The organism is Aerococcus sp. UMB1112A, from assembly GCF_030230715.1.
Classification (GTDB): Bacteria; Bacillota; Bacilli; order Lactobacillales; family Aerococcaceae; genus Aerococcus.
This window is the reverse complement of sequence record NZ_JASPDS010000014.1, coordinates 1-51,007: the sequence shown is the minus strand read 5'-3', so window position 1 is coordinate 51,007 and position 51,007 is coordinate 1. Positions and strand designations below refer to the sequence as shown.

At 48.4% G+C, this 51,007-nt stretch carries 45 protein-coding genes and 10 tRNA genes; 49 read left to right on the top strand and 6 right to left on the bottom strand.

Translation table 11 applies throughout. From position 1 onward, the window contains the following. Window positions 1–3 precede the first annotated feature (3 nt). From QP860_RS08150 to QP860_RS08090, 13 genes are all read left to right on the top strand, one after another. Window positions 4–75: transfer RNA gene (locus QP860_RS08150), tRNA-Glu, on the top strand. 20 nt (window positions 76–95) lie between these two features. Beyond that, window positions 96–168, top strand: a tRNA-Val gene (locus tag QP860_RS08145). Between the two features lie 24 nt (window positions 169–192). Further along, a tRNA-Asp gene (locus QP860_RS08140) sits at window positions 193–265 on the top strand. Between the two features lie 17 nt (window positions 266–282). Then, window positions 283–355, top strand: a tRNA-Phe gene (locus QP860_RS08135). A gap of 4 nt (window positions 356–359) precedes the next feature. After that, a tRNA-Tyr gene (locus QP860_RS08130) sits at window positions 360–440 on the top strand. A 39-nt stretch (window positions 441–479) separates the two neighbouring features. Beyond that, window positions 480–550: transfer RNA gene (locus QP860_RS08125), tRNA-Trp, on the top strand. Between the two features lie 19 nt (window positions 551–569). Continuing rightward, window positions 570–642: transfer RNA gene (locus QP860_RS08120), tRNA-His, on the top strand. An 8-nt stretch (window positions 643–650) separates the two neighbouring features. Next, a tRNA-Gln gene (locus QP860_RS08115) sits at window positions 651–722 on the top strand. Window positions 723–740: 18 nt separating this feature from the next. After that, a tRNA-Cys gene (locus QP860_RS08110) sits at window positions 741–811 on the top strand. 21 nt (window positions 812–832) lie between these two features. Continuing rightward, window positions 833–918 (top strand) — tRNA-Leu (locus QP860_RS08105). A gap of 201 nt (window positions 919–1,119) precedes the next feature. Further along, window positions 1,120–1,863 (top strand): beta/alpha barrel domain-containing protein, encoded by a 744-nt coding sequence (locus tag QP860_RS08100; RefSeq protein ID WP_070620067.1) that lies wholly within the window; start codon window positions 1,120–1,122, stop codon window positions 1,861–1,863. A gap of 414 nt (window positions 1,864–2,277) precedes the next feature. Beyond that, window positions 2,278–3,672: a L,D-transpeptidase family protein gene (locus QP860_RS08095; protein WP_070620065.1), complete on the top strand. Its 1,395-nt coding sequence runs from the start codon at window positions 2,278–2,280 to the stop codon at window positions 3,670–3,672. Between the two features lie 225 nt (window positions 3,673–3,897). Further along, window positions 3,898–4,854 (top strand): NAD(P)-dependent oxidoreductase, encoded by a 957-nt coding sequence (locus QP860_RS08090; RefSeq protein ID WP_284912539.1) that lies wholly within the window; start codon window positions 3,898–3,900, stop codon window positions 4,852–4,854. Between the two features lie 74 nt (window positions 4,855–4,928). On the opposite strand, the gene QP860_RS08085 is transcribed toward QP860_RS08090, so the two are convergent. Next, window positions 4,929–5,510, bottom strand: a complete 582-nt coding sequence (locus tag QP860_RS08085) for a xanthine phosphoribosyltransferase (protein ID WP_067975167.1) — start codon at window positions 5,508–5,510, stop codon at window positions 4,929–4,931. A 235-nt stretch (window positions 5,511–5,745) separates the two neighbouring features. On the opposite strand from QP860_RS08085, the gene queG reads away from it, so the two are divergent. From queG to QP860_RS08040, 9 genes are all read left to right on the top strand, one after another. Further along, window positions 5,746–6,945 (top strand): tRNA epoxyqueuosine(34) reductase QueG, encoded by a 1,200-nt coding sequence (queG, locus tag QP860_RS08080; RefSeq protein WP_083294413.1) that lies wholly within the window; start codon window positions 5,746–5,748, stop codon window positions 6,943–6,945. Next, on the top strand, window positions 6,942–7,454 hold the full coding sequence (trmL, locus tag QP860_RS08075) for a tRNA (uridine(34)/cytosine(34)/5-carboxymethylaminomethyluridine(34)-2'-O)-methyltransferase TrmL (RefSeq protein ID WP_070620055.1): 513 nt from the start codon (window positions 6,942–6,944) through the stop codon (window positions 7,452–7,454). The genes queG and trmL overlap by 4 nt, the downstream gene beginning before the upstream one ends. Window positions 7,455–7,573: 119 nt before the next feature. Further along, a complete protein-coding gene (locus tag QP860_RS08070) occupies window positions 7,574–9,715 on the top strand; it encodes a transglycosylase domain-containing protein (RefSeq protein WP_284912537.1) in 2,142 nt (713 codons plus the stop codon). A 31-nt stretch (window positions 9,716–9,746) separates the two neighbouring features. After that, entirely contained in the window at window positions 9,747–10,115 is a 369-nt protein-coding gene (locus tag QP860_RS08065) for a YlbF family regulator (protein WP_070620052.1), read from the top strand. Between the two features lie 259 nt (window positions 10,116–10,374). Beyond that, window positions 10,375–11,640, top strand: a complete 1,266-nt coding sequence (locus QP860_RS08060) for a metallophosphoesterase family protein (RefSeq protein WP_284912535.1) — start codon at window positions 10,375–10,377, stop codon at window positions 11,638–11,640. Between the two features lie 13 nt (window positions 11,641–11,653). Further along, the gene (locus QP860_RS08055) at window positions 11,654–14,416 is read left to right on the top strand and encodes an ATP-binding protein (protein ID WP_284912533.1); all 2,763 of its coding nucleotides are present in this window, start codon (window positions 11,654–11,656) and stop codon (window positions 14,414–14,416) included. Between the two features lie 32 nt (window positions 14,417–14,448). Then, on the top strand, window positions 14,449–15,405 hold the full coding sequence (locus tag QP860_RS08050) for a 3'-5' exoribonuclease YhaM family protein (protein WP_070620042.1): 957 nt from the start codon (window positions 14,449–14,451) through the stop codon (window positions 15,403–15,405). A gap of 386 nt (window positions 15,406–15,791) precedes the next feature. Beyond that, the gene (locus QP860_RS08045; RefSeq protein WP_284912531.1) at window positions 15,792–16,370 is read left to right on the top strand and encodes an LOG family protein; all 579 of its coding nucleotides are present in this window, start codon (window positions 15,792–15,794) and stop codon (window positions 16,368–16,370) included. Between the two features lie 126 nt (window positions 16,371–16,496). Continuing rightward, entirely contained in the window at window positions 16,497–17,645 is a 1,149-nt protein-coding gene (locus QP860_RS08040; protein ID WP_284912530.1) for a 5-methyltetrahydropteroyltriglutamate--homocysteine S-methyltransferase, read from the top strand. 1,086 nt (window positions 17,646–18,731) lie between these two features. Here the strand turns inward: QP860_RS08040 and QP860_RS08035 are convergent. The 3 genes from QP860_RS08035 to QP860_RS08025 all read right to left on the bottom strand — a co-directional run bounded on the left by QP860_RS08035 (window position 18,732) and on the right by QP860_RS08025 (window position 20,602). Beyond that, window positions 18,732–19,694 (bottom strand): peptidylprolyl isomerase, encoded by a 963-nt coding sequence (locus QP860_RS08035; protein WP_070620030.1) that lies wholly within the window; start codon window positions 19,692–19,694, stop codon window positions 18,732–18,734. Window positions 19,695–19,788: 94 nt separating this feature from the next. Then, window positions 19,789–20,163, bottom strand: coding sequence for a YtxH domain-containing protein (locus QP860_RS08030; RefSeq protein WP_284912529.1), 375 nt, complete (start codon window positions 20,161–20,163; stop codon window positions 19,789–19,791). 7 nt (window positions 20,164–20,170) lie between these two features. Beyond that, window positions 20,171–20,602 (bottom strand): HIT family protein, encoded by a 432-nt coding sequence (locus QP860_RS08025; protein ID WP_067975213.1) that lies wholly within the window; start codon window positions 20,600–20,602, stop codon window positions 20,171–20,173. Between the two features lie 189 nt (window positions 20,603–20,791). On the opposite strand from QP860_RS08025, the gene QP860_RS08020 reads away from it, so the two are divergent. The 4 genes from QP860_RS08020 to trmB all read left to right on the top strand — a co-directional run bounded on the left by QP860_RS08020 (window position 20,792) and on the right by trmB (window position 24,470). Further along, window positions 20,792–21,520 carry an ABC transporter ATP-binding protein gene (locus QP860_RS08020; RefSeq protein WP_070620026.1) on the top strand — a complete coding sequence of 243 codons (729 nt, stop codon included), beginning with the start codon at window positions 20,792–20,794 and terminating at the stop codon, window positions 21,518–21,520. Between the two features lie 2 nt (window positions 21,521–21,522). Beyond that, on the top strand, window positions 21,523–22,737 hold the full coding sequence (locus QP860_RS08015; RefSeq protein WP_284912528.1) for an ABC transporter permease: 1,215 nt from the start codon (window positions 21,523–21,525) through the stop codon (window positions 22,735–22,737). A 120-nt stretch (window positions 22,738–22,857) separates the two neighbouring features. Further along, window positions 22,858–23,658, top strand: coding sequence for a phosphotransferase family protein (locus QP860_RS08010; protein WP_070620020.1), 801 nt, complete (start codon window positions 22,858–22,860; stop codon window positions 23,656–23,658). Between the two features lie 155 nt (window positions 23,659–23,813). Further along, on the top strand, window positions 23,814–24,470 hold the full coding sequence (gene trmB, locus QP860_RS08005; protein WP_284912527.1) for a tRNA (guanosine(46)-N7)-methyltransferase TrmB: 657 nt from the start codon (window positions 23,814–23,816) through the stop codon (window positions 24,468–24,470). Between the two features lie 271 nt (window positions 24,471–24,741). Here trmB and QP860_RS08000 read toward each other — a convergent pair whose 3' ends face one another. Then, window positions 24,742–25,104: a hypothetical protein gene (locus QP860_RS08000; RefSeq protein WP_284912525.1), complete on the bottom strand. Its 363-nt coding sequence runs from the start codon at window positions 25,102–25,104 to the stop codon at window positions 24,742–24,744. A gap of 304 nt (window positions 25,105–25,408) precedes the next feature. Between QP860_RS08000 and ytpR the strand changes: the two genes are divergently transcribed. Genes ytpR through QP860_RS07980 form a run of 4 tightly spaced genes read left to right on the top strand, consistent with a single transcriptional unit; the run spans window position 25,409 to window position 29,123 of the window. Then, window positions 25,409–26,044: a YtpR family tRNA-binding protein gene (ytpR, locus tag QP860_RS07995; RefSeq protein WP_070620012.1), complete on the top strand. Its 636-nt coding sequence runs from the start codon at window positions 25,409–25,411 to the stop codon at window positions 26,042–26,044. A 31-nt stretch (window positions 26,045–26,075) separates the two neighbouring features. Then, window positions 26,076–26,876: a hypothetical protein gene (locus QP860_RS07990; protein ID WP_284912524.1), complete on the top strand. Its 801-nt coding sequence runs from the start codon at window positions 26,076–26,078 to the stop codon at window positions 26,874–26,876. Then, window positions 26,869–28,188, top strand: coding sequence for a UDP-N-acetylmuramate--L-alanine ligase (gene murC / locus QP860_RS07985; protein ID WP_070620007.1), 1,320 nt, complete (start codon window positions 26,869–26,871; stop codon window positions 28,186–28,188). The genes QP860_RS07990 and murC overlap by 8 nt, the downstream gene beginning before the upstream one ends. A gap of 38 nt (window positions 28,189–28,226) precedes the next feature. Further along, window positions 28,227–29,123: a UTP--glucose-1-phosphate uridylyltransferase gene (locus QP860_RS07980; protein ID WP_284910643.1), complete on the top strand. Its 897-nt coding sequence runs from the start codon at window positions 28,227–28,229 to the stop codon at window positions 29,121–29,123. A 668-nt stretch (window positions 29,124–29,791) separates the two neighbouring features. Here the strand turns inward: QP860_RS07980 and QP860_RS07975 are convergent. Continuing rightward, window positions 29,792–30,331: a DUF924 family protein gene (locus tag QP860_RS07975; RefSeq protein WP_070620001.1), complete on the bottom strand. Its 540-nt coding sequence runs from the start codon at window positions 30,329–30,331 to the stop codon at window positions 29,792–29,794. Between the two features lie 142 nt (window positions 30,332–30,473). Here QP860_RS07975 and QP860_RS07970 point away from each other — a divergent pair, with 142 nt between their 5' ends. From QP860_RS07970 to thrS, 19 genes are all read left to right on the top strand, one after another. Further along, window positions 30,474–31,475, top strand: coding sequence for a nucleoid-associated protein (locus tag QP860_RS07970; protein WP_070619998.1), 1,002 nt, complete (start codon window positions 30,474–30,476; stop codon window positions 31,473–31,475). Between the two features lie 21 nt (window positions 31,476–31,496). Then, a complete protein-coding gene (locus QP860_RS07965) occupies window positions 31,497–32,051 on the top strand; it encodes an ECF transporter S component (RefSeq protein WP_083294412.1) in 555 nt (184 codons plus the stop codon). Between the two features lie 993 nt (window positions 32,052–33,044). After that, a complete protein-coding gene (locus tag QP860_RS07960; protein ID WP_070617150.1) occupies window positions 33,045–34,850 on the top strand; it encodes a M3 family oligoendopeptidase in 1,806 nt (601 codons plus the stop codon). A gap of 9 nt (window positions 34,851–34,859) precedes the next feature. Continuing rightward, window positions 34,860–36,155, top strand: a complete 1,296-nt coding sequence (locus QP860_RS07955; protein ID WP_070617152.1) for a bifunctional folylpolyglutamate synthase/dihydrofolate synthase — start codon at window positions 34,860–34,862, stop codon at window positions 36,153–36,155. Beyond that, window positions 36,156–36,713: a GTP cyclohydrolase I FolE gene (gene folE, locus QP860_RS07950; protein ID WP_070617154.1), complete on the top strand. Its 558-nt coding sequence runs from the start codon at window positions 36,156–36,158 to the stop codon at window positions 36,711–36,713. 11 nt (window positions 36,714–36,724) lie between these two features. Next, window positions 36,725–37,093, top strand: a complete 369-nt coding sequence (folB, locus tag QP860_RS07945) for a dihydroneopterin aldolase (protein ID WP_284912521.1) — start codon at window positions 36,725–36,727, stop codon at window positions 37,091–37,093. A 14-nt stretch (window positions 37,094–37,107) separates the two neighbouring features. Continuing rightward, window positions 37,108–37,611 carry a 2-amino-4-hydroxy-6-hydroxymethyldihydropteridine diphosphokinase gene (gene folK, locus QP860_RS07940; protein WP_070617159.1) on the top strand — a complete coding sequence of 168 codons (504 nt, stop codon included), beginning with the start codon at window positions 37,108–37,110 and terminating at the stop codon, window positions 37,609–37,611. A gap of 268 nt (window positions 37,612–37,879) precedes the next feature. Then, window positions 37,880–38,377, top strand: a complete 498-nt coding sequence (locus tag QP860_RS07935; RefSeq protein WP_070617163.1) for an Asp23/Gls24 family envelope stress response protein — start codon at window positions 37,880–37,882, stop codon at window positions 38,375–38,377. A 426-nt stretch (window positions 38,378–38,803) separates the two neighbouring features. Then, window positions 38,804–39,334: a hotdog family protein gene (locus QP860_RS07930; protein ID WP_070617165.1), complete on the top strand. Its 531-nt coding sequence runs from the start codon at window positions 38,804–38,806 to the stop codon at window positions 39,332–39,334. After that, complete coding sequence (gene polA / locus QP860_RS07925; RefSeq protein ID WP_070617167.1) at window positions 39,327–41,996, top strand: DNA polymerase I; 2,670 nt, start codon at window positions 39,327–39,329, stop codon at window positions 41,994–41,996. Before QP860_RS07930 ends, polA begins: the two co-directional genes overlap by 8 nt. Window positions 41,997–42,204: 208 nt before the next feature. Continuing rightward, window positions 42,205–43,038: a bifunctional DNA-formamidopyrimidine glycosylase/DNA-(apurinic or apyrimidinic site) lyase gene (gene mutM / locus QP860_RS07920; RefSeq protein WP_070617168.1), complete on the top strand. Its 834-nt coding sequence runs from the start codon at window positions 42,205–42,207 to the stop codon at window positions 43,036–43,038. A gap of 1 nt (window position 43,039) precedes the next feature. After that, window positions 43,040–43,657 carry a dephospho-CoA kinase gene (gene coaE / locus QP860_RS07915; RefSeq protein ID WP_070617170.1) on the top strand — a complete coding sequence of 206 codons (618 nt, stop codon included), beginning with the start codon at window positions 43,040–43,042 and terminating at the stop codon, window positions 43,655–43,657. Window positions 43,658–43,719: 62 nt separating this feature from the next. Beyond that, a complete protein-coding gene (gene nrdR, locus QP860_RS07910) occupies window positions 43,720–44,226 on the top strand; it encodes a transcriptional regulator NrdR (protein ID WP_067975287.1) in 507 nt (168 codons plus the stop codon). Window positions 44,227–44,240: 14 nt separating this feature from the next. Then, window positions 44,241–45,692: a DnaD domain protein gene (locus tag QP860_RS07905; RefSeq protein WP_070617172.1), complete on the top strand. Its 1,452-nt coding sequence runs from the start codon at window positions 44,241–44,243 to the stop codon at window positions 45,690–45,692. A 1-nt stretch (window position 45,693) separates the two neighbouring features. Next, window positions 45,694–46,620, top strand: coding sequence for a primosomal protein DnaI (gene dnaI / locus QP860_RS07900; RefSeq protein ID WP_070617174.1), 927 nt, complete (start codon window positions 45,694–45,696; stop codon window positions 46,618–46,620). A gap of 212 nt (window positions 46,621–46,832) precedes the next feature. Continuing rightward, the gene (gene amaP / locus QP860_RS07895; protein ID WP_070617176.1) at window positions 46,833–47,402 is read left to right on the top strand and encodes an alkaline shock response membrane anchor protein AmaP; all 570 of its coding nucleotides are present in this window, start codon (window positions 46,833–46,835) and stop codon (window positions 47,400–47,402) included. 20 nt (window positions 47,403–47,422) lie between these two features. Next, the gene (locus QP860_RS07890) at window positions 47,423–47,596 is read left to right on the top strand and encodes a DUF2273 domain-containing protein (protein WP_083272369.1); all 174 of its coding nucleotides are present in this window, start codon (window positions 47,423–47,425) and stop codon (window positions 47,594–47,596) included. A 91-nt stretch (window positions 47,597–47,687) separates the two neighbouring features. Continuing rightward, on the top strand, window positions 47,688–48,164 hold the full coding sequence (locus QP860_RS07885; RefSeq protein WP_284912520.1) for an Asp23/Gls24 family envelope stress response protein: 477 nt from the start codon (window positions 47,688–47,690) through the stop codon (window positions 48,162–48,164). A 521-nt stretch (window positions 48,165–48,685) separates the two neighbouring features. Beyond that, window positions 48,686–50,623, top strand: a complete 1,938-nt coding sequence (gene thrS, locus QP860_RS07880; RefSeq protein ID WP_284912519.1) for a threonine--tRNA ligase — start codon at window positions 48,686–48,688, stop codon at window positions 50,621–50,623. Window positions 50,624–51,007 lie beyond the last annotated feature (384 nt).

The window sequence follows — 51,007 nt, the reverse complement described above, 5'->3', positions numbered from 1 at the left end:
ATTGGCCCGTTGGTCAAGCGGTTAAGACACCGCCCTTTCACGGCGGTAACACGGGTTCGAATCCCGTACGGGTCATTAAAAGTTGTCAATACACCGGAGAATTAGCTCAGCTGGGAGAGCGTCTGCCTTACAAGCAGGATGTCGGGGGTTCGAACCCCTCATTCTCCATAAGTAGTTTCTTAAAGCTACTAGGGTCCCGTGGTGTAGGGGTTATCACGCCTGCCTGTCACGCAGGAGATCGCGGGTTCAATTCCCGTCGGGACCGTACAACTTTTAAAAAAAGGTCCAATAGCTCAGTTGGTAGAGCACTTGATTGAAGCTCAAGGTGTCGGCAGTTCGACTCTGTCTTGGACCACTCTGGTGGGATAGCGAAGTGGCTAAACGCGGCGGACTGTAAATCCGCTCCTTCGGGTTCATAGGTTCGAATCCTATTCCCACCATTACAATCTTTTTAAAGGTTGTCAGGGATTTAATTGAATAGGGACATAGTTTAACGGTAGAACTACGGTCTCCAAAACCGTCAATGTGGGTTCGATTCCTACTGTCCCTGTTTTATCCATTTTAATATGGCGGATGTGGCGAAGTGGTTAACGCATCGGATTGTGGCTCCGACACTCGGGGGTTCGATTCCCCTCATTCGCCCTTATTATTGGGGTATCGCCAAGTGGTAAGGCAACAGACTTTGACTCTGTTATGCGTTGGTTCGAATCCAGCTACCCCAGTTTTATATTTTAAAGTATGGCGGTATAGCCAAGTGGTAAGGCATGGGTCTGCAAAACCTTGATCGCCGGTTCAAATCCGACTACCGCCTTTCTTTGCCTTCATACGATATGCCGACGTGGCGGAATTGGCAGACGCGTTGGACTCAAAATCCAATGTCCTTTACCGGACGTGTGGGTTCGACCCCCACCGTCGGCATTATAAGCTCAAATAAGAGCGTCAAAGAAAATTTAGAACATCCTAGAAATATTGTTAAATCAATGTTTCTAGGATGTTCTTTATTTTAGGAAAAGCAAAAAGAATCAAAGAATATCATTTTATTTTACTAGTCAAAAAGCTTTTCTTTGTCTTCTAAAAGATGATAAAATATAACTGAATTTAAAAAAGGAGCTATTAGACGTGAAAACACCCAAAAAAACACCGAGTGTGAGCTCGGCTTTAAGAAAAGATACCCTCAAAGTTCCTGATGTGATTCGTGACGCTTCTGGTATCCGGATCTATGGGCGTCGCTTAAAATCCTTTCTCTTTTCAACGGATGTTGCGACAATTTGCTATAGCAATGCGGATGCCATCCTGGCTGTTTATCCGCAAACGCCGCATCCATCTATTGTCTCAGCCATCTCAACTGTCAGCACAGCCCCAGTCTTTGCAGGCGTTGGTGGCGGCTTAACTAGCGGTAAGCGCAGCGCAGATATTGCTTTATTTGCAGAAGCGGAGGGCGTTATGGGTGTCGTTGTTAATGCCCCAATGCCAGTTGAAACCATCGAGATGATTGAAAGAACCATTGATTCTCCCATCATCGCGACGATTGTGTCTGCCTACAATGATATCGATGCCCGTCTCAAAGCAGGTGTGGATATTCTTAATGTTGCGAGTGGCAAGGATACCCCTAACTTGGTAGCCTGGATCCGTGAACGCTATCCTGATGTTCCCATCATTGCGACAGGGGGGAGGACTGATGACAGCATTCGCGAAGTCATTGCGGCGGGGGCCAATGCCATTTCTTGGACGCCACCTACGACAGGTGAGCTCTTCAAAAAGAAGATGGATGTCTACCGCAAGGAAAGACGGGAAGAATTTATTGAAAGTCATGATGGGATGACTCTTAATGAGTATGAGCAGCACTTAGAAGACCAAGATTAGGATTTTTTGCGAAAGGCGAACCAGTAAATGGAGAGGCCAGCACTGAGGAAAATGATAAGAAACATCAGGTAAACCAGTAGACGAACACCCAGGCTGGGTTGGAGGCTGAGGATATATAGACCTGAAAAAACAGCAGTAACCATTAATATAATACTGGATAGAATGAGTAGAAATTCTTGAAATTTGGACTGTGGAGGCATGGAAACTTCCTTTCTATAGCTTTTCTTTCATGATGACCTTTATTGTTAGGAAAGGCAAGCTAAAAGTTTAAAAAATTATTCAGAAGGTCTAATATGTTTTACAAAGCCCACTAAATCGTGTATTCTATAAAGTGTAGAAATAACTGAAAGTTTATTCATGAGGACATCCTTAAAAGGAGGTCCTTTATTTATCGAAGAAAATGGAGGGAAATATATGTCTAGGCAGAATGAGTCTTCGAAGGGACTAGTGTGGGGACTAGTTATCGCCCTTGTGGCTGTATTGGGACTATATGGTGGGGGAGCTTACTATTATAGTCAGCATTTTCTTCCCCGTACCCAGGTTTCCGCTACGAAGGTTTCAAATATGAACTTAGAAGAAGCGGATAAAAAAGTTTCAGAAAAAATTGCGGGTCAAACCATTGATGTGAAAGAAGGGGACAAGGAAGTTGCCCAACTCCCAATCGATAGTTTGGGACTGCCGATTGAAAGCCAAACCGCACTGAAAAAAATGCTCGATGAACAAAATCAATGGGCTTGGCCGCTCGCCTTCTTTACAGACCGTCAACTTCAAGGTAAGTATGTTGATGGAGACTTGGATGGGGCAACTATTGATAAGATTATGAACCAATTAGGGATTGATAATTCCCAACGTAAAGAATCCGAAAATGCTCGCTTGGAGAATTCTTCAGACCAAGGTTTCACAGTTGTTGACTCGGTCCAAGGGAATCAAATTTCAGCAGATGCCTTGCAAGATTTGTTCAATAAGAATATCGATAACGGCAATTACCAGGTTAACTTAGCAGATGCCTATATCCAGCCAACTCTTAAGGAAGATGACCCAAGCTTGCAATCTAAGATCAAAAAACTCGATGATATTAAGGGTTCAAAATTGGTCCTTAAAGTTGATGGTAAGGAACACCAGATTCCTGAAGAAGAAATTGCTAGCTGGTTGTATATTGATGACCAAGGTGAACCCGCTGTTGATATGGACCAGGTTAACGTTTATCTCCAAGGCTTAAACCAAGAAATTTCTGGTCTTTTAACTTCTCATGACTTCCAATCCACCATGGCCGGCGTCGTGACGGTTCAGCCAGGAACTTATGGCTGGTATATCGACCGCTCCAAAGCAGCTGATGAAGTTGCCCAAGCAGCCTTAAAAGGTAAAGATACTGTCATTGAACCATCTATTGCTGGGTCCGGTTACGGCCAAGATAACTTCTTTGGTCAGGACTATGTGGAAGTCGATATGATTAACCAAAAGATGTTCATCTATCTCAATGGCGAATTGCAATTGAGCACGGATATTGTATCTGGACACGACATGACCCCAACTAATCCAGGGGCTTTCGCAGTGAACAACATGCAGTCACCATCAGTCCTCCGCGGCTACGATCCAAAGACAGGCAACAAGTATGCCTCTCCCGTTTCCTACTGGGTACCCTTTGACTATGTCGGCCAAGGCATCCACGACGCCAACTGGCAACCCGTCTTCGGCGGCGGCTGGTACCACCAAAACGGTTCAAACGGCTGCATCAACGTCCAACCCTCCGTCATGCCAACCGTCTACTCCCTCGTCCACGTCGGCATGCCAGTCGTAGTATTTAATTAAGGGTGTGAGGGAGCGCGGTTAGCTTCCTTTCACTGGAGCAAGTCACCAGAGCAGACTTTAGGACTGCGACGGAGACTTGTGAAGTGACAAGGAAGCTGCGCAACCGAACCCAACTAGACAACACACAAGAAAAGCCAACTCAAGGGGGTTGGCTTTTTTTAATGGAATTTTTTGGGTATAATGGAAGCAGAATAAGCAAGTGAAGAAGCTACGAAGGAGGCCCTTATGAAGATTAATTTACTTGAAAATTTAAAAGTTGACGACACTTATATCGAAGAACTCGCTCAAAAGCTGAAAGAAGCGGGGCATGACTTTACTTATTATAAAGACCGGACCACGGATCCAGATGAACTCCTTGCCCGCAGCCAGGACGCTGATATTGTCATTATCGGCAACACCCCTTATCCAGCAGAAGTGATTGAGCAATTAGACCAAACCCAGTTGATTGATGTGGCCTTTACGGGTGTGGACCATGTCGACCAAGAGGCAGCAGCTAACAAGGGAATTGCCATTTGTAATGCCTCTGGCTATGCCAACCAGGCTGTTGCGGAATTGTCTCTTGGTCTTGCCTTATCGCTCTTCCGCCAGCTGCCAGCCAGTAACCAGGATGCCCGCAAAACGACTGATTTTCCAGGTCCTATCCAAGGACGGGAAATTAGCCAAGCTAAGGTAGGTATTATTGGGACGGGGGCTATTGGTCTAGCAACAGCTAAGCTCTACCATGCTCTGGGGGCTGAGCTGGTTGGTTATAACCGTTCAGAGAAAGAAGAAGCCGAGGCTTTGGGCATGTCTTATGCTAGCCTAGAGGAAGTCATGGCGGAATCCGATATTATTTCCATCCACCTGCCAGCTACTCCTGAAACAGAGGGCCTCATCTCTAAAGAAATGATCAGTAAAATGAAGAAAGAGGCCATCCTGATCAATGTGGCAAGAGGCCCGATCGTAGATAGTCAAGCACTGGCAGACGCGCTAAATGAAGGAGCCATTGCCGGGGCAGGCATTGATGTTTTCGACCAGGAACCACCCCTTAATGAAGATGAGCCCTTGTTGTCAGCGAAGAATACCATCCTAACTCCCCATATCGGCTATTTGACCGATGAAGCCATGGTCCTCCGGGCGAACACGGCTTTTGAGAATGCCTTAGCCTTTGCGGAAGGACAGCCACAGAATGTAATAAAATAAGAAAAAGAATGCGCAAAAAAAGAGGCTGGAGCTTGTATTCCAGCCTCTTTGTAATTTTTTGTAAAGAACCGAGATTAATGCCCGTCATTAAAGCGAACTTGGTTGTTTTCAAGGGAAGCGATGCGGGCAGCAGAATAGACTTCGTAGCCATGGTCTAGGATGCGTTGGCGGCCATTTTGGAAAGATTTTTCGATACAGATAGCGACACCGGCGACATCTGCTCCTGCTTGTTCAGCAATGGAGATCAAGCCCATAGCTGCTTCGCCATTAGCGAGGAAGTCGTCCACAACAAGGACCTTATCATCTGCATTGAGGAATTGTTTGGAGACAATAATATTGCTGTCCGTGTTTTTCGTATAACTATGGACTAATTCGGTATAGACTTCTTGGTTTTGTAGGGTAGAAGGTTCTTTTTTCTTAGCAAAGAGCATCGGTACATCAAACTTCTGGGCCACAAAGATAGCGGGTGCAATACCGGAGGCTTCAATGGTTAGGATCTTAGTGATGCCTGCGCTCTTGAAGTGTTGGTAGAAGTCATTGGCGATGCTGTACATGATGTGCGGATCAATTTGATGGTTTAAGAAGGAATCAACCTTCAAGACATTATTCGGAAAAACCTCGCCATCATCAATAATTCGTTGCTGTAAAATATTCACTTTCAGAACTCCCCTCATAGATAATTTATTGAATCGATTGCCTGTATGGACATTAAGTGTTACTCTACCATAGCACAAAGCCCCCCTAAAAAGGTAAAAAAATCGATCTTTTATCAAATTGCCTCAATTTTTTAGTGAATTCTCATGAAAATCAGACCTGGGTTAGATTGCAAAATATAGGGAATCCATTATAATTGTAAAGATCAGCAAGCTCATTTAGAAGGGAGGAGGACAAATGGCAATGGATTGGCAAGTTGAAACCGAAAAAATTCGCCGGCTGGCTTTAGATGAAATCGGCATGAACCTTGTCGGCTTTACCACTGCCGATGATTTTACCCATATTCGCCAGTCCCTAATAGAAGCTAAGGAAGAAGGGCGGACCACGGGCTTTGAACACCCAGTGATTGAGGAACGCCTCTACCCTAAAGCTTTGATGGAAGGGGCTGCTTCGATTATTAGTTTTGCTATGGCCTATCCCAATAAGCCCCTCTACCCTAAGGAACATAGCCGCGGTGAACGGCGGGGGCAATTTGCTCGCGCTAGTTGGGGGGAAGACTATCACAGTATCCTCCACCGGGCGGCTAGCGATTTGGTCCAGCGTTTAGAAGGGCTTTATCCTGATATCGAGACTAAAACCATGGTCGATACGGGAGAGCTGCCTGATGTCGCGGTTGCTCAGAGGGCAGGCATTGGTTTTATCGGCCACAATGGTCTGATCATTAATGAAAAATTTGGCTCTTTTATCTACTTGGGTGAAATTATTACTAATCTGCCCTTAGTTCCAGATACGCCCAAGGTCAATGCTTGTGGGGACTGCACACGGTGTTTGGACTTCTGTCCGACAGGGGCCTTGATCGGGGACGGCAAGATGAATGCCAAGGTCTGTGTTTCCTACCTCACCCAGACCAAGGGCTATATTCCCCAAGAATTCAGGCGTCAAGTGGGCCATCAAATCTATGGCTGCGACATCTGCCAGCAGGTTTGTCCTTACAATCAAGATGTGGACAGCCACTATCATGGGGCCATGGAACCCGAGCGCGAAGAAGTGGAGCCTTTGCTTCAACCCATGCTGACCATGTCCAACCGGGAATTTAAGGACAAGTTTGGCCACCTAGCAGGTGCTTGGCGGGGGAAGAAACCTCTCCAGCGCAATGCCATCCTCGCCTTGGCCAATTACCGGGACCGGTCGTCGATTCCACTCTTACTGGAATTGATTGAGAAAGACCCCCGCCCCATGATCCGAGGAACAGCCGCCTATGCGGTCAGCATCATCGAGCGGCATTTTAACCCAGAACTGCTGAGCTTCATGGAAGAGAGGCTGGAGGCTGAGCAGGCTGAGCCGGCCCCCGACCAAGAGACAGTGGTTGAATTCAGCCAAGCCGTTGAAAGGCTCAAAAAGAAAAGAAATAAAAGACAAAGGAAGCGATCAAGATGACCAACCATATTGTATTATATGAACCCCTGATTCCACCAAATACTGGCAATATTGCCCGGACCTGTGCTGCGACTGACACCCACCTGCATCTCATCGAACCCCTGGGCTTTTCCTTGGATGACAAGCACCTCAAGCGGGCCGGTCTGGACTATTGGCACAGTGTGGATGTGACCTTGCACAAGGATTTAGACCATTTTATGGCTTATTTAGGAGATCGCAAGCTCTACTTAATCACTAAGTTTGCCCACCATACCTATACAGAAGTTGACTACCGCCAGCAAGCGGATGAGGACCTCTTCTTGATGTTTGGTAAGGAAACAACAGGCCTTCCTGAAGACTTCATGCGCGACCATGAGGCTCAATGTTTACGCCTGCCCATGGATGATACCCATGTTCGTGCCCTGAACCTGTCGAATTGTGCCGCCATTGTGATCTACGAAGTGCTCCGCCAGCAAGACTTCAACCAGCTGGAGAAGAGCCACCATTACGACCATGATAAGCTGGACTAGGAGGATAAGTTTCGTTTAAGTTCCCCCAGCAGAAATTGCAATTCCAAGCCCAACATGGGAGAATAGGAGAGTGGTTTAATCCGCCTTAGTTCAATAGAAGAGAGAGTAGGAGATTATTTATGCGCGGTGATAAAGGCCAAGCGAAACCAGTAAAGGGGGAAGAGCGCCAGGGCTTTAAGGAGAAGTTTAAAGCCTATTGGAAAAAATTCCGCCTGACCAAATGGCTTATCTTTATTGGCTTATTTTTTGCCTTGATTTTTGAAAGTTATTTATTAATTAGTGCCAAGATGACCGATGTTGATAATCTGGAAAAGCAACTCCAGGTTACGACAGAGGTCTATGATAATTCAGGCAACCTAGCGGGGACCCTGTCGTCAGACCACGGGACCTATGTAACCATCGATCAGATTTCAGATAATGTTAAAAACGCGGTAGTTTCAACGGAAGACAAGCGTTTCTATAAGCACCGGGGCTTCGACCCCATCGGGATTGCCCGGGCAGCGGTCGGCTATGTCCTCCACGGCGGTTCGGTCGTCGGTGGGGGGTCGACTTTGACCCAGCAATTAGTGAAGAATTCCTTCCTGACCAATGAGCAAAGTCTGATGCGGAAGTTTAAGGAGCTCTTCATTGCCCTTGAAATCGAAAAGACCTACCCCAAGGATAAGATTCTGGAAATGTATTTGAACCACTCTTATTTCGGGAACGGAGTCTATGGGGTGGAAGATGCCAGTCAGAAATACTTTGGAACCTCAGCTGCTAATTTGGACTTAGCCAATGCGGCAGTCCTAGCGGGGGCCTTGAAGGGGCCGAGTATTTATAACCCGGTTGATAATTATGATGAAGCCCTCAACCGGCGCAATACGGTTCTTCAACTGATGGCTGATAATGGTTTCATTTCTCAAGACGATGCCCAAGTTGCCATGGCCTCTGACATGCCCCAGCAGAATAATGATGTAGGCAGCGACCAATACAAGTACCCTTACTACTTCGATGCGGTGATTGAAGAAGCTATTAACAAGCACGGGCTCAGTGAGGATGACTTGATGAAGGGGGGCTACCGGATCTATACCAACTTAGATCCCAACTACCAAGAAGGCCTCCAAGGTATCTATGACCAGAGCAATCTCTTCCCTGTCTCACCAGCGGGGAATACTGCTCAATCGGCAACGGTTGTTATGGACCCTTATAGTGGGGGCGTCCTGGCTACAGTTGGCGGCACTGGGGGCCACTCCTTTAGGGGCTTTAACCGGGCTACCCAGATGAAGCGCCAACCAGGGTCTACCTTAAAGCCCTTGAACGTCTATGCCCCAGCCTTAGAGAATGGCTTTGAAGCCAATGATGTGATTCCAGATGAAGTCCAAGAGTACGGGACAGACAAGTACAAGCCTGAAAACCACGACAAGCAGAGCCAGGGTGAAATTCTCCTCTGGCAGGCCTTGGCTAAGAGTAAGAACACCTCGGCGGTTTGGCTGATGAATAAGATCGGTGTCAATACCGCTATGGCCAAGTTGGATGACTTCGGCATTCCTTATAGCGATGGCGATAAGACCCTATCTTCTGCCTTAGGTGGCTTGTCTAAGGGGGCCTCGCCCATGGAAATGGCTAGCGCCTATACGGCCTTTGTCAATAAGGGCAAGCGCTCAGAAGGCGTCTTCATCCAAAAAATTGTGGACAGCTCCGGTAATGTCATTGTCGGAGAACAAAAACCCAAACAGAACCAGGCCCTCTCTGAGTCTGATGCCAAGGAAATGACCCGGATGATGCTCGATGTCTATAATGATGGCGGTACCGGGGCGGCCGTTGAACCAGCAGGCTATGAACTGGCGGGTAAGACCGGAACAGTTGAACTCAGCCAGGCTGGCAATAGCGGGGCCGGCGACGGAGTTAATGATGAATGGTATGTCGCTTATACGCCAGACATGGTAGTTGCTAGCTGGTATGGTTTTGACCAAACAAGCTCAGAAAACTATCTTTGGAATAGTTCGCCTGTCCAATCGGGCAATACCTTCCAAAATATTATGGCGGAGCTCCTAGCCAACAGCCCCAACACGCCTTTCAACCTGGAAGCCGCTTCGACCCGTTACTATAATGAAGTGAACGGGATTGCGTCCAATGATGGGGAAGAGACCACCAACAACCAAGCCACGATTGAAGACAATGCGGCCAGCCTCTTAGACCGCTTGATGGAAGGGGCCCGCGACCTGATTTCTTCATTTTCTGGCCAAATCACTTTTCAAAACTGGTTGAACGTGATATATTAAGCCAATGAAGACAAATAAAGGAGGAAATAGAATGGCCAATATTTATGACACCATTAATCAACTAGAACGTGAAGTGCGGGCCCATGAGGACTACCAGGGCTTAAAAAATGCCATGGAGGCAGTTGTTAAAGACGAAGAGGCCTTCGCCCTTTATAACAAATTCCGCCAACTCCAAGTGGATGTCCAAACCAAGATGCAGTTAGGCAATGAAATCAGTCAAGAAGAAATCAAAGAAGCCCAAGACTTGGAGAAAGAAATGGGTGCAAATGAAACCATCAGCAAACTTTTACAAGCTGAGAAGCAATTGAACCAGTTGGTGGAAGAAATTAACAAGGTGGTCACTGAACCAATCTATGAAGTCTACCAAAAAGCCAATGAACAAAAAGGCGACCAAGCCTAAGAATTAGAGAGTGCCCCCCTAGCTCAGCAAGAGCTTGTGGGGGCATTTTTTCTTGTCTGAGATCAGCTACTTGGTGCTTTGCTTCTGGCTTAGCGAAGAACGAAAGTTTGTTCGGAATTATTGTAAGCAGGGCTTTTGATATGGTAAACTTGTAAGGTAGGAGTAGTAGGCTAGCGGGGACTTTGCCCTAGCTAGAAAAAAGATCTAAGAATGTAAAAATAACTATTCCCAGTTCAAGCCATTAGGAGAATCAAATACAATGATACGATTTATACATGCGGCTGACTTGCACTTAGACCAGCCTTTTAAGAAAATATCAAAGACGAATCCCAGTTTATATGAAAAACTCCGCCAGGCCACCACAGCTAGCTTCAATAATATTATTGAAACAGCAATAAATGAGACCGTTGATTTTGTGGTGGTGAGTGGGGATATTTACCACAATGAACCGGCTTCCCTCCAAGCCCAATTTACCTTCCGCCAGGGAATGGAGCGTTTGGACCAAGCGGGAATCCCAGCCATTGTTTGCCATGGTAACCACGATTATGTTCAAGGAGATGCCCATCGTTTGGCCATGCCAGACAATGTCTATATCTTCCCCGACCATGTTGATTCTTACCACTTCCAGGCTAAGTCAGGCGAGCACGTGATGCTGACCGGTTTTTCTTACGGTCAAGCTTGGATTGAGCGGGATATGGTCCAAGACTTCCCCCAACGCCAAGCGGGTATTGACTTTCAAATCGGGGTCATCCACGGGGAAAACCAGCGCCATGAAGGCAAGCACCACTATGCGCCCTTCAATGTCTCTGACTTAACGGCCCTGGGCTATGATTATTGGGCACTCGGCCATATTCATAAACGGCAAATCTTAGCCGACTATCCACCGGTTGTTTATCCAGGGAACATCCAAGGCTCTAGCTTCAAGGAAAGCGGACCTAAGGGGGTCTACTTGGTTAGCTTGCAGAAGTACCAAGAAGCGGAACTCGAGTTTGTCGAAACCACCGATTGGCAGTTCAGCGCGCCCTTAAGAGACCTACCAAAACTTGAAAATATTGAAGACTTGCGCAATGTGGTGGAGCGTGCCCTCCATGAAGAAGTCATGTATGCGAAGAACGAGGCGGTGAACCTGGTGATTCGTTTAGCCTTCCGTACAGATGGTGATGAGGAGAGCCTCTACTGGTGGGACCGCTATGCTGAAGAATTGCGCGACCAGTTACAGTGGAGCTTGAGTAACCAGGACCAGTACCGCGACCAAGAGATCTACCTGGCAGACCTGAAGCTTGTCATCGATGAAAGGAGCACCTGGTCCTATTCCAAGGCCTTCCAGGATGCGCTCCAGCAGAGCTTCCATCGCTTGCAAGCAGAGGGCGAATGGGAACAATTAATCCAGCCCCTGATGCAAAACCAGCTATGGCAACGCTATATGCTGCCCCAGATTGACGGGGAGACCTTCAAGGCGGATGTACTCAACCGAGCTGTCGAAAAGATTATCGTTCGCCAAGCGGTGGAACAAAAAGAAAATTAAGTGAGGGTAAAAAATGAAAATTCAAAAAATTGAAATTTTTGGTTACGGAAAGTGGGTTGACCAGACCTTCTACTTGGAACCAAATTTGAATGTTTTTATTGGTGGGAATGGCTCAGGTAAGTCGACCTTGATGAGCTTTATTCTCTCGATTATGTTTGGCTTTCCGAATATGCGGCGCAAGCACAGCCGCAATTATGATGTTAACCCAAATGTGAATTACGGGGGACGTCTCTATTTGACGGATACCATCTACGGCCAGGTGATGATTGAACGGATTAAACAACAAGGCCGCCAGCAATTATTTATGACGGTGAATGACAATCCCCGTGAGGAGGTCTCTTCTTTCGATGAACTCTTTGAAGGCCTGTCCAAGGAAGACTACCTGACCTACTTTGGCTTTGATGAGGAAGACTTGATGGCCTTTGTTTGGGAGGATGAAGACCAGTTCGCTAAGAGTTTGGTCAGCTTGGGGGTTAGCGGTCGCCAAGTCCTCAACGGCATTACGCCAGAATTGGAAGCCCAAGCTGCAGACCTTTACCTGCCTAATGGTCAAAAGCCCCAGCTGAACCAAGAACTCAACCAAGTCGCTGCGAGCAGCCAACGCCTGGACCAAGCCGCAGCTAATGAGCAGAATTATTTTGCCTTAGAAGAAGAGCTCCAAGCCAACCAAGCCGAGCTCGAAGATTTGCGCAAGCAAGAATCCCAGGCCCAAGATGAACAGGTTAAATTGCAGATTGCTTCGCAAGAGACCGGTTCGGTGGAAGAGAAAAATGCTTTAGGCTTTGAATTGGCTGGCTATGACTTCCACAATTTCCCAGAAGGAGCGGCAGAGACTTGGCATGACTTGAACCAAGACCTGGCCCGCTATGAAGACCAGATGGACCAAACGGATGGTTTCTTGGTTCTCGATGAAGACCAGGCGGAAGAAGAGCCAGCCCAGGATAGCTTGCTGACGATTGGTCAAGAGTGGGTATTGAACCATGACCATGTCTCTGACCAGATGTTAGCTGAAGCCCGGGCTTACCGGGAACAGTTGAACAGTGATGAGGCGCTCAAGGAACAGCTCATCCAGAAGCGCTATGAAGAGCATCGGCTCTTGGCTGCCTTGGGTGCTGAATCCATTGATGAATTACCGGAAGAGTTAACGGCAAGCGAGCGTCAGGAATGGCAAAATCGCCGGCAGGAATTGGATAATCGCCGGATTTTCTATGAGAATACCAAGCATGACCTCCAGGACCTCATGGCTGAAAACCAGGACCTCCATGATGAGTACGATGAAGTCCAATCGGAATACAATAGCTTCAAGGGGACCATTAAAGAGCGGACCAGTTCATGGTTGAAGACTTTTGGCTTAATTCTAATTGTTCTTGCCCTGATCCTCGCTATCCTCTACTTTGTAACCGATAAACCCTTCATGATGGGATCAGGCCTAGCCGCAGGTGCTTTGGGGGCGCTCTTTACCATTATTGGTTTCTTACAGAGTGGCCTGGGCAAACGTTCGGTGAAGAAAGAATCCCAGGCTTTCGACCTCGACTTGCGCGATATTGAAAGCGAACAAGCAGAAATCCAACGCCGGATCGATATCCAAAACGACCAGTTAGCGGAATTAGAGAATGAATCACAGAACTTTATGGCGGAACTCCAAGCCCTCGTTCAAGAAAAGGGTGGGTCCGAATATATCCAGCCCTTGATCTGGTTGGACCATGACTATGTGGCTCAAATTAATGCCTTGGAAGCCGAAAGCAACCAATTAATCCAGGCCACTGGAGCGGCCCAGTATGCAGCCGCCCATGACCAGGAATGGCAAGATTATGCCCAGGCTATTTCTAACAATCCGCTGTCTCAGGATTCTGTTTTCCAAGCTTTTGAGGATGACTACCATAGCCTGCGTCAGTTGGAAATGGACCATGCTTTTACGGCTCAGACCTACCAAGCTGAGAAGAACCAAAAGCAAGAACTCCATCAAAGCATCCAAAGCCTACGTCGGGCCCGTCAAGACTTCTTGGACCGCTATGGCTTCGAATCAGCGGATGAGGTGGAAGATGTGCTGGCTAAGGAAGCGGAAATGTTGGCGAAGAAGGAACGTTTCGACCTCCTCAACCACTCGCTCAATCCCCAAGCTGCCCAGCTGCATGATAAGGATGAGACCATCGACCAACAATTAGAGGATAATGTCCATACCCTGGGGCAATTGACCCAGCGCATCCAAGACCTCGTTCAACGTAATGCCCAGTTAGAAATGCAGATTCGCGAACTCGAAGCCAGTGGCCTAGTCAGCAAGCTTCAAGCCGACCATGCCAGTGATGTCGACCAAGCCTATGATTCAGCGGTCGAGTGGGCAGCCAATAAGATGGCTGTATCTACCTTCGAACAGGCCAGTGTGGGTGAGGAAGGCGAGGCTTTAGAACGTGTCTTAGGCCATGCCAACCGCTATCTCTATGACCTGTCCAATGGAGAAATGGAGAAACTGCGCTATCAGAATGAAACGGTGGAAGTCCTTAGCGAAGACAATCTCTGGCTTGCTGTGGACCAACTCTCACGCGGAGAGAAGGCCTTACTCTTTGTCGCCATGCGTTTTGCCTTCTTGAATGCCCAGCTTGGCCAGTTGAATATGCCGATTTTAATTGATGAAGCCTTTGCCCATATCGATGACTATTACCGGCAAAATATTTACCGCTTCCTCGATGAACGGAGCCAGGACCAACAAATCATCCTGCTAACAATTGATGAGAGTGCAGCCCTCAACCGTGCCAGCAAGGAAGTTACCCGGATTTAACTACGAAGACCTAGTTGTGAAAGGATGGGAGAATGGAAACGATAAGACTCTTTGACGCTGCGATGGATACCAACTTTAAAAGCTTTGCCTTGATTAAAAATGCTGATATTCGACAAGACCGGAATGGCAAGGACTACCTTGCTTTGACTTTCCAGGACCGGTCAGGCATCCTAGATGGCAAGCTCTGGGGCATGACGGACGCCGACGCAGAAAAGTTCCAAGTCGGACGAGTGGTCTACCTCTACGGCCGGCGGGAGCTCTTCAATGGTCAACCACAATTTCGGATTGAGCAGATGCGCCTGGCCGACCAGCACGAACCCAATGACCCCTTGCTCTATATGCCAGAAGGGCCTATGACTAAGGAAGAGATGCAAAAAGAAATCGAAGAAACGCTGGCTGACTTCCAGCTGTCGGAGATTCAACAAGTGGTTCGTTATATCCTCGATGAAGTAGGGGATGACTTCTACTATTATCCAGCAGCTAAGAAGCACCACCACGCCTTTGTCGGGGGCTTGGCCTATCATACGGTTTCCATGCTGGCCCTGGCCAAGGCTATCCAGAAGCTCTATCCTATTCTCAATGCGGACCTCCTTTATGCCGGCGTTATCCTCCATGATATCGCCAAAACGAGCGAGCTCTCCGATCCGCTCAGCGGTAATTATACGGTCCAAGGCAATCTCTTAGGTCATATCTCCTTAGTGGCAGAGAAATTGAGCTTGGCCATCCAGGCACTCGGCTTAGACCAGACTAGCGAAGAACTCATGCTCCTGAAACATATGGTCCTCGCCCACCACGGTAAGAAGGAGTACGGGAGTCCTGTAACACCCCATGTCTTAGAAGCAGAAGTTCTCCACCGCATTGATGACTTGGATGCTTCCATGTACATGGTTAGCGCCGCTCTGGAGAAGACCGCTCCGGGTGAATTCTCGGCCTATATTCCAGGGATGGACGGCCGGCCCTTCTACCGGCCTAAGTTAGACCAAGACTAAGCAATGTGCAGATGAGTATCCGTTCCGCTTTTGAATTTAGGCCTTGAATTTTAGGGGGTCGAGAACGGCTAGTGCCGTCTCGTACTTTATCCGTACGTCACTAAATCTCGGATAGCTAAACACCACCGGCTCGAGCAGCTTCAGCTCTTGGAGCGAAACGACTTATGTGATAGCTGTTCGAACAGCGTGAGATTACAGATATCGTATGCTGGCTAGAGATGAAGTTCAACGCTGCGTCAGCAGCCTTGCTAGCTTAGTATATTTGATTGACCTTGGTCAGCGATTTTAATAAATTAAAACAAATAAACAGAAAAGAGGACCCAGTTAAGTCCCTGTTGAAGGGGTGCTGGGTCTGTTTTTCTTCTAAGAGAAAGAAGTGATAATCAATGGATATACTTGTTTATTGTGGGGCAAATCCTGGGAAAGATCCCGTCTATGCAGAGGCTGCACGTGAACTGGGGCAATGGATCGCCCAATCTGGCCACCGCTTAGTTTATGGTGGTGGCCGGACAGGGCTCATGGGGATCTTAGCAGATGAGGTCCTGGCCCAGGGAGGAGAGGTCTATGGCGTGATGCCAGCCTTTCTTAAGGACCATGAAATTGCCCACCAAGGCCTCACGCAATTAGAAATTGTGGACACCATGGCCGAGCGGAAGATGCGGATGCTGGACCTATCCGATGCTTGCCTGGCCCTACCTGGTGGACCAGGGACCCTAGAAGAAATTTCGGAAGCCATTTCTCTGGCTCGTTTAGGCCAATCGGACCGGCCTTGCGTCTTTATAAATGTAGCTGCCTATTACCGGCCCATGCAGGAGCTTTTCATGAATATGTGCCAGGCAGGATTTCTGGCCCAGGAGGACTATGAGCGGATTAATTTCATTTCCGACCTGTCTGATCTCAACGATATCCTGGCCCACTACCAAGTTCGTCAAGTAAAGAGCTATGACCGCTTAAGTGATCAATAAAAGCGAACACACTTGTTCTATAAGCTGTATCGAGAGATAGCTTTTAAATCGGTCAAATTAGCCGTATACTAGAATTTATATTGAACCACTTGATCGGTTCTAACGAACAAAAATGGAGGATTCAAAATGGGAGAATTTACAAAACGTCAACAACAACCCTATCGCTTTGACACCGTGGGGAGCTTTTTGCGCCCAGCTCGATTAAAAGAAGCACGCAAAGCCTATGAAGCAGGAGAAATTGATGGCCAGGCTTTACGTCAGGTTGAAGATGAAGAAATTATCAAATTAATCCATAAACAAGAAGAAGCAGGCTTACAAGCTGTTTCCGACGGTGAATTCCGCCGCAGCTGGTGGCACTACGACTTCATGTGGGGCTTAAATGGGATTGAAAAGCGCTTTATCGATGAAGGTGGCCAATTCCACGACATGAAGACCCGGGCAGAAACTGCTTCCCTAACGAGCCGCGAATTAGATGGCCATAAGCATCCTTTTGTGGAAGATTTTAAATTCGTCCGCGACCATAAGTCGACCGACCGTGAAGTGAAGCAGACAGTTCCAGCACCTGCCCAATTGTTACAAGAATTACTTAAACCACACAACCAAGGGACCACCCAAGCTTTCTATGGAGAAGATGAGCACCGCGAATTAGCCCAAGCCATCGCCAAGGCTTATATCGATGTCTTAGAAGATTTCGCAGCTGAAGGCGCTAAAGTGATCCAGTTCGATGACTGTACCTGGGGACGCTTGGTGGATATTCATCTCGAAGACTATCCAGAAGACGAACGTCAGGCTAAGGCTGATGAAAAAGCCTATTTAGCAGGCCTCTACCGCTATGTCAATAACCTGGCAATCGACGGGGCACCTGAAGACCTAACTATCACTAGCCACGTTTGCCGGGGGAACTACCGGTCACACTGGTTTGGCCAAGGTGGCTATGATTCCGTAGCAGACGAACTCTTCGCTAAGGAACACGCCCAAGCCTATTACCTGGAATACGACTCAGACCGGGCTGGTGGCTTCGAACCCCTAGCTAAGGTGGGTGATGACCGCTTAGTCGTCCTCGGTCTAATCACCTCGAAGACAGGGGAATTAGAAGACCGGGAAGCGGTCATCAAGCGCATCCACGAAGCAGCCAAATATATTCCATTAGACAATCTCTACCTCAGCCCCCAATGCGGCTTCTCCTCAACAGAAGAAGGCAACAGCCTAACAGAAGACCAACAATGGGAAAAACTCGCCCTCGTCCGCTCCATCGCAAAAGAAGTCTGGGGATAACAGGGTGTGAGACTTGGCGTTTAGACTCGGATGATTGGAGCAAGTCAGAATAAGAGCGAAGCATTCGCTCGCTTCTGACTTGCGAAATCACTCCGAGTCTGCCAAGTCGAACCCAACTAGGAAGGGTGTGAGCAGTTGCGTCCAGACTTGAATGACTGGAGCCCAAACGGAAAAGAGCGGCCCCAGCCGTTCGTTCCGGTTGGGTGAAGTCACTTCAAGTCTGCAACTGCGAACCCGACTAGACAGGGTGTGAGGGCGCGCGGGTAGGAGTGGACCTCTGGAGCAAAGCGACAGAGAAGACTAAAAGTCTTCGGCGGATTTTGGTGAAGAGGAGCTATTTCTGCTAGCCCGAACCCAACTAGGAAGGGTGTGAGCAGTTGCGTCCAGGCTTGAATGACTGGAGCCCAAACGGAAAAGAGCGGCCCCAGCCGTTCGTTCCGGTTGGGTGAAGTCACTTCAAGTCTGCAACTGCGAACCCGACTAGAAAAGGGGGAGAGGGCTGGCGTTTAGCTTTCCTTCACTGGAGCAAGTCGCCAGAGCAGTCTGTAGGACTGCGGCGGAGACTTGTGAAGTGACAGGAAAGCTGCCAGCCCGAACCCAACTAGGATGTGAGCAAAAGCTCATAATACATAAATAATTGACTAACACTCTAGCTCGGCGCAGTACAGCCGGGCTAGAGTGTTTTCATTCTTGGAAAAGAAGGGCATTTAAATGAGCAAGTTGTGAATAGAAGGATCGTTTGAAACTTCCTGATCGGCTACTCGCAAATGGGATGGGTATTAGCAAGTAGCCCTTGTCCTACTTGCTAACGGAATCCTTATTTGAAACTTGACTCTGCTTAACTCGCAGACGGGGCCATCATTAGCAAGTAGCCGATGTCTTACTCGCAAACAGCGGCGCCATTCGCAAGTTGCCAATATCCTAGTTGCTAATACCAACGCTATAAGCAACTTGCCAAGGTATATGAGTAGAATCCCCCTCATTAGAAAGTGCGAGGTCATCATTCCAAGCAAAAAAGCCAGGAGAACTAGCTCAATGAGCTTGTTTTCCTGGCTTTTAGCTAGATTATATTTTTTATATATAGAGTTACTTGCTTTCTTCGCTAGCTTCTTCAGCTTCAGCCTGTTTTTTAGCGGCTTCTTGGTCATTCGAAGTTTGGAAGGTGTCTAGAGCATTCTTGAAGTCCTTGTCAGTAATTTTCACTTGGTATTTATCCAAGACATCTTTAAGCACTTGTTGGACTTGTTTAGGGTCATCCATCTTTTCTTTACGGAGTTGTTTTTCAAGTTTCTCCTTCTCCTCTTCGAAAGATCCCTTGTTGCCAACTTCGTCTACCTTGATAATGTGCCAGCCGTATTGACTTTTGACAGGTTCTTGGGTCATTTCACCGGCCTTGAGCTTGAAGGCAGGCTCTTCGAATTCTTTAACCATCATACCCTTAGTGACTTCTCCCAGGCTACCGCCTTCTTTGGCTGAGCCCTTGTCTTCAGAATTCTCTTCTGCTAATTTGGCGAAGTCGCCGCCCTCATTAATTTGTTTAATCAGGTCTTTAGCCTTGTCTTCGTCCTTGACCAGGATGTGGGAGACCTTACGAGGGGCTTCGTAGTTTTCATAGGCTTTCTTCACTTCGTCGTCAGAAACATTGATATTCTTAGAAATGGTTTCTGTTAATAGCTTGAAGTAGCGGAGGGCTTTCTTGTATTCATCCACACTGCTATAGCCATTAGCGGCAACGACTTCTTTGAACTTGTCCTCATTGCCATACTGGGCCACGAGTTTGACCGTATCGGCGTCCACTTCATCTTCGATTTCTTTAACCCGGTCCTTGCCTAGTTCATTTTCAAAGATTTCGCCGAAAACCAATTGTTGGACAGCGGCATTGCCGGCTGAAGCCTTAAGTTCTTTAACTAATTCATCTTCCGTTACCTCGATGCCTTCACCTTTGGCAATAACATTCTGGCCTGCTTCATTCTGGCTGGAGCAAGCGGCGAGGCTGAGGACTGCGGCGCAAGTAAGGGCGCCTAAGCTTAATTTTTTATTCCAATTCATGCGATGACTCCTTGATCAAAATTCTTTTTTTGTAGCTTAAATATAACATAAGTCGACTCATGCTGAGCAGTATTCTAGGATCCTTTAAAGAAATTTACTCTTTATCAGCTTGGAGTCTTTCTTCTAGGTCTTCTAGGCTCATTTGGGTCTGTTCAAGGTCCGCATTGATCTTGGCAAGTTTCTCCTGGATGGCATTGCGATGGGGAAGGGTAGAGGTTTGGAAGTCACGAATGGCTTCACTGAGGTCATCACGAGCGACTTTAGCCGTCGACAAACCTTGGTTAGCTAGGTCTGACAGGGCAATCTGAGTTTTGGCTAGACTGCCTTCCAGCTTCCGGGAAGCCGCGGTAATATCTTGGCTGTAGGCGCGTAACTTGCGTCGGTTCTCTTCACCAGTATTAGGGTTTTTGAGCAGGGCTGTGACACCGCCCAGAAGAGCACCGGTCAATAAACCTTTAAAAAAACTCATGGCCATCCTACACCTCAACCTTTTCATGGATGCGTTGGGCGAGTTTAGCGAGGTCTTCGTCCGTGTATTGGTCACCATTATCCGGCATGACAACTTTGAAGTCATCGCCATCGCGGCTATAGCGAGGGATCAGATGGATATGGGAGTGGAAGACACTTTGGTAAGCGACTTCTCCATTGTTATTGAGGATATTGACCCCCTGCATATCTGGCAAGGCAGCTTGAAGGGCTTGGACAACAATCGGAATACGACGGAAGATAGCGCCAGAATCCTTGATGTCATAGTCATAGATATCCTTAAGGTGCTTCTTAGGCACAATGAGGGTATGACCTTCCGTTACTTGGCTAGTGTCCAAGAAGGCAGTCACAACTTCATCTTCATAGACGATATTGGTCGGGATTTCCCCATTGGCTAACTTACAAAAGATACAATCAGTCATTTGATCCACCACTTTCAATTGTTAATTCGTATACTAGGCTCATTTTAGCATAATCTAGGGAATGGGACAATTGAAGCGCGACCCAGCAAGGCCCCTGTCTTAGCTAAAATTTTAAACTTTAAAGTTAAATTCACTAGCAAACTTTGATAAACTAGACTTAAATTGAAAAAAGAGGAGAGGACGACAAGAATGAGTCTCAGTGTCAAGCAGCTGACAGGCGGTTATCTCAACCGGCCCGTCATCCATAATATAAGTTTTGATATCCAAGCGGGGGAGATTATCGGCCTGATTGGCTTGAACGGGGCAGGCAAATCGACTCTGATCAAGCATATTATCGGCCTACTTAAAGCTCAGAGCGGAGAAATCCGTCTTAATGGCCAGACTTTGGAAGAAGATAACCGGGCTTATCGCCAGGCTTTCACCTATATTCCGGAGATGCCGATGATTTATGATGAGCTGACCCTGCGCGAACACCTGAATATGATTGGCCTCGCCTACCAGATCGAAAAGGGGGAAATTCTAGACCGAGCCATACCCATGTTGAAGACTTTCCGCCTGGATGAGAAACTCGATTGGATGCCCAAGCATTTCTCTAAGGGCATGCGGCAGAAATTGATGATTGTCTGTGCCATGATGGTTGAAGCTGACCTCTATATTATTGATGAACCCTTCCTGGGCTTGGACCCCTTAGCTACCCATGACTTTATCCAAATCCTGGAGGCCAAGCGGGAAGCTGGGGCCATGGTCTTGATGTCTACCCACGTTCTCGCCAATGCAGAATCTTATTGCGACCGCTTCCTCTTCCTCCATGAGGGCTATTTGCGCGCCCAGGGGAGCTTGGAAGACATCCGCCAGGTCTTCGGCCAAGAAGAGGCAAGCCTGGAAGAACTCTATATCCAACTGGCAAGGGAGGGTTAAATTTGAAAGAACTCTTCAAAAAACGTCAAGAAAAAGCCTTTCAAGATTTTCTCCACTACAGTCGCTATATCTTTAATGACCACTTTGTCATTGCCCTGATGTTCCTTGTTGGGGCCCTCTCACTCAATTATTCAACCTGGGTCCACCAACTCCAAGGCAGGGATCCAGTCGCAGATGGCATCCTGGTCCTAGCCTTTACCCTGCTGACTTGGGCAGGGGGGGTTAGGACCTATCTAAAGGAGGCGGATATCCAATTTCTCCTGCCCCTAGAAAGGGAATGGCGGTATTATTTTAAAGAAGCGTTCAAGTCCTCACTTCTTAAACAAGCTTTGCTGGCACCCCTGGTCTGCCTAGTCGCTTGGCCTTATCTTAAATGGGGCCAGCAGTGGACAGGCTGGGAAGTCTTAGCTCTCGGCGCAAGCTTTGTGCTTTTGAAGGCGGCGAGTCTGATGAGGGCAATCCGTGGCTTCCAGGACCAAGGCAAGCAAGCAAATGGGCTAGGCTTGGTATTCCCCCTCCTGACCTATCTCTTAGCCTTTACCTACCATCCTGCTTGGGCCTTGGGCTTGGCGACTCTTTTCTGTCTTTGGCAAGGCGGTCATTTGACTTGGGGCGACCGCTGGGATTGGCAGAGTCTCCTCGTGAGCGAAGGACAGAGTAAGCAAGCCATGACTGCCTTCCTGTCTTTATTCGTCGATCTAAAAGCTGGCAAAAAGCAGACCAAGCGCCGGGCCTATCTCGATGGTTTGACCCTGCCCTTGACTAAGGCGCCTTCTGCTCATGCTTATCTCTATAGCCGCAGTTTTTGGCGGTCGACGGACCTCTTTCCTATCTGGCGGCGCTTGACTCTCCTGAGCCTCTTACTGGCCTTCACCCTGCCTAAACATCCTTTAAGCCTCTTCGTCTTCCTCCTCTTAAATTACGCTAGCCATTTCCAACTCTTACCCCTGGCTAGCGTCAAGCAGGGGCAGACTATGCTGAAGATTTACCCAGAAGCAGAAGAAGCAGGGCACCAGGCCTTCCAAAGCTTACTCTGGCAAGTGTACACATTCCAAGTGCTCGCTTTGAGTCTGGCTCTCCTCTTAGCAGGTTTTGGGCTTCTGGCTGCTTTCTATCTAGTGGCTGGTCTCATCTTAGAATTTCTTTTTATCCGTTTCTACTTATCGGCTAGGCTCCAGAAGAAAAAGACAGGACGTCGGCGCGGCAGAAAGAGCTAAAAGATCCAACGAAATGATTGACTATATGGAAAATAATGACTACAATAATGAATGCTTTAGTTTTTCTTTTTCGCTGTTTGAGAAAGGAAAATCATCTTAAAGAAAAAGGAGGGAACAGCATTGGAATATCAATTTGACAAGGAGTGGACCTTGCATCCGATTGGTGGGGATACGGGCCAGGCCTTCATGGGCACCCATAAGCAGGAGCGTGTCTTCCTCAAGCGCAATTCTTCTCCTTTCCTTGCTGCTCTCTCCATGGAGGGAATTACGCCGCGCTTGATCTGGTCAAAACGGACCAGTACGGGAGACACCTTCTCGGCCCAAGAATGGCTGCGCGGCCACACCCTGACGGAACAAGAGATGCACCAAAGCCAGGTTATCAAGCTCATCCATCGCTACCAACACTCGGACCATCTCTATAAGATGCTAGTGAAGATTGGGGGCCAGGAATGGGGGTGCAGCGACTTTATCGCTGACTATGAAGACCAGCTCCACCACCACTTGGCTTCCCATAGCCTCTTGAATGAGGTTTTGACCTATTTAGAAGAGACCGCTCCCTTCATTAAGCAATCCCTTAAGACGGTTTGCCACGGCGACCTCAACCGTAAGAATTTCTTACTATCTGAACAGAACCGCCTCTACCTGGTCGACTGGGAATCGGTTCGGATTGCGGATCCCATCTCGGACTTGACCCAGGTTCTTGTCCAATATATCCCGAGTGAAGACTGGGAGAGCTGGTGGGAGCGCTATGGCCTCCAGGTGGATGAAAGTTCTTATCTGCGGATCGAGTGGTTTGCTTTAATTAATCTGTTACTCTTAATTAAGGAAAGCTACCGCAAGGATCGGCAAGTGGATGTCAATGAAGCAATTTTAAAATTGAGACATATTTACGATAACCGGTATTTCCAAGACCAGTATTAATTTTAGATCGGAATAGAAGCAGGCAGGTTCTTTTAGAGCGCTTGGCCCGCTTTTATTTTTGTCATTAAGAGAGGCTATAGGGCTAGCTTTTGTAGCTACTTGGATAGCATTTGAGAAATAGATTTAGGATTGAAAGAGACATAAGGAGGCGCACTATGCGTGTAAGACATAAACCTTGGGCAATCGATATGATTAAGGATTACCCTAATATTGTGATTCCAGAACCAGACCAGGCCCAGGGCAAGTGGGACCAGGTCTTTGACCAGGCCCAGCCCCTCCACGTGGAAGTGGGGACGGGCAAGGGCCAATTCCTGATTGGTATGGCCAAGGCCCATCCAGAGATTAACTATGTAGGGATTGAGATGTATTCAGACGTCCTTGTCATGGCCTTGCAGAAGGTCTTGGATGAAGACCAAGACTTGCCTAACCTGCGCTTTATCCGGTCAGATGGCCGTGAGATTTCCAACTTTTTTGAAGCCCGCAGCCTAGACCGTCTTTATTTGAATTTCTCTGATCCATGGCCTAAGCGCCGTCACACCAAGCGCCGGTTGACCAGCCCTAATTTCTTAGCCCAGTACCAGGAAGTCCTCAAGCCAGAAGGGGAGATCCACTTCAAGACGGATAACCAGGGACTTTTTGAATATTCCTTGGCCAGTATGTCCCAATACGGCATGGCCTTCCGCCAAGTCTGGTTAGACCTCCATGCCAGTGACTTTGAGGGCAATATCATGACGGAGTATGAGGAGAAGTTTGCGGCTAAGGGCCAGCCGATTTATCGTTTGGAGGCCTACTATCCTCAACATGAAAGTTAAATAAAACACAAAAAAGTTCGGCGCGTTTTAACTGCCGAACTATTTTATTGATGCGGGAAGAGGCTGGTACAAAAGTTGCTGCTTCTTTTTAAACCTGTTCCAAAAGTCAGGCCTGACATCCACTTCACGAACTATGTCCGATCGTTGGTCAACGATTGGACATAGTTCGCGGACAGTTGCTATAGCTGTTCGACGCGTAGCGAGTTACAGATATAGTATGCATGAGCTGGTTCAGGCCTGAACGACTTTTGTCAGACTCTTTTCTTTGTTTTTAAACTTGGTAGAGGTCGATGATTTGACCGCTTTGGGCGTCTGCAATGAATTCATATTGGACTAAGTGGCCTTTTTCTTGGCGGGAGACGCCACCGAAGTAGAGCACTTGTTCTTGGCCGTAGCGTTCTTTCTTCAGGGGTTGGAGTTCAATCCAAGAGCCTTCAATCTCGCCATCCTGAGCTAAGAGGGCCTTGACTTCTTCAATCACGCTCTGACCGTCTACTTTGGCCCGTTCATTCTTGTCCCGGCTATCGATGTATAGGGCAGTCGAGACAGCCCCAATGACAGCGCCACAGACGAGTAGGGTACCAGCTAGGGCATAGGCCTTATTTTTTAAATTATCTTTTAAATCAAATACCAAAAGAAACACTCCTCTCTTCTATTAGTCCTATTATAGCAAGAAAAAGCTTAAATTAAAACGCTAACAGATGGAAAGACTAGGAAAGCTGAAATTTAGCGAATTTCTTGAATAATTCCAGCCTATGATGGAGGGGCGTTGCCTTTTTTAGGTAAAAAGTATATAATTTGAAAGGAATGATCTGATGCTTTATATTGAGAAGGCTTGTCTAGTTTAGAAATTAACTAGACTATTTTTTCATCTAGGGATGAAGCCAAAGCAAGGCAGCAAGTGCTGCCAGTAAATGAAGAAAAGGAGCAAATTATTCATGTGGATCTGTTTTTACAATCCGAAGGGCGTCGGCGATGTCTTGATGGTGACACGCGGCCAATTACAAAAAGACCAAATTGCAACGGAAACTATTGCAGGAATTACACGGATTTATAACAAAGAGACGGATAATACCATGGGCTATAACTTCCATTCCATCTCTGACTATATTAAATTAGAGGGCTCAGGCCAAGTTCGTTTGAGCGATGAGCAGCTCGATACCCTTAATCAATTGCTCTATGAGAAGGGCTTTGAAACAATCAGTACCAATAATGACCCAGCGATTGTGGTGGGCTATGTCAAGTCCTGCGTTGATCATGAGGATTCAGACCATCTCCATATTACGGAAACCCAGGTTGGCGAAGACCAAACTTATCAGATTGTCTGTGGGGCAGCCAATGTCCACCAAGACATGAAGGTAGTTGTGGCTTTGCCGGGTGCCGTGATGCCAGATGGCCTGGTGATTTGGCCAAGCGAATTGCGCGGCGTGCAGAGTTCAGGTATGCTGTGTTCAGCTTATGAATTGGGCGTTGACCCTGAACATAAGCTCCAAGGCATTATTGAAATTAAAGACGATGTGCCAATTGGAACACCATTTTCAGAACTTGACCTATCAAGTTTAACGACCGATTAGAAGAGACCTAAGAAGCTAAGGAGGGGGAGCCTTGAAATGGAATGATGAACGGTTGAAGCGTGAGCGTGAAGAGCATTTTCAGCCCTTCTACCAAAAGAAGGACGACAAGCTCTTAGCCGATGACGTGAAGAAACCCTACTTTCCAAATTATATGAACTGGCGGTCTGACCTCAATGAGCAGAAACGCGATCGTCAGCCACAGAATTATGAGAATTGGTGGACCCCTCAAAGCCATCAACAGGAAGCTAAACGCCAGCACCGCTTCGACCAGGCCCGCCAACAGCCGCTCAATAATTTACAAAGGCCAGCTTCGAATCATCGCCGGCCCAATCGCCAACATGAGGGCCAGCAAGACTATGCCCTCTACCGGGATGAGGACCGGGAAGCTCGCTATGAGAAGATTCGGCGAGACTTGCGCGCTTACGAGAACTATCAATTCCGGCGGCCTTTCCGCCCCTCGGAAGTCCCTTCGATCCAGCAGAAGGCCCAGTCACATGCAGTCCAGAGCTCGGAAAAAAATGACCATGAACGAGACAAGAAGCGAAGGCAGGGGAGGACCAAGGCCCAGTCAAATTCGGTTAGCCAGCAGCTAAACAAAGCCAATGCTACGCGTAAGGCAGCTAGTCAGCCGGCTAAGTCGAGTGAACAGAAGCCGGCCCAGACCAAGCCACGTCAGGGGGGCCTTAACCGAGATTTTAAAGCGATTATGGCCCAAGAGCGACCACGCTACGCCAAGGGGAGTGTCTTTGCTGGCCTGAGCGATGAGGACAGTGAGCAGACCCCTTATTATTCGAAACACCAAGGAACAGGAGATAAGCATAACCATGAATAAAGAAACGATCTATCACTTCACAGGAATTAAGGGTTCAGGGATGAGTGCCCTGGCACTCGTTTTACACGGAGCAGGCTATAAGGTACAAGGCTCAGATGTGGAGACCTATTTCTTTACCCAACAAGGTTTAGAAGCGGCAGATATTCGTATCTTAGATTTCGATCCGAATAATATTCATGAAGGTATGGAAATTATCCTAGGCAACGCCTTCCCCGATGACCATCCTGAGGTGAAGAAGGCTGAGGCACTCGGGTTAAAAGTTACCCGCTACCATAAGTTCTTAGGACAATTTATCAAGAATTATACCAGTGTGGCCATTACCGGCTCGCACGGCAAGACCTCAACCACTGGGCTCATGTCCCATGTCCTCTCCCTCAATGTTCCCAGCTCTTATCTAATTGGGGACGGCACAGGTTATGGCGATGAGCAGGCAGAATACTTTGTCCTAGAAGCGGATGAATACCGGGAACACTTCCTCGCCTATGAACCCGACTATGCCATCTTTACCAATATTGATTTCGACCATCCCGACTACTACCAAAATATTGAACAGGTTTTTGATGCTAATAGCCAGTTCGCTAACCAGGTGCAAAAGAAAGCTATCATGTACGGGGATGACCCCTACCTCCAACGATTAGCGGATAAGGACCATGTGCTCTACTACGGCATTGACGGTGACTATGATATTGTTGCACATCATGTGGTCCGCGATACGACCGGCTGCCAGTTTGATGTAGAAGTTCTAGGTGAGCATTACGGCCAGTTTCGGATCAAGGGCTGCGGGGAGCACAATATCCTCAATAGCCTGGCTGTAATTGGTTTCTGCTGTTTGGAAGAATTTCCGGCAGATAAGGTCCAAGAAGCCCTGTCAAGCTTTGCGGGCGTAAAACGACGCTTTAATGTGACGGAAGTGGCTGATATGACCCTGGTGGACGACTATGCTCACCATCCCTCAGAAATTAAAGCCACGCTAGACGCCGCCAAGCAGCGCTATCCTGATAAGCAAATCATTGCCGTCTTCCAGCCCCATACCTATAGCCGAACCCTGGCTTTGATGGATGAATTCGCTCAAGCCCTCGACCAAGCTGATGAAGTCTTCTTGTGTGAGATCTTCGCTTCAGCCCGCGAACAGGATACCCACCAAGTCTCCAGTGAAGACCTGGCTGCCAAAGTGACCAAGCCTGTGCAAATTCTTAACTTAGACGATATGGGACCACTCATGGGCTACCACAATGCCGTTGTCCTCTTCATGGGGGCAGGGGATGTGCCTAAGTATGGTCGAGCTTACGCTGAAGCCTTGAAATCACGTTAGAGACTGAGCCGTAAACTGTGCTGAAAGGAGCCAAGCAAGTGAAAAAGATTAGAAAAGCTGTTATTCCAGTGGCTGGTTTAGGGACCCGTTTTCTCCCCGCAACCAAGTCTATGGCCAAGGAAATTATTCCCGTTATGGATAAGCCAGCCGTTCAATTTGTCGTTGAAGAAGCCTTAGCAGCTGGCATTGAAGAAATTCTTGTGATTACCGGTCGTCACAAACGCTCGGTAGAAGACCACTTCGATGCTAATATTGAACTGGAAGAGAACTTGGAAGCCAAGGGCAAAGATGAACTCCTAGCCATGGTCCAAGATTCCACACTCGAGAATATCCAATTCAAACGCCAGCACTATCCTAAGGGCCTTGGTGATGCGGTTGCCCTAGCCGAATCCTTTGTGGGGGAAGAACCCTTCCTCTTGATGCTGAGCGATAACATTTTGGTGAGCGAAGAACCAGCTTCTCAAGCCTTGATGGCAGCCTACAACAAGACCGGCAAGAGTTCTGTCTTAGTCCAAGAAATTGACAAAGAATTGACTCAACTTTATGGTATCCTAGATCCTGATCAAGAAGCTGAAGACGGCATGCTGCCAGCCCGCAATGTCGTTGAAAAGCCCCAGGACCAAGCCCCCAGCCAGTACGCCATCTGTGGCCGCTATGTCTTAGACCAAAGCATCTTCCGCGCCCTAGAAGGCCAAGAAGTCAATCCCCTATCAGGGGAAATTGAACTCAGTGATGCCCTCAGCCAAATCGCCCAAGACCAGGGCGTCAACGGCCTCATTTTTAACGGTGAATGGTACGAAGTCGGCGAACCCCTAGGCATGGTCAAAGCCAGCATCCAATACGCCCTCCGCCACAAACAAACCGGCCCCGAATTCAAAGACTACCTCAAAAACGAAATAATCCCTAAGTTAAAGGGTGAGAGGGAGCGCGGTTAGAAGTGGACCTCTGGAGCAAAGATCCAGAGAAGTCTGAAAGACTTCGGCGGATCTTTGTGAAGAGGAGCCACTTCTGCGCAACCGAACCCGACTATAAAGGGTGAGAGACTTGGCGGTTAGGCTTGGATGATTGGAGCAAGTCAGAATAAGAGCGAAGTATTCGCTCGTTTCTGACTTGTGAAATCACTCCAAGCCTGCCAAGTCGAGCCCGACTACAAAGGGTGAGAGCAGAGGCGCTTAGAAAGGAATGACTGGATGCAAAGAGGATAAGAGCGTCTTTAGCCGGTCGTTCCACTTTGCTGAAGTCACTTCCTTTCTGCCTTTGCGAACCTGACTATAGGGTGAGAAGTAGCGCGGTTAGAAATATAAAATATTAAATAACCTAGTAAGGATGATTGCCTCCTTACTAGGTTATTTTCGTTATTAAACTTGGGCTAGCTTTCAAATGGGACCTCCATTTGTAAGCAGCCGGCCTTCTACTTTCAAACGAGGACTCCATTAACAAGTAGAACCGTGCCAACTTTCAAATAGGAGCTCTATTAGCAAGTAGAACCGACCTAACTTTCAAATAGCGTCTTCATTAGCAAGTAGCCCCACAAAAAATCCCAGAATAGGAAACCCCCTCCATCAGAAAAAATCTAATGGAGGGGCTTATCTTACTTGGTATTTTAGAAACCCTTATTATGTTTCAAATATTCTTCTTCTTCGGGTGTGTTTTTCCGACCTAGTGCCTCGTTGCGGTAAGGGTAGCGGCCGTATTTTTCAATGATTTCATAGTGGGCTTTTTCATACTTTAGATTGTTGGCTAGGGCTTCTTCTGAGGAGAAGAGTTCCATGGCTTGGTCGTGGATGACGAGGGATTCGGAGTGCATGAAGGGCATGTAGATGAAAGAGCGGGCTTCTGGACTGAGCGAAGAGAGGTCTTCCAGCCGGATGCATTCTTGGGCTAGGGCGAGCGCCATATCGTCTTGGGCATAGGCTTGGCCGCTTCCCCGATAGAGATTTCTGGAAAACTGGTCCAGGACAATAATTTCTGCTAAGCGTCCGCGAAGGCTTTCCCGCCAATCTGCATGCTCACCATCTTTGACTTCCTGGTGGAGCTGGCTAAAGCGGTCGGCAATAGCTTGGTCGACACTTTGGCCACCATTAAACCACTTCTTCGGGCCCAATTCTTCAAACCAAAAATTTAAAACTGCTTCGATTGACATCGTCGGCCTCCTTTAATTTTATTTTAATCATAGCATAAAATAGGATCAGAGTCCTGTTTCGAGCCTGGCGAATTTGATTCGCTTTTTAACTGTAAATTCGTTAAAATGAAGGGGTGTAATTTATCTAGAAAGAGGGAAGACCATGATTCAAATTCGGGATGCTATCCTCCATATATACGATGTCAACACCAGTGAACCCATCCTCTCCCAAGCGGCTTTAGACTTTCGGGATGAGACCATTATTCACTATGTCGACTGCAAGGTGAACCAGGTCATGCAAACAGGAAAGCAGAAGAATGGTGTGATTCCTGAAACGGCACCCATCTACGAGAATCTCCAGAGCCTGGCTAGGGACTTCCAAGCAACGACCCGACCCATGACCTCCAAATTCTTCCAGATCCTACGCCTAAATCCGGACATCCCACCGGCAGACCTGCTCTGGGTATCGCTTGTGCTCAATGATTTTCCCTTCGTTGGGATGTTCAAGTTGAACCACAATGAATCCTTTACCCACTTCGTCGCCACGGATGAGGAGGTCTTGCGCAATGATTTAATTGTCCACCGGTCCATCCTGCCCAAGGCCAAACAAGCCATTGATGAGGGGTTCCTCTATTGCCCCACGACAAGCGAGTACTTCCTGATTGAAAAAAATCATTTGATGGAAGAAACGGGCGAGCGGATGCCTTATTTGAGCGAAGTCTTTTTGGGCATCGAAGCCAATCTCAATATGAATGAAAACATTAAAATTATAAGAAAAGGCGTTGAAAAGACGGCTAAACACTATAATGAAACAGACTACCAAGCCTTGGCAGAGGCTAAGGATATTCTCTACCACGCCGTTTATGACGACCAAGAATTCGATAACCGCAAACTGGCTGACCAGCTCTACGGCGACAATATCAGCCAAAAACAAACTTACTTGCGGGAAACTGAAGAAATGGGAATGATCCACCAACAAGCTGCCAGCCCAGACATGTTATCGGCCAAGATGCAGCGGCAAAAACTTAAATTCGATAATGGCATCGAATTGACCATTCCCCTTGAGCTTTTCAATGACCCTGAAGTGGTGGAGATTAAGAATAATCCGGATGGGACCATTGGCATCGAATTGAAGAATATTGAAAGTATCAAAAATATGTTCTAAAGTAGAAGAGGAAAAACAAAAATGAAAATACCCAAATTAGACCTGGACCTGGTCCGCTATCCTAATTTTCAGCAGCTCTCATTAACCCGGCGCTTGACCAATCTGAGCCTCTGGGTAGCGGTTGCCGTGGTGGGACGGGTCTTAGTCAGTGGTGTTCCTAATGTCCAACCTGTGACGGATATGGTTATCCTGGCCGTGCCGCTCTTTGGCCTGTCAGGGGGCTTAATTGTCGCTACTCTCATCATGCTCCTCAGCAATCTTATCCTCGGTATGGGACCTTGGACCCTGGGGCAGATCCTAGCCTATGGGGCGGTCGTCCTGATCAGCTACCTCTTAATGAAGCTAGGCCTCTTCAAATACCCTCTAGCCGTCCTCGCCTGGTCCCTAGTCGCAGGCTATTGTTACGGTCTCATTGTCAGCTACATGATGCTCATCCTCTTCGGCCTAGGCATGCCATTCTGGACCTACTACCTAGCTGGCCTCCCATACGACACTGGCCACGCCCTAGGCAACCTCGCCTTCATGCTCATCCTAGTCCCCATCTGCCAACGCCTCATCCGCGAAAAAATATTGTAAAGAAAGGGTGTGAGCAAAGGCGTTCAGAAAGGAATGACTGGAGGCGAAAGGGATAAGAGCGGCTCCAGCCGGTCGTTCCCTTTCGCTGAAGTCACTTTCTTTCTGCCTTTGCGAACCCGACTAGAAAGGGTGTGAGGGCGCGCGGTTAGAAGTGGAGCTCTGGAGCAAAGCAACAGAGAAGACTGAAAGTCTTCGACGGCGCTTTGTGAAGAGGAGCCACTTCTGCGCGACCGAACCTAACTAAAGGGTGAGAGCAGTTGCGTCCAGACTTGAATGACTGGAGCCCAAACGGAAAAGAGCGGCTTTAGCCGGTCGTTCCGATTGGGTGAAGTCACTTCAAGTCTGCAACTGCGAACCCGACTATAAAGGGTGTGAAGGCTGGCGGTTAGCTTTCCTTCACTGGAGCAAGTCACTAGAGCAGTCTGAAAGACTGCGGCGGAGACTTGTGAAGTGACAGGAAAGCTGCCAGACCGAACCCGACTATAAAGGGTGTGAGGGCTGGCGTTTAGACTCGGATGATTGGAGCAAGTCGGATAAAGAGCGAAGTATTCGCTCGTTTCAGACTTGTGAAATCACTCCGAGTCTGCCAGGCCGAACCCAGCTAGGGTGTGAAGGTAGGCGTATAATTCTAACTGGCTAGCGCATTGCCTATTTGCATTCGGAGAGCCCGAATACAGGTAGCAGGTGTGCAGTCTGCATTCGGAAGGTCTGAATACAGATAGCGAGCGCCCAATTTGCACTCGGAGGGTCTGAGTGCAGATAGCAAGTGATCAATTTGCATTCGGAGGGTTCGAGTACAGATAGTAAGTATCCGCTCTGCATTCGGAGGCTCTAAATGCAGATAGCAAGTATCAATCGACACGCGATGCCCCTGCATGCCAATAAAAAACATACTTTTTCGGCCAAAAGGCAAATAGCGAGCCTAATCAAATCAATTTTCAAGAAACACCTACCATGAGTTTAAGCGCACAAACAACAATTAAGGAGGATTCAATGACTTATCCAAACACTTGGCAGCTCGACGACCTCTACCCAGGCGGGGTGGCAGGGTCAGCTTTTAAGGAAAGCCTTGAAGCTGCCAAAATTGAAAAAGAACTTTTAAGTAAGAAAGTGAAAGCCTTCGAAGCTAAAAGCGAAGAAGCGGATCAAGACCTCTACCAACTCATCCAAGACTTGGAGGGCCTGGAAGAGGAACTAGTGACCCTGGATAGTTTTGCCCAAATGGCAGCAGACACCGATATTCAAGCAGAGGCACCAGTCTTAGCCCTCGACCGAGTTGGCCAACTCCTGGAAAGCTTCGACGGGCTTGCTTTAAACTTTGACCAGAAGCTCCTTGCTTGGTCTGAGGCTGAATGGCAAGAAGTCTTGGCGAGTCCCTTGCTTGCGCCTTACCGCTTCCACTTAGAAGAGCGCCGCCGAGAAGCTAGTCAGGCCCTGGACCCGAAAACAGAACGTTTGCTTTTGGCCTTGGATCGCGATGGTATCGAAGCTTGGTCCCAGACCTACGATAGCCTGGTTGCTTGCCTCCATATCCAACCTGAAGGCAGTAAGACTACATATTCAGTCGGCCAGGCTATGAACCATATGCTGGACGATCCGGATCCCAAGAAACGGGCAGCTTTCTTCAAGGCCTGGGAAGCCGCCTTTACTGAAATGGGGCCAGTTTTTGCCCGCCTTCTAAACCACCTTGCAGGCTACCGGATGACTGAGCAGAAGGCCCATGGGGATGACTTTCTCGAGGAGCCTCTGCGCCAGAACCGGATGACCTACCATACTTTAGGAGCCATGTGGGAAGCGGTAGATGCGGCTCGTCCGGACCTCCTGCAATTCCTTAAGACCAAACAAAAATTATTGCAACTGGATAAGTTAAATTGGCAAGACGTCGCTGCACCCTTGACCCTCAGTGACAGCCAGGTTCAGCGCTATACATGGGAAGAAGCTTGCCAATTTGTTGTCGACCACTTCCGGAAGACTAGTGACGAAATGGCGGACTTTGCGGACCAAGCCCTCAAGGCAGGCTGGGTGGAAGCGGAAGACCGGCCAGGTAAGCGTCCAGGCGGTTACTGCACGGAGCCCCTGGCCAATGGCGAATCGCGGATCTTTATGACTTTTACTGGGTCTGCCCAAGATGTCAGTACCCTAGCCCATGAGCTAGGCCATGCCTTCCATTCCTATGTCATGCGGGACTTATCGACCTGGCAGCAGGGCTATGCCATGAATGTGGCGGAAACCGCTTCTACCTTGGCAGAAAACTTGATTGCTAGCAGTCAATTAGCGGAAGCCAAAGATCCTGGCCAGCGTCTCCAGTTGCTCAACGCTAAGCTGGAGAACACGACGGCCATGTTTATGGATATCCGAGCACGTTATCTCTTTGAGAAGAATTTTTACAGTGAACGTCAAGCCGGCTATGTGGGGGAAGAGCGTCTGAACCAGCTGATGGTGTCAGCCCAGCGCGAAGCCTTTGCAGGAGCGCTGGATAGCTACCACCCGCATTTCTGGGCCAGCAAGCTGCACTTCTTTATTTCAGATGTGCCTTTCTACAACTTCCCTTATAGCTTCGGTTATCTCTTTAGCCAGGGAATTTTGGCCGAATTGATGAAAGATCCGGACCACTTCACTGAACGCTATGTGGCTCTCTTGAGGGATACAGCGGTAATGACTGTCGAAGACCTGGCGGCTAAACACTTAGGCGTTGACCTGACCCAGATCGATTTCTGGCAGGAAGGCGTCGCGCTAGCCCTCCAAGATGTCCGTGCCTTTGTCCACGAAGGGCAAACTTATTTAGAAAACTACCAATAGGAGAAAATTATGGATTATGAAACATTAGAAGAGCTCTTACCCCTAGCTGAAGAAGGGAAAATGGTCCTCGGCTTGGATACTATGGCTCAATTAATGGCAGACTTGGGCAATCCCCAAGATCAATTGCCCACCATCCACATTGCTGGGACTAATGGCAAGGGGTCAGCAGCCATGATGCTAGCAACGATTCTAGAAGAAGCGGGCTATAAGGTGGGACTTTATACCTCGCCTTCCATCATGTCCTTTAATGAGCGGATCATGGTCAACCGGGTGCCTGTCTCCGATGAAGCGATTATCCGGGCAGCCCAGGCTATCAAGGGGTCCTGTGAGCGCTTAGACCTCCACCTGACAGAATTCGAAGTCTATACCGCTATGGCTTGGTTAATCTTTGCCGACCAAGCCTGTGATCTGGTTGTTCTGGAGGTAGGTCTCGGGGGCCGCTTGGATGCGACCAACCTGGTGAAGGCTCCCTTAGTCACTTTACTGATGAAGATTGCCTTCGATCATGTCGGTATCTTAGGCCACAGTCTAGGCGAAATTGCTGGCGAAAAAGCAGGCATTATTAAAGCCGGCCGCCCCGTGATTTCCTACCCTCAGGATCCTGAAGCCAAGACTGTCATCCAAGCTAAGGCGGAAGAAATGGGCGCGCCGTATTTAGAAGTTGATCCTGATGACATCCGAGCCTTGCCTAGCGACCAAGCCCGTAAGCAAGTCTTTAGTTATAAAGGACAGACCTGGCAGCTCAACCTCCTGGAGGCCCACCAATTGCAGAATGCTAGTGTGGTCCTGGAAGCTGTCGAGAGCTTGCGCCAGCAGGGCTATCCTGTTACTGACCAAGCGCTTGCCCGAGGCCTGGACCAAGTGAAATGGCAAGCCCGTTTTGAAATTATGCACGACCAGCCTACCATTGTTGTCGATGGTTCGCATAATTTAGATGGGGTCAGTCAGCTTAAGCTCAACTTAGAGCGCTATTTTCCCGACCAAGGAATCGTTGCCATTATGGGCATGCTGGCGGATAAAGACGTGACCCATGCAGTTGCCGAGATTGTTCCGATCTTGGATCAGATTGTCACTGTCCGCCCAAATACGCCCCGAGCTTTAAGTGCTCAAGAACTCAGGGATAAAATCGTTTCCATATACCCTGAACAATATGATACAATAGTTCCATCTGATTCTTATGAAGACGCCTTCAATAAAGCGATGAAATATTTAAGCCAGGATGATGTCTTAGTCATTTTCGGGAGTTTCTATTATGTAGGCTACATGAGGAATCTAATCAATAAGAAGTTAGGAAATGATATTTAAATGGATAAAGTAAAGATTGAACAAGCAATTCGTGACTTATTAATCGGAATTGGGGAAGACCCCGACCGGGAAGGTTTGCAGGAAACGCCGAAACGGGTGGCTAAGATGTATGCTGAACTCTTGGATGGTTACCAAAGAACCCCCTCCCAACACATGGAAAAGCAGTTCACGGCTGAAGATAGTGAACTAGTCTTAGTCAAGGATATTCCCTTCCATTCCATGTGTGAGCACCACCTCTTGCCCTTCTACGGGGTTGGCCATATTGCCTATGTACCCGGAGCAGACAAGGTAGTTGGCTTAAGCAAACTGGCGCGAATCTTAGAGGATATCAGCCTCCGACTCCAATTACAGGAACAGATCACAACAGAAGTGGCGCATACGATTGCTGATAATCTCGAAGTGGAAGGTGTCTTTGTCGTTCTTGAAGCAGAGCACATGTGCATGTCCATCCGGGGCGTCCATAAAGAAGGAGCTTCTACCGTAACCAAGTCCGCTCTGGGTTGCTTTAAGGAAAACTCCGAACTGCGTAAAGAAGTCCTATCGATGATCCGAGCTTAGGAGTGGGTTTTGTGAAAGAAGATTGCATTTATTTAAATGGTTTGAATTTCTATGCCTACCACGGCCTCTTTCCGGAAGAGACCAAGCTCGGCCAGCGTTTCATTGTTGACCTGGCCCTCTACTTGGATCTGAGCCGGGCCGGGCAGACGGACCAAATGACTGACAGTGCCCACTATGGCGAAGTTTATGACAGTGTCAAGCGGGTTGTCGAAGGGGAGCCTTTCAAGTTGATTGAACGTCTGGCCCAAGCCATTGCCGATGAGGTCCTGACTAGCCAAGATTTGGTGGACGCCCTGCAGGTCAAGGTCACCAAACCCGATCCACCGATTCCGGGCCATTACGATTCAGTCGCTGTCGAGATTTACCGTGAACGCCATTAGGAAGGAGAGCTGTTATGCCACTTGAAACCCACCATGCCTACATTGCCCTGGGGTCTAACATTGAGCCACGCCGGGAGTTTTTGAACCGGGCGATTAAGGCTTTGGACCGGAATGAGTCTACCTCCGTTGTCCAAAAGTCCCATGTCTATGAAACGGTACCCAAGGGCTATGCCGACCAAGCAGACTTTTTGAATATGGTTCTCGAAGTCGAAACCACCTGCGATCCCTTCGCCTTATTAGGGATTGCCCAGCAGATTGAAGATGATCTCAACCGGGTGCGGACGATTAAGAACGGGCCACGAACTATTGACGTGGACCTGCTCGCCTACGAAGATCAAATCATTGACCATGAAATCTTGGAATTACCCCATCCTCGCATTCAAGAGCGCGCCTTCGTCCTCTTCCCCATGGCAGAGATTGCAGCGGATTTTGTCTTACCTGGTACGGGTCAGACCATCCAAGCCTTGCGTGATGCCCTGCCTGAAGCAGAGAAGGCGGATGTGCGGATTTACGAATAGCAGGATGCCCAGCGACGAGAGGTCCTGGGCTTTTCTTCTAGAATTGGGCGGATGAGCATGCCTTCCGCTTTTGAATTTGATTTTTAAATTCTGAGAGGATCACTACCGTCTGGAACAAAAGTTTCATCTAAGTTTTAGATAAGCGACTTTTGACAAGGCTCTTTTTCAAGATTTTCTTGAAGGCTTATACTTTGGTATTTCAATGATTTTATGCTATTGTAAACATAAATCTACCAAGTTAATTAAAGAGAGAAAAGAGTGATTCAAAATGGCTGAAGAAATCAAACGAGAAAATGATTTAAATTTTGATGCGCAAGCGATTGAAACAATTGCGAGCCGTGCCGTTCTAGAAGTCGATGGGGTCCTAACTACTCAAGGGAACGCCTTCAATACGGCCTTGTCCCAAGCTGCTAACTTCGCTGACCAAGTTAAAGAAAAAGCTCAAGAAAGCTTCTCTGATGACGACCAAGGGGATGAGAAAGAAGGTCAAGACCAGGAAGAGGACAAGGGACATGAAGAAGGGGACCACTACCAAGACGGCGTGAACGCTGAAGTTGGCAATGTGGAAGTTGCCGTGGACCTCGATATTGTCGTTGCTTACGGTAAGGAAATCCCTAAGATATTTGATGAAATTGTTGAAAATGTCAACAAACGCATCCATGAAGCAACGGGCTTAGAAGTTGTGGAAGTGAATGTCAATGTCCGCGATATCATGACGGAAGAAGACTATCGCAAGGTCCACTACAAACAATTTCCCGATGACTAATTAGCATGCAATTGAACAAACTCTCTAGAAATCCAGGCGTGTGGATAGCTAGGGAGTTTTTGTTTGGCTACTTTTTATTAAAGCTTCCATTTGAAAGTTAACCTGATCCTACTTGCTAATGGAGCCCCCATTTGAAAGTTGCTCCAGGTCTAAGAATGAAAATAACCTAGTAAGGAGGCAATAATCCTTACTAGGTTATTTATTATTTTAAATTTCTAACCGCGCGCCCTCACACCCTGTGTAGTCGGGTTCGAGGATGCAGAAAGGGCTCCTCTTTACAAAGATCCGCCGAAGACTTGCAGTCTTCTCTGGCTCTTTGCTCCAGAGCTCCCTTTCTCCCGCATCCTCTCACACCCTTCCTTTTTTTGTGTTTCTTTTGGGGATTTGATAGAATATATAGAGATAATTAGGAAGTGAGGGTGTGTTATGGTGGCTTATAATAATGATGATGGTTTGTCTTTTGGCAAGCCTCTGCATGCGATTGATGTGGGGGATACGTTTACCATGACGGAACGTTTTCGGGAGCGGGATATTCTCCTCTATATGGGGGTAACCAATGATATTAATCCCCGCTATTTGAAGACGGAGGAGGCCCACCAGGAGGTTGATCTGGAGACGGTGATTCCGCCGATTGCCTTGATGGGGGCGATTACGCGGACGGTTTCCATGCATTTCCCGGGGCCGGGTTCCATGTTGGTGGAGATGAATTTCACGATTAATAAGGCTATCCGCCACGATTCGACCATCACCTATCATTTTGAAGTGATTCGGATTGAGGAATGGCGGGGTTATGTGACCATCCATGTCATCGGCAATAACGAAACCACCGGGGAGGACCGGGTTTTGGATGCCATGCTGATGGTCCTTCCGCCCGAAGAAGCCCTGACTGACCAACCCAAAATTATTGATTCGAGTGAATTGAAGCGTGTTGATGGAGGCGATGTAAACAGTGACTAAAAAAAATAAATTACTTTTATTCGATGGCTCTTCTTTGGCTTTTCGGGCCTTCTATGCTATTCAAAATTTGGATTCTTTTGTCAATAAGAATGGCTTGCATACCAATGCCCTCTATGCCTTCCATGCCATGCTGAAGACGGTCTTGGATAAGGAAGAACCGACCCATGCCTTGGTGGCTTGGGATGCGGGGAAGACCACCTTCCGAACGGAGATGTACGATGATTACAAGGGCGGCCGGCAGAGTGCGCCGGATGAATTCCGGGAGCAGATGCCTTTCTTTAACGTCTTATTAGATGCTTTCGGTCTGGCTCATTATGAACTGGCTAATTATGAAGCCGATGATATTATCGGGACCCTGGCCTTACAGGCTGATCCAGAGACCTTCGATGTGGTGGTTATTTCGGGTGACCGAGACCTGACTCAGCTGGCCCGCGACAATATCCGCGTGGACATTACTCGGCGCGGGGTCAGCCAATTGGAAGAATATACGCCCGCTTCAATCCAGGAAAACTGGCAAATCACTCCTGAACAGATTGTGGACATGAAGGGACTCATGGGCGATTCTTCCGATAATTATCCTGGCGTCACTGGGATTGGCGAGAAAACAGCCCTCAAGCTCCTCCACGAATTTGGGTCTATGGAGGGCGTTTACGACAATATTGATAAGGTTTCCGGCAAAAAGCGCAAAGAAAACCTCATTAAGGACAAAGAAGCCGCCTTCCTATCCAAAAAACTTGCCCGGATCTTAGACGATGCTCCATTAGAAATTGGCTACGACGACATCAAGAAGCGGGACCTTGACCAAGAAGCCCTGCTAGACTTCTACAAGGAAATGAACTTCAACCGCTTTATGACTGATCTCTTGGAAGATTCCGATCTCTCGGACCAAGTCCAAGCGGAAGCTCGAGACATTCCTTACCAAGTTTTGACAGAAGCAGACCAAGTGACGGCTGAGATTTTTCAAGCGGAAGAGATGGCCTTTTATGGTGAAATGTTTGCCAAGAACTACCACCAAGGGGAGATTATTGCCTTCGCATTGGGGAATTCTGACCAGGTCTATGTCCTGCCCAAAGAAGTGGCCTTAGCGTCGTCCGCCTTCCGAGAATGGGCGGAAGATGCTAGTCGCACCAAGCAGGTCTTCGATGCCAAGCGGACCAAGGTCATGTTGGCCCGGGAAGGGATCGACTTCCAAGGGGTGTCAGAAGATGTCCTGATTGCTTCCTACCTGGTCCATGCCAAGGATAATTCCAATGACCTAGCGGAAGCGGCTCGTGAATTCGGAATTGATGACCTGGCCTATGACGAAATGGTCTACGGCAAGGGCAAGAAGCAGGCCGTTCCAGAAGATGAAAGCCAGATGCACGACCATCTCGCCCGGAAGATTGATGTGATCTGCCGGATGGTGCCCATAGCCAAAGAACGCCTGGCAGCAGACCAGATGACAGAACTCTACCGCGATATGGAACTGCCCCTGGCCCTGGTCTTGGCTAACATGGAGATTCGGGGGATTCGTGTTGAGCGGTCTACCCTAGAAGCCATGCATGAAGCCATCGAAGGTCAGCTGGATGACCTAGAAGCTGCCATCTACCAAGAAGCTGGCCATGAATTCAATATCAATTCTACCCAACAATTGAGCGATGTCCTCTTCGAAGAGATGGGCTTGCCTGCTGGTAAAAAGACCAAGTCCGGCCACTATTCGACAGCCCAATCGGAATTGGAGAAATTACAGGGCAAGGCAGAGATCGTCGACTTAATCTTGGATTATCGCCAGCTGGCTAAGTTGCAATCGACTTATATCGAGGGCATCCAGAATTTTATCCAAGAGGACCACAAAGTCCATACCCGCTTTATCCAGACCCTGACCACTACGGGGCGCTTGTCTTCGGCAGACCCGAACTTGCAAAATATTCCGATTCGGACAGAGAACGGTCGGAAGATCCGCCAAGCCTTTGTTCCATCTGAACCGGGTTGGAAGATCTTCTCATCGGACTATTCGCAGATCGAACTCCGGGTCCTCGCCCATATTTCAGGCGATGAGCACTTGCAGAAGGCCTTCAAGGAGAACCGGGACATTCACCGGACCACGGCTAGCCGCGTTCTCGGCATTGACGAGGTAGATGTAACACCTAATCAGCGCCGGGATGCCAAGGCAGTAAACTTCGGGATTGTCTATGGGATTTCCGACTATGGACTCAGTAAGAACCTCAATATTTCCCGGCCCCAAGCCAAGGCCTTCATTGATTCTTACTTCGATAACTTCCCCAAGGTTAAGGTCTACATGGATGAGATTGTGGAATCCGCTCGCGAGAAGGGTTATGTGGAAACCCTCTTCCACCGCCGCCGCTACCTGCCTGATATTAAGGCGCGCAACTTTAACGTGCGGTCCTTCGCCGAACGGACAGCCATGAATACACCAATCCAGGGGACAGCCGCTGATATTATCAAGCTAGCCATGTTGAAAATGGAGGCTGCCCTAGAAGAGGAAGGACTCCAAGCCAAACTGCTCATCCAAGTCCACGATGAGCTGATCTTCGAGGCGCCCGAAGAAGAAATCGCCCGCCTGGAAGAATTAGTGCCACAAGTGATGGAATCCGCCGTTGAATTGGACGTGCCTCTAATTGTGGATAGTAACTATGGCGATACTTGGTACGATGCCAAATAAGGTGTTTGTCGCTTAATAGCTAATCGTAGGCTCATATAGAGGCTGCAGGTGAGCATCCGTTCCGTTTTTGCTCATCACTAGCAGACCTATCGATTATTGCGCCAACCACTGCAAATTTGTATTTAAAAGTATTAAGATATAGATAATGCTTGGCCGCGGACAGCTTTGCGGCCAGGCTTTTCACTTTCAGATGAAAGGAGGATGAAAGATGCCAGAATTACCTGAAGTGGACCGGGTCCGCCAGGGGTTGGAAGACTTAGTGCTAGGATCTAGGGTGACCGGACTTAGCTTAAGCTGGCCCAAGATAATTGACCGGCCTAGCCCTGAAGAATTTGAAGCCATTATGCCGGGACTGCGCCTCGAGGGCTTAGGACGCCGGGGCAAGTATTTAATCTTTGACTGGGGCGATTGGGCTTGGATCAGCCATTTGCGGATGGAAGGCAAGTGGCTAGTCCTGCCCAGCGACCAGGCCGTAGATAAGCACACCCACCTCGTTCTCCAGCTCGATGATGGCCGCGACCTCCGCTACCATGATGTTCGCAAGTTTGGCCGCATCCGGCTATTTCCCAAAGCAGAGATGGACGATGAATTAGCCCGGCTTAACTTGGGACCGGAACCTTGGAATTTGGATGCCGATACTTTTTACCAGCAGCTTCAGCGGCGGAAGTTGGCCATTAAGCTGGTGCTCCTGGACCAACATGTGGTGGCAGGGATTGGCAATATCTATGCCGACGAAATTCTTTACCGGAGCCGCCTCCATCCTGAGCAGCCGGCTAACACGGTGTCCAGGCTGAAGTCCAACCGCTTAGTCCATTATGCTGAGGAAGTGATTGGGGAGGCCATGGCCAAGGGTGGGACGACGATTCGTTCTTATACTGATGCCCTGGGCCACAGTGGGGGCTTCCAACAGACCCTCAATGCTTACGGACGGGCAGGGCTGCCCTGTCCCCGCTGTCAGACCCCGATGAAGAAGATCAAGGTCGGTCAGAGGGGGACAACTTTTTGTCCACGCTGCCAAGTCTTAAAGAAGGAAAGGAGATAAGATGACATTTCATTTAGGATTAACCGGATCCATTGCAACGGGCAAGAGCTCGGTCAGCAAGCACTTCCAGTCCCTAGGCTATCCCATTGTCGATGCCGATTTGGGGAGCCGGGCTGTGGTTGAACCCGGCCAGCCAGGACTGGAAGCCATCCGGGAACATTTTGGGGAGGACTATATCTTTCCCAACCAGACCATTAACCGAAAAAAATTAGGCCAGCTCATTTTTGCGGATGACCGGGCCCGCCAAGAGCTGAACCAGCTTCTTCAACCCCATATCCGTCAGTGGATCATCCAAGAGGCCCAAGCCTATGATGCTGCAGGGCACGACTTAGTTGTTCTTGACATTCCCTTGCTCTATGAAGAAGGCTACCAGGCAGACTGTGACCAGGTGATGGTGGTCTACTGTTCCGAGTCGGTTCAATTGGAACGCTTGATGGCCCGCGACCAGCTCAGTGAAGGGGAGGCCTTCCAGCGGATATGTTCCCAGATTTCTATCGAACGCAAGGCAGAGTGGGCGGATATTCTAATCGATAACGGTAGGGACCTGTCCTATACCTACCAACAAGTAGATGCTTGGCTAGGAATCAGCGGTTTTAGCCCAAATCCTGTCGCTGAATAGCTGTGCTTATGCTATAATAGGCATGAAAACGTCCTTCTTGTAAAGAAATAGGTGAGAATCTTATGCAATGCCCAAAATGCCATCATGATAATACCAAAGTGGTGGATAGCCGTCCCACCGAGGAAGGGAGTGCTATCCGCCGTCGCCGGGCTTGTTTGGCCTGCGACTACCGCTTTACCACCTTTGAGCGGGTGGAACAGCCACCACTGCTAGTGATTAAGCGCGACGGTAACCGCCAGGAATTCTCGCGGGAGAAATTACTGCGCGGCATGGTCCGGTCTTGTGAGAAACGGCCCGTTGCCTTGGAGGACTTGAAGCGCTTAGTGTCAGAGATTGAGTCTGAATTGCGGGCCCGGCCCCATGATGAAGTCTCCTCCCAGGATATTGGAGAGATGGTCATGGACCGCCTGCCTGCTATTGATGAAGTGGCCTATATCCGTTATGCGAGTGTCTACCGCCGTTTTGAAGACCCGACTGTCTTCTTAGAAGAGATTGAATCCCTCCGCCAACTGCAGCGCAAGCAGGTTGAGGGCCAGCAGAACCTCGACTTGGATGGAGACACAGACTAGAAGGGAGTGTTAATTTGGCCTTTATCCCATGGGAAAGTTTAGAACCACAGAGCGGCCTTATCATCTACCAGAAAGAATGGCTTTCGGAAAATGATATGGCTGTTTTTCTTCACCTCTACCAGCCTATGCTGGGGGCGGAGAGTGCGGCCCTCTACCAGAGCTTGCGTGCCCAGATTGAAGTCGGGGCCTGGCACTCCTCGATTCTCCGGCACTCGGACTTGATGGAGCAATTGGTGATGGGCAAGGAAGAGTATATCCGGGCTAGGCAGCGGCTGGAGGCCCTGGGCTTGGTCCAAGTCTTCCAAAACCAGAATCCCGACAAACAGGTCCAGACCCGCTATGACTTGTTAGCACCCTTGCCGGCGGATAAATTCTTTACCGATTCACTGATGTCGTCCTTGCTCATTTATTATGTGGGTGAAGACCGCTTTCACCGCTTGGTTGATCGCTTTTCCTGGCAGCCCTACCAGGCTTTGGAGCAGGCGGACTGGCGGGACGTGACGGCTTCCTTCCGTGATGTCTACCGCTTGCCCCAGGCCATCTACCCGGTCAGTCAGGAGACCCGGGAACACTTGGTCCGTACCAATGAAGGAGACAAGCATTTTGACCTGGGCCAGGACTCTAAGTTCGATCTCCAGGCCTTTAAGGAGCTCCTCCAGGGTAGCTTTGTGGGGGAGAAGGCGCTGACTAAAGAAGTGATCGATATGACCCAGACCCTCCACGAAATTTTTGGCTACGATGAGGTCAGCCTCCAGCGAATGGCCCTAGAAGCCTGTGATATCAAAGAAAATAAGATTGATCTGGACAAGTACCAGGCTATTGCCCTGGCCCAGGCTGAAGCCGATAACAAGGCCCCGCTCAAGGAACGCAGTCAGGAATTCCAGGAAGTACAAGCCCAGGCCCAGGAAGAAGCTCAGAAGCTCTGGAAAGAACAAGGCTTGAGTGATGAAGATCTGGCATTTACAGCGACCCTGCGCAATTACCCCTCGGTGCCTTTTGCCAAGTCGATCAAGGACCAGCAGGGGGGCTTTTTGACCAAGAATGAGACCCAGGCCATTGGAGACATCCTCCAGATGGGCATACTCAATCCGGCTACTCTTAATGTTATGATTCACTATTACCTAGTGGAAGACGGCAAGGACCGCTTGAGCCGCCCCTTGTTAGAAGCCACGGCAGATGATTGGAGCCAGCACAAGGTGGACTCACCCGAAGCTGCCTTGCTCTACCTACGCGGCCGGCTCGACCATCAAAAACAAGCCAAGATCAAACGTATGCAGCAGAAACGCCAAGCCCGCTACCAAAAGAGAAATTATCAAAAACGCCCAGGCCGCGAAGAAGTCAAGCCCAAGTGGTTTAAAGCTGGCGAAGAGGCGGCCAAGCCAGCTGACCAGACGAACCAGCAAAGGACGGACCAGTCTCAAAACTTGCGCGACCTAATCGCCCAAAGGCACAAGGAGGATCGTTAAGATGCAAAATATCGGACCAGAAATCAAAAAAATCCTAGAGCAAAAGGACTACAAAGAAAGACTTAAGGAAATTCAAGCAGAGGCCCTCAGCGATCCCGACGTCCAAGCCTTTATCAACCAGCACCAGGACCAGGTGGATGAGGCCATGATCCAGCGTAGCTTGTCTAAGATCTATGAATTCGTCCAAGAAAAGAAGCGAATCCAAGCGGGCTATGAGCCCAAGATCCCTAATTTCCACCCCCAATTGCAGATGAATGTGAACTATATTGATGTCCAATATGTGGCTAATGAGGATTATTTGGCCAAGCAAGCGGAGCTCAAGCGCGACCGCCGGATTACCCTGGTGGACCTGCCCAAGTCTCTGCGTGAAGCAAATTTCGACCAATTCGATGTCGATGACCCTGCCCGTCAGGAAGCGGCTAGCCGGGCTTTGACTTTTACCACGGCCTATCTCAAGGCCCCCGACCGCTTCCACAAGGGCCTCTATTTCCACGGGGCCTTCGGGGTAGGGAAGACCTTCCTCCTTGCGGCTATTGCCAATGATTTGGCGGACAAGGGGTATGAAACGACCCTGGTCCACTACCCGCAGTTTGCTCAATCGATCAAGCAGAGCATCGCTAGTAACACTGTCCAGGACAAGCTGGAAGCCCTGCAGAAGGCGCCCCTCCTTATGCTCGATGACATCGGTGCTGAGAGCAATTCCGCCTGGCTCAGGGATGATATCCTGGGGGTTATCCTCCAATACCGGATGAACGAACAGCTACCCACCTTCTTTTCTTCTAACTTTAACTTTGAAGAATTGGAGACCCACCTAGCACGGACAAATTCTGGAGATATCGAGGACGTCAAGGCGGGGCGGATTATGGAACGAATTGCCTTCCTCGCTGAAGAAATCGAAGTCGGTGGGCGTAACCGACGCCATGATTAAGAACAATATTGTGTATTTTAGCTGACAAAAAGTCTCTCAACTAGGCTAGATCAAGGGTCTAGTTGGGAGACTTTTTGTTTTGAAGGATAGCTAGGATTTTTTCTGGATTAAAAGTCATATAATTTGCATTTAGGGGAAATAAAGGCTAATCTAAGGATATAAGAGATACTTGTTATTTTTTAAATTGAATATGAATAGGGGGGAGCCTTCCTATGAACGGATTTGTTAAATTCATCCAAGTTCTAGGTGCTTTAATTGCAATCTTAGCCTTGCTTGCAGCTATCGCTGTGCTGTATCCGATTCCTTACTTGACGGAATTTGTTGCCTATTATGTCTTAGGCATTCCGGAAGTCAGCACCACGGTTGCTATTGTCTTGGCTGTAGTAGCTGTAATTGCGCTCATCTTCCTGCTCTATGCTTGCTTTGCCACCTCAAAGAAGGCCTGGTTGCAAGTGGACACTGAGCATGGTGAGGTTAGGGTTGACCACACGGTAGCAGAAGCAGCTGCGACACATGCTGCGCGCTCAGTTGATGCGGTCAAGCACCCACAAGCTGAAGCTAAGATGGGCAATCATCCAGGGGACACCAAGCTGGACGTTACCGTAGATGTTAGCCAAGACGCACCCGTTGCGACCATTGCTAAAGCTGTCCAAGAACAGGTGGAAGCAGCTGTTGGCCGTAAGCTCGGCGGCAAGCCAGGGTCCGTCAATGTTAAAGTCAACCAAATTGATACCCGCGCGGCTCAAGCTCAAGCAGCTCAGAATGCACCACGCGTGAGATAGTTAAAGGAGGAGGCCTTGCAATGAAACAACCACCAGAGTCATGGTATGCCTATAGATGGCGTATTATCTGTACCGCTGCAGCTTTCTTATTTACTGTCATCAGTTTGGCAAGCAATATTGGGACCGCTATTTTGGTGGCCGTCCTTGCGGTAGCTGGTTTTTACGCTGGTAAATATTTTGACAAGAATTTATAAAAATTCGAAGGCATATTATTTGAAAAAATTTGAGAAATCAGTATGATTAGAGTACAAGCAATTGTAATAAATTTTTTGGAGGATGATAATCATGGCAGAACAAAAAGCTAATGAACAAAACCAAGTACAACACGAAAATGAATTAACTTTCGCTGACAAGGTTCTCGAAAAAATCGCGAACTATTCAGTACAAGGCGTTGAAGGAATCCTTGAATTACAAGGTGGCTTCACTTCAGGTATTAAAGGCTTCTTCTCAGGCTCCGGCGAAGACGAAACAAAAGGCGTTAGCGCAGAAGTAGGTAAGAAAGAAGTTGCTTTAGACTTAGAAGTTATTGCTGAATATGGCAAGGACATTCCTGCTGCTTTCGAATCAGCAATCAAGAAAATCTCTGACAGTGTTAACAAGATGACTGGCTTAAAAGTTGTTGAAGTTAACATGAACGTTAACGATGTTGTAACTCGTGGCGAATGGGAACGTAAACAAAACGAAGAACAATGTAAAGCTGCTGAAGAACGTCGTCGTGCACACGAAGACGGTGAATACTCAGACGGTTCACGCGTTCAATAATTACGAAACACCAGCAAAGCTTGGGCTCCTTGCCCAAGCTTTTTTGTTCTTTATAACATGGTAAGATGAATCTGTCGTCCGCTTCTGGATTTGACCCTTAAATGCTTAGGGGACCAACACGGCTGCCCTGTCTTGTACTTTATCCGTAAAGCGCTCAAGCCCCAACGGCTAAAGCCTAGCATCGGCTCGAGTCAAGCCCACACATCTTTTTTAAAAAGTCTGCCTTGCTTTTTCATCTGAATAGTGCTTTAATAGGGTTAGACTAGTTAAGCGCCAGTGATGGAGACAAAGTTTTTGTTTGAATGCTAGAGACGGATTGTTTGGTGGAAGATCCGCAAACAGAGATGGCGACCACTCCGGAGGCTTTCAATGATTGAAGTTGAACGGTGAACCCCGATATCGGTCATGAACGAGTGCCTAAATAGGCAAAAATTGGGTGGAACCACGTATTGATTAAGATGACGTCCCTAATTGAAGGAAACTTCAGTTAGGGCTTTTTTTATTTTACAAGGAGGATAACCATGCAAATTACATTTCCAGATGGAGCAGTCAAAGAATTTGAAGCCGGTGTTTCTGGCCGCGAAGTTGCCAAATCTATCTCAAACAGCTTGGCTAAACGCGTTTTGGCTTATAAATTAGATGGTCAGTTGAAGGGCCTAGATGAACCCATTCAGGAGGGTGGAGCGATTGAATTAATTGATCCTAAGTCCAATGAAGAGGAAGCCTTGGAAATCTTGCGCCACTCGAGCGCCCACTTGCTCGCCCAAGCCCTGCGCCGGATCTATCCAAACATCCACTTTGGTGTAGGTCCTGCCATTGAGAATGGTTTCTACTATGACACCGACAACGGCGAAGGCCAACAAGTCAAGGAAGAAGACCTGCCAGCTATCCAAGCAGAAATGGAAAAGATTGTCCAAGAAGATTTCCCAATCGAAGGCCGTGAAGTGAGCCGGGAAGAAGCCAAGGAAATTTTCAAGGAAGACCCTTACAAGCTGGAATTAATCCACGACCTGCCTGAAGACGAAACCATTACCATCTACAGCCAAGGGGAATTTACTGACCTCTGCCGCGGCGGCCACGTGCCATCAACCGGCTATATCAAGCACTTCCAGTTGCTTTCTTTAGCTGGGGCTTACTGGCGCGGGGATTCTGACCGTCCAATGATGCAACGGGTGTATGGGACAGCCTACTTTAATGAAAAGGACCTGAAAGCTGACCTCAAACGTCGGGAAGAAGCCAAGGAACGCGACCACCGCAAAGTCGGTAAGGAACTCGACCTCTTCCTCGTATCACCAGAAGTTGGCCAAGGCCTGCCATTCTGGTTACCTGAAGGGGCAACTATCCGCCGTATTCTCGAACGCTACATTGTGGACAAGGAAGTGGCGCAAGGCTACGAACATGTTTATACGCCAATCATGGCCAATGTGGACCTCTACAAGAAGTCCGGTCACTGGGACCACTACCGTGATGACATGTTCCCACCAATGGATATGGGCGACGGCGAACAATTAGTCCTCCGTCCGATGAACTGCCCCCACCATATGGAAGTCTACCAAAACCACATCCACTCCTACCGCGAACTCCCTATCCGGATCGCAGAACTGGGGATGATGCACCGCTATGAAAAATCTGGCTCCCTATCTGGTCTCCAACGTGTCCGTGAAATGACGTTGAACGACGCCCACATCTTTGTCCGTCCAGACCAAATCAAGGATGAATTCACCCGGGTCCTCCACTTGATCCGTGAAGTTTATGAAGACTTCCACATCACTGACTACCGCTTCCGCCTCTCCTACCGCGACCCTAACGACACCAAGAAATACTTCGATGACGATGAAATGTGGGAAAAGGCACAGGCTATGCTGAAGGAAGCTATGGACGACTTGGGACTAGAATACTTCGAAGCAGAAGGGGAAGCGGCCTTCTACGGACCTAAGCTAGACGTTCAAACTAAGACCGCCTTGGGAACTGAAGAAACCCTGTCCACGGTTCAATTGGACTTCCTCTTGCCTGAACGCTTCAATATCACTTATGTCGGTGAAGACGGGCAAAATACCCACCGTCCTGTTGTTATTCACCGGGGTGTCATCTCAACTATGGAACGCTTCGTTGCCTATCTGATCGAAGAATACAAGGGAGCCTTCCCAACTTGGTTAGCGCCAACCCAAGCTGTTTTGATCCCAGTTAACGAAGATGCCCATGCCGACTATGTCTACAAGATTGCTAATGAGATGAAGGCAAAAGGCTTCCGCGTGAAGGTTGACGACCGCAATGAAAAAATGGGCTACAAGATCCGCGAAGCCCAAACCCATAAGATTCCCTTCCAACTTGTCTTTGGTGACAAGGAAATTGAAGAAGGTTCAGTAACGGTCCGCCGCTATGGCTCTAAGAAGACGGAAAGTCAAGACTTCCAAGAATTCTTCGCCAGCTTGCAAGAAGCCGTTGAAAACCACGAATAATTGAATTACTTTAAGTCCAGCTGAATTTTGGCTGGGCTTTTTAGATTTTCTCATAAGCTGTATTTTTGAGCATGCGTTCCGTCTTGAGTTTGATCGTTAAAGAGCCATGGCAACGGCTCGAGCCTCGGTCTCTCGCCTAACGAGACTCAAACGGAGCGTACGGCTGATGCCTACGCCCCATAATTCGCTTCTAGTCGGGTTTAGGCTAGCAGAAATAGCTTCTCTTCACAAAGTCCTTTAGAAGACTTTCAGTCTTCTAAAGGACTTTGCTCCAGAGGTCTATTTCTCCCGCTAGCCTTCACACCCTGACTTCCTACGATTAGTCAAGTATAAATTGGTATAAAGTTGCTAAAGTATACGAGGCAATATTTAGTAGACTGATTT

Excerpts from the sequence above, each read along its gene's own strand:
- QP860_RS07960 (WP_070617150.1), top strand. The coding sequence starts at position 33,045 with ATGACTTATCCAAACACTTGGCAGCTCGACGACCTCTACCCAGGCGGG.
- amaP (WP_070617176.1), top strand. The coding sequence starts at position 46,833 with ATGAACGGATTTGTTAAATTCATCCAAGTTCTAGGTGCTTTAATTGCA.
- QP860_RS07975 (WP_070620001.1), bottom strand. The coding sequence starts at position 30,331 with ATGTCAATCGAAGCAGTTTTAAATTTTTGGTTTGAAGAATTGGGCCCG.
- QP860_RS08035 (WP_070620030.1), bottom strand. The coding sequence starts at position 19,694 with ATGAATTGGAATAAAAAATTAAGCTTAGGCGCCCTTACTTGCGCCGCA.
- mutM (WP_070617168.1), top strand. The coding sequence starts at position 42,205 with ATGCCAGAATTACCTGAAGTGGACCGGGTCCGCCAGGGGTTGGAAGAC.
- QP860_RS08020 (WP_070620026.1), top strand. The coding sequence starts at position 20,792 with ATGAGTCTCAGTGTCAAGCAGCTGACAGGCGGTTATCTCAACCGGCCC.
- QP860_RS08090 (WP_284912539.1), top strand. The coding sequence starts at position 3,898 with ATGAAGATTAATTTACTTGAAAATTTAAAAGTTGACGACACTTATATC.
- QP860_RS07885 (WP_284912520.1), top strand. The coding sequence starts at position 47,688 with ATGGCAGAACAAAAAGCTAATGAACAAAACCAAGTACAACACGAAAAT.
- QP860_RS08025 (WP_067975213.1), bottom strand. The coding sequence starts at position 20,602 with ATGACTGATTGTATCTTTTGTAAGTTAGCCAATGGGGAAATCCCGACC.
- QP860_RS08065 (WP_070620052.1), top strand. The coding sequence starts at position 9,747 with ATGGCCAATATTTATGACACCATTAATCAACTAGAACGTGAAGTGCGG.
- QP860_RS08030 (WP_284912529.1), bottom strand. The coding sequence starts at position 20,163 with ATGAGTTTTTTTAAAGGTTTATTGACCGGTGCTCTTCTGGGCGGTGTC.
- QP860_RS07965 (WP_083294412.1), top strand. The coding sequence starts at position 31,497 with ATGAAAATACCCAAATTAGACCTGGACCTGGTCCGCTATCCTAATTTT.
- QP860_RS07970 (WP_070619998.1), top strand. The coding sequence starts at position 30,474 with ATGATTCAAATTCGGGATGCTATCCTCCATATATACGATGTCAACACC.
- thrS (WP_284912519.1), top strand. The coding sequence starts at position 48,686 with ATGCAAATTACATTTCCAGATGGAGCAGTCAAAGAATTTGAAGCCGGT.
- QP860_RS07890 (WP_083272369.1), top strand. The coding sequence starts at position 47,423 with ATGAAACAACCACCAGAGTCATGGTATGCCTATAGATGGCGTATTATC.
- nrdR (WP_067975287.1), top strand. The coding sequence starts at position 43,720 with ATGCAATGCCCAAAATGCCATCATGATAATACCAAAGTGGTGGATAGC.
- QP860_RS07930 (WP_070617165.1), top strand. The coding sequence starts at position 38,804 with ATGGTGGCTTATAATAATGATGATGGTTTGTCTTTTGGCAAGCCTCTG.
- QP860_RS08095 (WP_070620065.1), top strand. The coding sequence starts at position 2,278 with ATGTCTAGGCAGAATGAGTCTTCGAAGGGACTAGTGTGGGGACTAGTT.
- QP860_RS08070 (WP_284912537.1), top strand. The coding sequence starts at position 7,574 with ATGCGCGGTGATAAAGGCCAAGCGAAACCAGTAAAGGGGGAAGAGCGC.
- trmB (WP_284912527.1), top strand. The coding sequence starts at position 23,814 with ATGCGTGTAAGACATAAACCTTGGGCAATCGATATGATTAAGGATTAC.
- QP860_RS08055 (WP_284912533.1), top strand. The coding sequence starts at position 11,654 with ATGAAAATTCAAAAAATTGAAATTTTTGGTTACGGAAAGTGGGTTGAC.
- folE (WP_070617154.1), top strand. The coding sequence starts at position 36,156 with ATGGATAAAGTAAAGATTGAACAAGCAATTCGTGACTTATTAATCGGA.
- QP860_RS08040 (WP_284912530.1), top strand. The coding sequence starts at position 16,497 with ATGGGAGAATTTACAAAACGTCAACAACAACCCTATCGCTTTGACACC.
- QP860_RS08060 (WP_284912535.1), top strand. The coding sequence starts at position 10,375 with ATGATACGATTTATACATGCGGCTGACTTGCACTTAGACCAGCCTTTT.
- coaE (WP_070617170.1), top strand. The coding sequence starts at position 43,040 with ATGACATTTCATTTAGGATTAACCGGATCCATTGCAACGGGCAAGAGC.
- dnaI (WP_070617174.1), top strand. The coding sequence starts at position 45,694 with ATGCAAAATATCGGACCAGAAATCAAAAAAATCCTAGAGCAAAAGGAC.
- QP860_RS08050 (WP_070620042.1), top strand. The coding sequence starts at position 14,449 with ATGGAAACGATAAGACTCTTTGACGCTGCGATGGATACCAACTTTAAA.
- trmL (WP_070620055.1), top strand. The coding sequence starts at position 6,942 with ATGACCAACCATATTGTATTATATGAACCCCTGATTCCACCAAATACT.
- folK (WP_070617159.1), top strand. The coding sequence starts at position 37,108 with ATGCCACTTGAAACCCACCATGCCTACATTGCCCTGGGGTCTAACATT.
- QP860_RS07935 (WP_070617163.1), top strand. The coding sequence starts at position 37,880 with ATGGCTGAAGAAATCAAACGAGAAAATGATTTAAATTTTGATGCGCAA.
- QP860_RS07955 (WP_070617152.1), top strand. The coding sequence starts at position 34,860 with ATGGATTATGAAACATTAGAAGAGCTCTTACCCCTAGCTGAAGAAGGG.
- ytpR (WP_070620012.1), top strand. The coding sequence starts at position 25,409 with ATGTGGATCTGTTTTTACAATCCGAAGGGCGTCGGCGATGTCTTGATG.
- murC (WP_070620007.1), top strand. The coding sequence starts at position 26,869 with ATGAATAAAGAAACGATCTATCACTTCACAGGAATTAAGGGTTCAGGG.
- QP860_RS08045 (WP_284912531.1), top strand. The coding sequence starts at position 15,792 with ATGGATATACTTGTTTATTGTGGGGCAAATCCTGGGAAAGATCCCGTC.
- queG (WP_083294413.1), top strand. The coding sequence starts at position 5,746 with ATGGCAATGGATTGGCAAGTTGAAACCGAAAAAATTCGCCGGCTGGCT.